Genomic DNA, 46890 nt, shown 5'->3' with positions numbered 1-46890 from the left:
TGACCAGCACGGCAAACACCCGCTCCCAGACACCAGCGGCGGCCCAGCGCGTGAAGCGCTTGTGCACGGTCTTGTACTTGCCGTAGCGTTGCGGCAGGTCGCTCCAGCGCGCACCCGAGCGCAGCACCCACAGCACGCCATTGACGAAGGCACGGTTGTCTGCGCCACTGCGCCCAGGGTCCGAGGCTTTGCCGGGCAGCAAACCCTCAAGACGCTTCCATTGGTGATCTGTCAGTTCGTAGCGGATCGGGCGAGACATTCAGGCTGGCTTCCTCCTGCCCGTATCGTCTCATCTCCCATGTTCGTCGCCCTGAATGTCGATTCAGCCTAGTCAGGACCAGGCGACGAAGCGCCTGCGGATGTGCGTGGGCTGTTCCAGCTCGTCGACGATGGCGGCGGCCAGGTCGGCGCTGCTGATGCCGGCGGGGATGCCGGCCTTCATCGGCACCTCGTCGCCGCCGGTCTGGTAGCGGCCGGTGCGCTCGCCCGGCGCGAGCAGCGGCGGCGGCGAGACGAAGGTCCAGTCCAGCGCGGTCTCGCCCTGCATGCGCGCCAGCTCGTCGCGTGCGGCCCGGGCGCCGGGCACCACGTTGGCCGGCACCTGGCCGGCGAACTCGGGCGTGTCCACCAACTGCACGCCGGGCGCCACGTACAGGCTGCCGGCGCCGCCGACCACCAGGAGGCGCTTCACGCCGGCCTGTTTCACGCCGTCGGCGATGGCCTTGGAGCCGGCCATGAACAATTCGTAGAGCTTCGGCTCGTTCCAGCCCGGGTTGTAGGCGCTGACGACGGCGTCCACGCCGGCCACCGCCCGGGCGACCTGGGTGCTGTCCAGCACGTCGGCCTGCACCACCTCCAGGCCGGGGCGCGCCTCGAGCTTGGCCGGGGTGCGGGCCAGGGCGCGCACCGCGTGGCCGCGCGACAGCAGTTCGTTCAGGAGGGCCGAGCCGACGAAGCCGGTGGCGCCGATGAGGGCGACGTTCATGAGGGATGTCCTTGAAAGATCGAAAAAAGCGATGAGGCAAGTCTCCCAGCTTCACGATCACGGCAGAAGTCCGAGAATCGAGACAACTTCGTTTAGCTGGACTTCACAATGGACGACTTCCGCCGCCTGGCCCTCTTCGCCGAGGTGGTGCGCTGCGGCTCCTTCAGCGCGGCCGCGCGGCACCTGCGCATCAGCACCTCGGCGGTGAGCCAGCAGGTGCGCGCGCTGGAGCAGGCGCACGGCGTCACGCTGCTGCACCGCACGACGCGCAAGCTGGCGCTCACCGAGGCCGGCGCGCGCTTCGCCGAGCACTGCCGGCGCATGGTGGAGGCCGCGGCCCAGGCCCGCGCGCAGCTCGACCTGGCGCGCGACGCGCCCGAGGGCGAGCTGCGCGTGGCCGCGCCGGTGGGCTTCGCCCGCCACCTCGGCCCGGCGCTGGCGCCGCTTTTGGCCCAGCATCCGGCGCTGGAGCTGCGCCTGCTGGTCGACGACGCCATGATCGACCTGGTCGACGCCCGCATCGACCTGGCGCTGCGCGTCGGCCGCCTGGCCGATTCGAGCTGGGTGGCGCAGCCCCTGTGCCGCTTCGAGATGCTGCTGTGCGCCGCGCCGGCCTGGCTGGCGCGTGCCGGCGAGCCGCGCACGCCGCAGGACCTCGCTATGCAGCAGTGGGTGGCCTCGCCGCGCGGCGGCCGGCTGCTGCGGCTGGAGCTGTCCGGCGCGGGCGGCGAGGTGCTGGCGCTGGAGGTGCCGGTGCGCGTCACCAGCAACAACCAGCTCACGCTGCAGCAGATGTGCGCGGCCGGCCTGGGCCTCGCGCCGCTGGTGCGTGCCGACGTCGACGACGAGCTGCGCGCCGGCCGGCTGGTGCCGGTGCTGCCGGGGTGGCGGCTGGCGCCGCTGCCGGTCTATGCGGTCACGCCGCAGCGCGACGGCCGGCCGGCCAAGGTGCGGCATGCCATCGCGGCGATCGAGCGCCACCTGCGCGGGCTGCCGGGCGCGCTGGGCGGATGAGGGCCGTCAGAAGTCCACCAGGCTCAGGCCGAAGCTGAACACGGTGCGCTTGCGGTTGTAGTCCACCAGCGTGTCGCCGTAGCCGTGATAGAGCTGGGTGTGCCAGCGCAGGTTGCTGGTGGCCGGGTCGCCGAGGGCGCGCATCCACTCCAGCCGCACGCCGCCGCGGCCGCTGCCGCCGATGGCGCCGCGCACCGTCATCGCCAGCGTGTTCTCCCGGTTCACGTACCAGCTGCCGGTGATCTCGCTGTGGCCCAGGTACTTGGTGATGTCCGGGTTGTCGTCGTCGGACGCGCCCTCGTGGATGCGCTTCCACACGCGGCCGGTGATGGCGAAGCGGTTGTCCAGCTCCACGCCGCCCATGAGGAACACGCGGTTCCAGCTGCGCGACAGCGGCAGGCTCTGGCCGTTGGACTGGTGCACGATGCCCACGCCGGCATAGCGCCAGCGCCAGCCCCAGGGCAGCTTCGCGTCGACCGGGTAGACGTACATCAGCTCCGGCTCGTGGTCGGTCGTGCGGAAGGGCCGCGAGATGTCGGCGCTGAACAGCTGCCAGGTGGACTGCTGCGAGTACGCGAACCACAGCGAATCCTTCTTGACCGGATTGCCCTGGGTGAGGAGGCCCTGCGCGAGCTTGGTGCGCACCGACAGGCCGATGCGCATCTCCTGTGCCTTGTAGTTCACCGGCGAGGCCGTGTGGCCGGGCGAGGGCGAGGTGGGCGTCTCGGGCGCATGGCTGGCGGTCGAGACGGACACGTTCAGCGGCCGGTAGCCGCGGAAGGTGAAGGTGCCGCAGTCGGTGCCTTCCTCCAGCTCCCAGAAGCGCGAGAGCGTGGAGTACTGCCGGTCGCGGCAGCCCTCGTCGCCGACGGCGATCACCCGCGTGGCGGGCACGCTGGCGTCCACCGGCCGGTCGGCCGCGGGCGCGCCGGGCGGCTGCGCGCTGGCCAGCGCGGGCGGTGCCGGCGGCAGGGCCGCTGCGGGCTGCGCCTGCTGCTGCGCCCAGCGGTCGAAGCAAGCCAGGCGGGCGTCCTTGTCGTCGGCCAGGCGGGCGCACTGCTGCCAAGTGAGCTGCGCCTCGGCCAGCGGGCTGGCGGGCGTGCCGTCGGGCCGGACCTGCGCCGCCGCCAGGCCGGGCAGCGCGCAGGAGCAGGCCAGGGCCAGCGTCAGGGGGAGGGTGGGGAGGCCCGGGTCAGCACGAAGCTGAGCGTGCGGTCGTCGGCTGCGTTTCGCCATGTTCCTTTGAACTCCTTGCCGCACGAGGCGGGAACCAGCTCGGCCGTCCAGACCGCGCTGATGCTGCGGCCGTCGCGCGATTCGTCGAGCGCGAGGATGCCGTCGTCGGTCACGTCGCCGGCGAGCTGGGATGTGTGGGGGGAAGCCGGGCCGCCGCGCGTCACGCTGCCGCGCACGCTGCCGGCGTATTCGGGGTGGGCATGCAGCGCCACGGAAGCGGCATCCGCCGCGCCGTCGAAGCGCGCCAGCCAGCGCCCGTAGAGTGCCTCGACCGGCAGCGCCCGCGCGTCGGCCGGGCAACCCGGCGGCGCGTCGGACGAGGCCGCGTCTTTCCCCGCCGGCGCCGCGCAGGCGGCCAGCAGCAGGGCGCACAGGGCGGCGGCGAACCAGCGGGACAGGAGGCGCGCACGCATGCTTCTTCGCCTCACCCGGCCGCGTTGGCCGCGGCCTGCTGCTGCGCCTTGCGCGCGAACTCGGCGCGCAGCGCCTTGAGCTTCTCGCGCGGGTCTTCCTTCGCGGTGGTCTTGTCCAGCGCCATCTCGGCGATGAAGCGGCTGGGCAGGGCCTGCACCATCTCGCGGCCCTTCTTGCGGCGCTTGAGCCAGCTCACCGCCAGCGTGCGCTGCGCGCGGGTGATGCCCACGTACATCAGGCGGCGCTCTTCCTGCAGGCGCTCGGCGATGCTCTCGCTCACCTTCTCCTGGCGGCCCTCGTCGTCGTCCAGCTTGAAGGGCAGCAGGCCCTCGTTCACGCCGACCAGCATCACGTGCGGCCATTCCAGGCCCTTGGCGGCGTGCAGGGTGGACAGGGTGAGCACGTTCTGGTCCTGTTCGCGCTCGCTGATGGTCGAGAGCAGCGAGATGGTCTGCGCCACCTCGAGCAGGCTCTTGGGCTCCTCGGCCTGCGCGTTGGCGCCGCTGGCGTCGGCGATCTGGCCGCCGCAGCGCTGGGCCATCCAGTCGCAGAACTCCATCACGTTGGTCCAGCGCGCGGCCGCGGCCTGCTCGCTGTCCTCGCCGTCGTAGAGATGCTTCTCGTACTCGATTTCCTTGAGCCAGGTGTTCAGGAAGGCGCGCGCGTCCTCGGCGCCCTTGGTGTGGCGGGCGCGGTATTCGAGGTCGTTGATGTAGCGGCCGAACTCGTGCAGCCCTTCGATGCCGCGCTTGGGCACGGCGCTGGGCAGCGAAGGCGAGAACAGCGCCTCGAACAGGCTGACCTTGTACTGGCTGGCGAACACGCCCAGCTGCGCCAGCGTGGTGTGGCCGATGCCGCGCTTGGGCGTGGTCACGGCGCGCAGGAAGGCCGGGTCGTCGTCGTTGTTGACCCACAGGCGGAACCAGCCGCACAGGTCGCGGATCTCGGCGCGGTCGAAGAAGCTCTGCCCGCCCGAGACCTTGTAGGGGATGTTGGCGCGGCGCAGCGCCTGCTCGAACACGCGCGCCTGGTGGTTGGCGCGGTAGAGGATGGCGAAGTCGCGCCACTCCTTGTGCGCCGAGGCCTCGCGCAGGCCCTGGATGCGCGCCACCGCGCGCTCGGCCTCGTGCTGCTCGTTGTCGCAGTCGACCACGCGCACCGGCTCGCCCTCGCCCAGATCGGAGAACAGCGTCTTCGGGAACAGCTTGGGATTGGGCCCGATCACGTTGTTGGCCGCGCGCAGGATGGCGCTGGTGGAGCGGTAGTTCTGCTCCAGCTTGATGACCTTGAGCTCGGGGAAGTCGACCGGCAGCTTCTTCAGGTTGTCCAGCGTGGCGCCGCGCCAGCCGTAGATCGACTGGTCGTCGTCGCCCACCGCGGTGAAGCGGCCGCGCTCCCCGGTCAGCAGCTTGAGCACCTCGTACTGCGTGGCGTTGGTGTCCTGGTACTCGTCCACCAGGATGTGGCCGAGCTGGCGCTGCCACTTCTCGCGCACCGCGTCGTGCTTGCGCAGCAGCTGCAGCGGCAGGCCGATCAGGTCGTCGAAATCCACGCTCTGGTAGGCCGCGAGGCGTTCCTCGTAGCGCGCCATGATCTTCGCGGTGATGCGCTCGTTGTCGTCGGCCGCCTGGGCCTCCGCCGCCGCCGCGTTCAGGCCCATGTTCTTCCACTTGCTGATGGTCCACTGCCAGAGGCGGGCGGTGGCCGCGTCGGTGGTGCCGCCGGCGTCCTTCAGGATCTTCAGCACGTCGTCGCTGTCGAGGATGCTGAACTGCGGCTTGAGCCCCAGCACCGCGCCGTCCTCGCGCATCATGCGCACGCCCAGCGCGTGGAAAGTGCACACCACCACGCCCTTCGCGGGCTTGCCGATCAGGCCCTTGGCCCGTTCGCGCATCTCCGCCGCCGCCTTGTTGGTGAAGGTGATGGCGGCGATGCGCTTCGGGTCCAGCCCGGCCTGGATCAGCCGCGCGATCTTGTGCGTGATGACGCGCGTCTTGCCCGAGCCCGCGCCGGCGAGCACGAGGCAGGGGCCGTGCAGGTAGTTCACGGCTTCCTGCTGGGCGAGGTTGAGGCCGGCGGACATGCGAACGAAAAAAGGAAAAGGATTCTCGACAAGGAAAAGGGCAGCGCAGGCACGCCCTTGGCGGGATCAGCCCGCGAGTGCGCGGGCGGCGGCTTTCACGTGCTGGTGCAAGTCCGGCAGGTCGCTGCGGATCGTCCTCCAGACGATCTCGAAGTCCACCTTGAAGTAGCCGTGGGCGACAGCGTTGCGCATCTGGTAGGCGAACGAGAGCGGCAACTCGGGATGCGCCGCCGAGAACTCGGGGTGGTGTTTCTGTATGTTGTTGCTGGCCTCGCCGATGATTTCCAGGTTCCGGATCACGGCGTCCTGGACCAAGGGGGTGTTCAGGAACGCGGCTTCATCCATGTTCCCGGTGTAGCGGCCGATGCGCTCGATGGCTTCGGTGATGTGGGCGAGATAGTCGGCAAGGCGCTGCTGGCCGCTGGTCATACGGGACGGGCCTCCGCGAGCACGCTGTCCCGGAACGTGTCGGGCAGGGCGTTGGGCGTCAGCACGTCCACCGGCACGCCCAGCAGCTCGGCCAACTCGTGGCGGATCGCACCGATGTCGAGCAGCGTCGTCTCGGGTGTCGGGTCGATGAGGATGTCCAGGTCGCTGCTGTCCGTGTCGTGGCCGCGCAGCACCGAGCCGAACACCCGCGCGTTGCGGGCGCGATGCGACTCCACCACGCGTCGGATCGTGGCGCGGTGCGAGGCCAGGGCTTCGGAAGGTTTCATGCGTTTCCGGACGGGGGCTGAGTCGGGCAATGATACGGGCCGCCCCCGTACGCTCGTCCGGCTGCATGACAATGCGCCGCCGTGCTGGCCGTCTTTCTCGTCACCTTCCCCTTCTTCGCCCTGATCGCGGCCGGCTACGCGGCGGCGCGCTCGCGCCTGCTGCCGCTGGAGGCCATCCCGGGCCTCAATGCCTTCGTGCTGTTCTTCGCGCTGCCGTGCATGCTCTACCAGTTCGGGGCGCGCACGCCGATCGCGCAGCTGCTCGACGCCAGCGTGGCGCTGGTGTGGGGCGCGGCGGCGCTGCTGGTGGTGGCGGCCACGGTGCGCCTGACGCGGCGCGGGCGCATCGGCTGGAACGACGCGGCCTTCGGCGCGCTGGTGGCGGCCTTCCCCAACACCGGCTTCATGGGCGTGCCGCTGCTGGCGGCGCTGCTGGGCGCGGCAGCGACGGGGCCGGTGATCATCTCGATCGTGTTCGACATGGTCGTGACCTCCTCGCTGTGCATCGCACTGTCGCGGCTGGACGCGACGGGCCACGCCGGCGGCGCCGCGTTCTGGCAGGCGGCGCGCAAGGCGCTGCGCGGCATCGTGCTGAACCCGATGCCCTGGTCGATCCTGCTGGGCGCGGCGGCCTCGGCCGCGCAGTGGCGGCTGCCGGGGCCGGCCGACCGCACCGTCTCCATGCTGGCCGACGCCGCCTCGCCGGCGGCCCTGTTCACCATCGGCGCCGTGCTGGCGCGCGGGGCGCTGCTGGCGCGGGCGCAAGGGGCCTCCTCGCGACGCGGCGCCGTGGCGGACGTGCTGCCGGTGGTGCTGGTCAAGCTGGTGGCGCACCCGCTGCTGGTGGCCGGGCTGGGCGCCGCCGCGCGCGCCGCGGGGTTGCCGCTGTCGCAGGGCGCACTCGTCACGCTGGTGCTGGTGGCGGCCCTGCCCAGCGCCAGCAACGTCTCGATGCTGGCCGAGCGCTTCGGCGCCGACAACGCGCGCATCGCCCGCATCATCCTGTGGACGACCGTGGCGGCCTTCTTCAGCTTTCCGCTGGCGGTCGGCTGGCTGCGCTGAGCCTGGGTGCCGCCATGCAGGCGTGCGCTCACGCCTCTTACATAAATGAATTCTTTAGTATTCATTGACTGGTACATTCGCCCCGCAACTCAGGGAGAACCCAGTCATGAATGCGCTGCAACAGGGCGGCGGCGCGGCAGAGCCCGCGCCTGCCGCCGCTGATCCGCCGTCTGCCCACCTGCTCCCCGCCGGCGAACCGGCGGGCGATTTCCGCCTCCTCGGCCTGATCGGCGAGGGCGCCTCCGGCATCGTCTACCGCGCCGACCAGCCGCCCAGCCGGCGCGAGTGCGCCGTCAGGGAATACCTGCCGGTGCCGCTGGCCTCGCGCGTGGCGGGTACCGAGCGGGTGCAGCCCCGCTCCGGCGCGCACGCGGCGGCCTTCGATGCCGGGCGCCTTCACTTCCTCGACGGCGCGCGGGTGCTGATGCGCCTGAACCACCCGGCGCTGGCCAAGGTGCTGGCGCGTTGGGAGGCCAACGGCACCGCCTACCAGGCCATGCCCGTGTACGAGGGGCCGACGCTGGCGCAGGCGCTGGCCCGCCGCGGCGGCCCGTCGGACGAGCGGGAACTCCTCGGCTGGCTGCTGCCGCTGCTCGACGCGCTGCGGCTGCTCCACGCGCAGCCCTGCCTGCATCGCGGCATCACGCCCTGGAACATCGTGCTGGCCGAGCGCGGGCCAGTGCTGCTGGACCTGGGCGGACCCGGCGATGCGCCCCCCGTTTCGGCTGCCGCCCGCCGCTATGCCGCACCCGAGGTGGACGGTGCCCGGGCGCAGGAGCAGGGGCCGTGGAGCGACCTCTATGCGCTGGCTGCGGTGGCCTGCGAAGCCCTCACGGGCCATCCGCCGCCGCCGGCCGCCGAGCGGATGGTGGACGACCGCCTGCAGCGGCTGTCGCGGCTGGCCGGCCCGGCCTGTGGCGCGCCGCTGCTGGCGACGCTGGACGCCGCCCTGGCGCTGCGGCCGGAAGACCGGCCGCGCAGCGCCGCCGACTTCCTGCAGCGCCTGCAGGGCGGCGGCCCTGCATCGCAGCCGCCGGCCTCGCCGCGGGAGGCGCTCCGCATCGCGCCGGCCGCCGCCGCGCACGCACAGCCTGCCGTGCCGTCGCCGTCTGCGGCCGGCAGGCGCGACCGCGGCGTCGTCCTGGTGGCCCTGGTCGCCGCGCTCGCCGGCGCCGCCCTGCTGTGGCTGTGGCCGGCCGACCGGGAGACCGCGCCGCCGCCGGCCCCGCACAAGTCGGCGCCGATGGCCGCGGCGCGGTCGGGCGATGACCTCACGCTTCTGGGCCCTGTCTCGTCGGGGGCAGGACGTCGTGTCGGCATGTAGGTAAAAATGCTGACCCTTCGGCACGGATTTGGCCCGCACAGTGGGCGTCTGTGACCGGGCCGGCCGGTGCACGGGAGGCGGGCGGCGAGACCAGGAGGGCTTGTCATGGGAACACTGATGCTTTGGTGGGGCGTGCTGCTCGCGGTGCTGGCGATCGGCGGCTGGGCGGCGCTGCAGCGGCTGCGCGGCCGGCGCCGCCGTCACGGGCCGCTGCGCTACGTGCAGATGAGCAAGCGCCCGCTCGAAACGGGCTGATCGGATCAGATGCTCTGCGGGTCCACGTCGACCAGCCAGCGGATGATGCCCTTGCCTTCGGGCGTGCGCCGCAGGGCGTGCAGCAGCGGCTGCCAGCCGGCCAGCAGGCGCTGCAGCGCGGCGCGCGAGTCGCTTTCGACCAGCATCTGGGCGCGCTCGACGTTGGCCACGCGCTGCACCGCCAGCGGCACCGGCGGGTAGCGCATCACCCGCGCGGCCTCGGGCAGCGACTCGGCCGCGCTGCTGGCGGCCTGCAGGAAGGCCTGCGCCGCCTCCTGCGTGCGCGCATCGGCCCGCAGCAGGGCCTGGAAGCTGAAGGGCGGCATGCCGGCCGCCTGCCGCTCGGCGAGCTGCCGCGCGGCGAAGGCCGGGTAGTCGTGCCGGCGCAGCGCGTCGAACAGCGGGTGCTGCGGGTGGTGCGTCTGGATCCACATCTCGGCCGTGCTGCCCTGCGCCGCCAGCCACGCGCTGTCGCGGCCGGCACGGCCGGCGGACTGCATCAGCAGCGAGAACAGGCGCTCCGGCGCGCGGAAGTCGCTGGAGAACAGGGCCGAATCGGGGTTCGCGGCCGCCACCAGCGTGATGCGCCGGAAATCATGCCCCTTGGCGATCATCTGCGTGCCCACCAGCACGTCCACGTCGCCGGCGTGGACCTCGGCGAGCTGGCGCTCCAGCGCGCCCTCGTGGCGGGTGCTGTCGGCGTCGATGCGGGCCACGCGCACCGGCGTGCCGTCGGGGCGCGCCACGCCGGCGAACAGCTCCGCCAGGTGCTCCTCCAGCCGCTCGGTGCCGCGGCCGACCGGCGCGATGTCCGGGTTGCCGCAGGCCGGGCAGGCGCGCGGCACCCGCTCGGTGAAGCCGCAGTGGTGGCAGCGCAGGGTGCGGTCGATCTTGTGGAAGACGCGGAAGGCGCTGCAATGAGGGCACTCGCTCTTCCAGCCGCAGTCGGCGCAGGCCAGCACCGGCGCGTAGCCGCGGCGGTTGAGGAAGACCATGCTCTGCTCGCCGCGCGCCACGCGCTCGCCGATGGCCTCCAGGAGCGGCGGCGAGAGCACCGTGCCGCCGGGCTGGCGCGTCATGTCCACCAGCCGCACCCGGGGCAGCGCCCCTTCGCCGATGCGCGAGGGCATGGCCAGGCGCCGGTAGCGGCCGCCCGGGTCCTCGCCTTCCGGCGGGCGGCTGCTGTGCCAGCTCTCGAGCGAGGGCGTGGCCGAGCCGAGCAGCACCTTGGCGCCCTCGCGCCGGCCGCGCCACACGGCCAGGTCGCGTGCCGAGTAGCGCGCGCCCTCCTGCTGCTTGTAGCTGGGGTCGTGCTCCTCGTCGACCACGATCAACGCCAGCCGCGGCAGCGCGGCGAACACCGCCATGCGCGTGCCCAGCACGATGCGCGCGCGCCCCAGGTGCGCCGCCAGCCAGGCCGCCAGCCGCTGCGGCGGCGTCATGCCGCTGTGCATGGCGACCACCGCATCCTCGCCGTACAGCGGCGCGAAGCGGGCCCGGAAGCGCGCCTCCAGCTGGGGCGTGAGGTTGATCTCCGGCACCATGACCAGCGCCTGGGCCGCGCCGTCGGCGGCCAGGGCGTCGGCCACGGCGCGCAGGTAGACCTCGGTCTTGCCGCTGCCGGTGCTGCCGAAGAGCAGGAAGGGGCCGGCCTCCTGCACCACGGCCGCCAGCACGGCCGCCTGCTCGGCGCTGGGTTCGGGCGGAAGGTCCGTGGCGGCGCCCGGCGCGGCGGCGGGCCGGGCCGCCTGCCGCTTCAGGCGTCGGGCGAGCTGGGTGGCGTCCAGGTCGCGCAACTGCGGCGGCAGGGCGGCCAGCGCCACCTCGCCGCGCGAGCGCTGGTAGTAGCGCGCGGTGAAGTCGACCAGGTCGCGCCAGGCGGCCGGCAGGGGCGCCAGGCCGTCGAGCACGGCCGCCACGGGTCGCAGTGCAGGAAGGAGGGCGTCGCTGCCCGGCTCTTCCGACGCGGCCGCCGCGGGCTCCCACACCACGCCCAGCACCTCGCGCCGTCCCAGGGGCACCCGCACCAGCGTGCCGGGCGGCAGGGCCGCCGGCGCCAGGTAGCTCAGCAGGTCGCCCAACGCCGCGTGCGCCGGGGTCTGGACCGCCACCTGCACCACCGTCGCCGCGGGGCCTTCGGATGTGCCGCTCATTTCTACATTCCGTCTCAGCAAGCGGCCTTAAGTCGTTGATTCCACGGCGCTTTGCGCTTCATCCAAAGAAGATGTGGATAACTTTGTTGATAGAGCGGCCCCATGCGCCCCGAAGGCGCATGGATCAAGGCTTCCGCCGTTTTGCACGCAAAAAGGGCAAAGATGGAAAATCCTTTGAAATCAACCACTTGTGCACGCTATCGCTTTGGTAGCGGCGGCATTCTGCGAAGCGGAATTTTTGCGCGCCGCAGCAGTACCGGTGTGCATAAGTCAGCCGCTCCTCACGTTTTCAGTCTTGACAAATCGCGACGTCGCAAAACCGAATTTACAAACTATCACAATCAGCGGCCGGCCTGCGCGGCGCGCAGCGCGCGTGAGTGAGCGTGCACTGCGCCGACCAGTGCCGCCACGTGTTCCGGCGGCGTGAACTGGCTGATGCCGTGCCCCAGGTTGAAGATGTGCGCGGGGCCCGGCGACGCGGCGTCGGTGTGCGGGACGCCGAAGCTGTCGAGCACCTTCCGGGCCTCGGTTTCGATGCGTTCGGGGGGCGCGAAGAGCACGTTCGGGTCCAAGTTGCCCTGTAGCGCCTTGGCCCGCGGGCCGTGCTCGCCCACCTGCGCACGGGCGGCGCCCAGGTTCACCGTCCAGTCCAGGCCCAGCACCTCGCAGTCCAGCGCGCCCATCTCCGCCAGCCACAGGCCGCCGCCCTTGGTGAAGACGACGCGTGGCACGTCCTGCCCGTCGGGGCCATGGCGCTTGAGCTGCGCCAGCACGCGCGCCGTGTAGGCCAGGCTGAAATCCTGGAAGGCCCCGTCGGCCAGCACGCCGCCCCAACTGTCGAAGACCATCACCGCCTGCGCGCCGGCGTCGATCTGGGCGTTGAGGTACGCCGCCACCGCGTCGGCGTTGACTGCCAGGATGCGGTGCATCAGGTCGGGCCGGCCGTAGAGCATGGACTTGACCAGCCGGTAGTCGCTGGAGCCGGCGCCCTCGACCATGTAGCAGGCCAGCGTCCAGGGGCTGCCCGAGAAGCCGATCAGCGGCACCCGGCCGGCCAGCGCGCGGCGGATGGAGGCGACGGCGTCGAACACGTAGCGCAGCCGCTCCAGGTCGGGCACGGCCAGCGCGGCCACGGCGGCCTCGTCACGCACCGGCCGGGCGAAGCGCGGGCCTTCGCCGGCCTCGAAGGACAGGCCCAGCCCCATCGCGTCGGGCACCGTGAGGATGTCGGAGAACAGGATCGCCGCGTCCAGCGGGAAGCGCTCCAGCGGCTGCAGCGTGACCTCGGTGGCGAAGTCCACGTTCGTCGCCAGCCCCATGAAGCTGCCGGCCTTCGCCCGCGTCGCCACGTATTCGGGCAGGTAGCGCCCGGCCTGGCGCATCAGCCAGACCGGCGTGTGATCGGTGGCCTGGCGCCGGCAGGCGCGCAGGAAGGTGTCGTTCTTCAGCGGGGCGAAAGGCATCGGCGGATTGTCGCCCCGATGCCTGCGCCGGCCGGGGGCGCTGCTAGGCGAACACGTCGGACACGTAGCGCCCGCTCTCGCGCTCGATCTTCTCGACCCAGGCCTCGGCCGCCTCGGGCGTGGCGCCCACGGCTTCCTGGTAGATGCGCACGAAGGTCTCGCGCACGGCGGGCGCCATGTGGCGGCCGTCGCCGCAGACATACACGTGCGCGCCCCTGCGGAACAGCTCGGACACGTCGGCGCGGTCCTGCCAGAGCCGGTGCTGCACGAAGCTGACGCCGCCCTCCGGCGCCTTGAAGAAGGCCGGCCGCACGCTGACCACGCCGGCCGCCTCCCAGGCAGCCAGCTCGTCCTTGTAGAGGAAGTCGACGTCGGGGTGGTCGCAGCCGAAGAACAGCAGCGAGCGCGCCACGCTGCGCCCGCTCAGCGCCTGCATGGCGCGCTCCTGCAGGAAGCCGCGGAAGGGCGCCAGGCCGGTGCCGGCGCAGACCATGATCATCGGCACCTCGGGCGAGGCGGGCGGATGGAAGTTGTCGTTGGACGAGCGCACCGCCACCACCACGCGCGTGCCCGGTGCGCAGTTGGCGAGGTAGGTGGAGGCCATGCCCTGGTAGCGCCCGCGGCCCGACAGCGCGGGCGCGTCCACCACCGCCACGGTGAGCGTGCAGCGCTCGGGGTTCCACAGCGGCGAGGAGGAGATCGAGTACTGGCGCGCCCGCGCCGGCGGCAGCATCTCCAGGAAGGCGGCCAGCCCCAGGCCGCAGGCCGGGTAGCGCTCCAGCAGCTCGAGCACGCTGACGCGCTTGGCCAGCACGTCGCGCTGGTAGGCGCCTTCCTCGGCCAGGGCGCGCAGTTCGGCCTGCTGCGGGCCTTCGGTGGCGTCGGCCAGGGCAGCCACCTGGCCGCGGGTGGCGGGCTGGGCCAGTTCGACGTAGTGGAACAGCACCTCGCTGGCATTGACGGGGTGGTCCACCGGCAGCGAGGTGAGGCTGCTGTCGGGCTTGCGGATGATGATCTGGCTGTCGGAGGCCAGGTCGAAGCGCTTGAGCGCGCGCATCACCACGCCGATCGGGTTGTGCGGCAGCACCGAGAGGTAGTCGCCGGCGCGGTAGCTCATGCCCTCGGGCAGCGCGATCTCGATGTGTCGCTTGGAGCGGCCCATGGGCGAGTTCATGTCGACCAGTTCGCGGTTCTCCTTGACCTCGCCGTGCTGCAGGTCGCCCAGGCGCAGCAGGGCGGCGCGACCGTCCTTGATGCGCTCGACCTGCAACTGCGCGCCGCCGGGCGCGGCCTGCACCTGCTTGCCCAGGGCCTGGCCGAAGTCGGCCCACAGGCCCGCATACCACTCGTCGAAGGCGCCGAAGAAGTCGCCGCCGGCGTCGGTCTCGCCGCGCGCGCGCAGCCGGGTGGCGCCGGCGGCGGCCAGCGCGGCGTCGAAGCGCTGCGGCACCGCCTGGTAGGTGCGGGCCCATTGGCGGTTGCCGCAGCCGAACACGGCGTAGCGCACGCCCTTCAGCGCGTCGGGCGCCAGGGCGTCCAGCCAGGCGGCGAACTGGCGTGCGTTGTCCGGCGGCTGGCCCTCGTAGGAGGCGGTGACGACCACCACCGCGCCCTCGGTGGGCAGGCTGCCGGCGTGGTCGTCCAGCGCCGCGGCCTGCGCCGCGTAGCCTTGCGCGGCGGCGTCGCTGGCGATGCGCTCGGCGAAGGCCTCGCAGGAGCCGGTGTTGGAGCCGTACAGCACCAGGAGCGGCGTGGCCTGCTGGCCCGGCGCCAGGGCCGGCGCGGCGGGCGCCGGCGCGGGGGCGGCGGCCTTCTGCGGCGCCAGCACGCCGCGCGGCTTGAAGGAGGCGGTGCCGCGCCGCTTGACGCGGATGCGCAGGCCCGAGGGCTTGAGCGTCAGCGTCTCGGCCACCTTGAGCTGGTAGGAGGGGTCGTCCTCGATCAGGTCGAAGCGCTGCAGGATCATCGCCACCAGCAGGATCGCCTCCTGCATCGCGAAGGGCCGGCCGATGCAGGCGCGCTGGCCGTTGCCGAAGGGCTTCCAGGCGTTGGGCGGCAGCGCGGCCATGGCCTCGGGCTCGAAGCGCTCGGGGCGGAAGGCCTCGACGTCCTCGCCCCAGACGGCGGTGTCGCGGTGCAGCATGGGCGTGAGCACCATCACGGTGTCGCGCTTGGTGAGGGGGTACCTGCCGCCGAGCACCACGTCCTGCAGCGGCTTGAGCGCGAAGGCCGGCGCCGTCGGCCAGATGCGCAGCGTCTCCATCAGCACCTGCTCGATGTACTTCAGCCGGCCGATGTGCTCCACGCGCGGCATCTCGTCGCCCAGCACCGCGTCGGCCTCGGCGCGGGCCTTGGCCAGCACCTGCGGGTTCTTCAGCAGGAAGTAGGTGGCGAAGGACAGCATGCCGCTGGTCGTCTCGTGGCCGGCGATCAGGAAGGTGAGCATCTGGTGGCGGATGTTCTCGTCCGACAGGCCCTCGCCGGTGACCGGGTCGCGCCCCTGCAGCATGATGCCCAGCAGGTCCTTCTTGTTCGCCGCGTCGGGGTCGCGCCTGCGCTCGGCGATCAGCTCGTCGGCCACCTGGCGCATCAGCGCCAGGTCGTCCTCGTAGGCGCGGCGCTTGCGCAGCAGCAGCTTGCTGGCGATCTCGGGGCGCCGCGTGCGCGCGCCGGCCTCGGCCAGCGCGTCGACCATGGCGCCGACGAAGGGGTGCATCTCCGTCTGGTAGAAGCTGTTGAAGCGGTAGTCGAAGGCGCACAGCGCGATGGTGTCGAGGGTCATGCGCGTCATGTCCTCGGTCACCTCGATCACGTTGGCGGGGCCGAAGCGCTCCCAGCGCACCAGCATCTGGTCGGCGATGTCCAGCATGCGGTCGAACATGCCGCGGATGCCGATCGGGCCGAAGGCCGGCATCAGCAGCCGGTGGGCCACGGCCCAGTTGGGCTCGTCCGTCCTGGCGGTGAACAGGCCGTCGCCGGCGAAGTCGCGGATGTTCTTCAGCGCGCCCGAGATGCGCTTGTCGAAGCGCTTCTCATCGCAGACTTCGTCGACCAGCGCCTGCGAGCTGACGACGACCAGCGGGTGGCCGAAGAAGTCGAGCTGGTAGATCGGGCCGTAGGTCTGCGCCAGGCGCATGAAGCCCTGGATCGGCGCTTCGCCGTCGATGGCGCGCAGGTTGCCGATGAAGGGGTCGGCCTTGGGCTGGGGGATGGTGTCGGTGTGCGCCATGCTCGCGGGGAAGGAAGAGACGATGGCGGCATCGTCACCCATTCCCCGCCCCGCCCGGGCGCGTGCTAACCCTGCCCCGCGGGCAGGGCCGCTGCGCGGATCAGGTCTTGTATTTGATCGAGCAGCCGTAGGCGCGCGTGCTCGCGGCCGAGATCGGCTTGCCGCCGAAGGCCTCGGCCAGCGCCTGGTTCACGTAGTTGGTGGCGGTCTTGATGTCGTCCACGCGCGCCGATGGGATGCTGTCGATGCCGCCGGCATACACCAGCACGCCCTTGGGGTCGATGATGTACAGGTGCGGCGTGGTGCGCGCGCCGTAGGCCTGGCCGATGATGCCGTCCTCGTCCATCAGCACGTGCGTGGCGGCGGCGGACTGCTCCTGCATCCAGGCGGCCAGCCGCTCGGGCGCCAGGTAGTCGCTGGCGGCGCGCTCGGTGGAGTTGATGGCCAGCCACACGACGCCCTTGGCGGTGGCGGCCTTCTGCGTGGCCGGCATGTTGCCGCTGCCGTAGTGCTTGCGCACGAAGGGGCAGCCGGGGTTGGTCCACTCCAGCACGACGTACTTGCCGGCGAAGTCGGACAGCTTGTGGCGCTGGCCGGCGGTGTCGACGGCGACGAAATCCGGTGCCGGCTGGCCCACGGCCGGCGCGGCGTGCGCGGGCGCATCGAGCAGCAGCGTGGCGCCCAGGGCCATGGCGGCGGCCATCACGGCGCGGCGCGAAGCGCGGTCCAGCGCGGCGCGGGCGGCCTGGACCTTGCGTACGGCGCGCTGCGAACGGGTGCCGGCGGCGGCGGACGGCGCGGTGTCGTTCTGCATGGTGCGAAGTTCTCCTTTCGGGCGATGAATCTTCATTGGTGGACGCAGCTTAGACCGGCTTTTTCACGTGCGTGCGACAACCTGTTCTGCAGCAGGGGCATCACTATTCCTCACAGATTCGCCAGGGCCTGGCGCACCTCGTCGGCGGAGAGGATCTCGCTCATCACCACCGGCGGGCGGCCCGGCGCCTGCAGCACGTAGACCGGCACGCCGCTGCGCCCGAGCGCGGCCAGCGCGGCGGTGATGGCCGGGTCGCGCCGCGTCCAGTCGGCGCGCAGCAGTGCCACGTTGCGCTGCGCGAAGTCGCCGAGCACGCCGGCGTCGGCCAGGGTGGTCTTCTTGTTGTACTGGCAGGTGATGCACCAGGCGGCGGTGAAGTCCACGAACACCGGCCGGCCCTCGGCCTGCAGCCGGGCGGCGCGCTCGGCGGACCAGGGCTCCCAGGCCGTGGCGGCGGACGACAGCGTGGCCGCCGGCGCCTCGCGCACGACGTTCGGGCCCAGCCCCAGCGCCAGTGCCGCGAAGGCGGCCGCCAGCACGGCGCCGAATCCCCAGCGCGCGCGGCCGCGCAGCGTCAGCGCCCACACCACCGCGCTGCCGGCCACCAGCAGCGCCAGCAGGGCGGCGGCGCCGTCGATGCCGCTTTGCTGCCCCAGCACCCACACCAGCCAGGCCACCGTGGCGAACATCGGGAAGGCGAGGAAGCGGCGCAGCGTCTCCATCCAGGGCCCGGGCTTCGGCAGCCGGCGCGCCACCGCGGGTACGAAGCCGGCCAGCAGGTAGGGCAGCGCCAGGCCGAAGCCCAGCACCGCGAACAGCAGCAGCGCCTGCGCCGCCGGCAGGCCGATGGCCAGCCCCAGCGAGGCGCCCATGAACGGGGCGGTGCACGGCGAGGCCACCAGCACCGCCAGCACGCCGGAGAGGAAGTCGTTGGCCACCGGGTGCTTCAGCTGCGCCGAGGCGGCGGAGGCGGGCGCCAGCATGCGCAGCTCGAACAGGCCCGCCAGGTTCAGGCCGATCAGCGTGAACAGCGCGGCCAGCGCCGCCACCACCGCCGGCGACTGCAGCTGGAAGCCCCAGCCCAGTTGCGCGCCGGCCGCGCGCAGCGCCAGCATCGCGCCGCCCAGCGCCAGCAGCGAGAGCACCACGCCGGCCGTGTAGGCCAGCGCGGCCAGGCGATGGCCGCGCCGGTCGCCCGCCGCGCGGGTGAAGCCCAGCACCTTGATCGCCAGCACCGGGAAGACGCAGGGCATCAGGTTCAGCAGCAGGCCGCCGAGCAGGGCGCCCAGCAGCGCCGCGGCGAAGGTGGCACCCGGTGCCGCGGCCACGGGGGCGGGCGCCGCCGCGGCGTTCTGCGCCAGCGCGGCCTGCAGCGCGGGCGACACCGCGGCGGGCGCGGCCAGGGCGGGCCAGGCGCCGCTCACCGGCGCTTCGACGCGCCAGGCGACCGGTCGTCCGGCCGCGGCGGCGCTGGTGCGGTCGGTGCCGTCCAGCGCCAGCACCCAGGCCATCGCGGCCGGGCTGGCGCCGCGCTGCTCGGCCACCGGCAAGGTGGCGGTCCAGGCGGCGCCGTCCCAGGCGCCGGTCCAGTCCCTGCCGGCGATGGCGCCGTTGCGGATCACCTCGCCTTCCTCGGGATAGGCGTCCAGCGTCTTGCCGCGGGCGCCGTCGGGCAGGCCTTCGACGTGCAGCTTCAGCGCGGCGCCGCCGTCGGCGATCTCGATGCGCGTGCGGGCCTGCGGCAGCGCGGCGGGGCGGGCCGCCAGCGCGGCGTCGAACTCGCTGCCGTGCGAAGCGGTGGAACCCTGCGCCGGCAGTTGCAGCGAGAACTCGCCTTCTTCCGGGATGCACTCCTTGCGGCACACCAGCCAGGAGGCCGAGAGCTTCACCGGCACGGCCGCCGGCCCGGCGGAGAAGTCCGCCGCCACCGTCACCGGCACCGGCAGCAGCACCGTGTCCTCGTAGCCGTAGTTGGCCAGGTTGCCGATCGGGATCTTGCGCGGCGTCGGCCAGTCCACGTCGCCGGCGGCCAGGCCCGGCGGAAGCGTCCAGCGCAGCTCGGTCGGCAGGCCGGAGTCGCCGGCGTTCTTCCAGTAGGTGTGCCACTCGGGCTGGTGGGTGATCTTCAGGCCCAGCCAGACGGTGGCGCCCGGCGCCACGCCCTGCGGCGCATGGGCCAGCAGCTCGGCGCGCACGTGCGGCGTCTGCACCACCGGGCCGGCGGGCGCCTTGGCGGAGAACTGCGCCAGGGCGCCCATCGGCAGGGCGCAGGCGGCGATCAGGAGGGGGGCGAGCAGGCGGCGCAGCACGGCGGGTCGGAGCCAGGCGGAGGGCAAAGGTTCCGGCGCGGCGTCAGGCCCAGCCCAGCACCACCCTGCGGGTGGTGGCACTCTTTTTTGCCGGCGCGTCACATGCGCCTGGCGGCGCAGATGTGAGCGCCGTCCAAAAAGGTGCTTCGCTGCGCTCATGGGGTGTTCCACCCCAGCACCACCCTGCGGGTGGTGGCACTCTTTTTTTCGATCTTGGTCACCACCACCGCGCCGATCTCGCGCGTGTTGGCGACGTGCGTGCCGCCGCAGGGCTGCAGGTCCACGGGCGCTTCCTCCGCGCCGATGCGGATGGTGCGCACCGTGCCGCTGCCGCGCGGCGGCTGCACGCTCATGCTGCGCACCAGTTGCGGGTTGGCGTCCAGCTCGGCATCGGTCACCGCGCCGACCGTGAGCGGATGAGCCTCGGCCACCAGCCGCGCCAGCCCGGCGCCGAGCTGCTCCTTGTCCAGCGCCTCGGTCATGTGGAAGTCCAGCCGGGCGTGCTCCGGCGTGATCGAGCAGCCGTCCACCGGCTGCGGCACCAGGTGGCACAGCAGGTGGGTCGCGGTGTGGAAGCGCATCAGGCGGTGGCGCCGCGCCCAGTCGACGCGCGCCGTGACGGGCGTGCCCGGCGCCAGGCGGGCGAGCAGCGCCTCCTGCCCCGGCGCGGGCAGATGCAGGATGGCGGCGGTCGGCCGGCCCTCGGCGTCCTTGGCCTTGCGCGTGTCGGCGATGGCCAGCTCGCTGCCGTCCTCCAGCACCAGCACGCCCGCATCGCCGGCCTGGCCGCCGCCCAGCGGGTAGAACACGGTGCGGTCCAGCACCACCGCGCCCTGCGCGTCCAGGCCCAGCACCCGGGCGGGGCATTCGCGCAAATAGGCGTCGGTGCGGAACAGGTCGGCGGTGGCGGTGTCGAAAAGCGCGTCTGACATGCCGGGATGGTAGACGCCGACGCCGCGGCCAGCCGGCTGGCGGCGGGGTGTCCCCCGGCGATGGTGGATCATCGGCCCATGCGCATCTCTGCCTTCCGTTCCCCGCGCCGCCTGCGGCTGCCGGCCCTGGCCGCCGCCATCGTGCTGGCCGTTGCCGGCTGCGGCGACACCGCGCGGCTGCCCTTCGAGGCCGGCGTGGGCCCGGACCCGCAACTGCCCGCGCCGCGCAGCAGCCTGGTGCCCACCGTGCGCATCGCCGAGGCGGCCGGCTGGGCCGAGGGCGGCACGCCGGTGGCGCCGCCGGGCTTCAAGGTCACGGCGCTGGCGCGCGGGCTGGAACACCCGCGCTGGCTCTACGTGCTGCCCAACGGCGACGTGCTGGTGGCCGAGAGCAACCGCCCGGCCCGGCGTGAACCCGAGGACGACGGCCTGTGGCAGAAGCTGCGCGACCGCGCCAGCGCCGCCGTGATGAAGCGCGCCGGCGCCGGCGTGCCCAGCCCCGACCGCATCGTCCTGCTGCGCGATGCCGATGGCGACGGCGTGGCCGAGCTGCGCACCATCTTCGCTGCCGGGCTCACCTCGCCCTTCGGCATGGCGCTGGTGGGCCGCGAGCTGTTCGTGGCCAATGCCGACGCGCTGGTGAAGCTGCCCTACGCACCCGGCCGCACGGCCGCCATGGGCGCCCCCGTCAAGGTGACCGACCTGCCCGCCGGCCGCAACCATCACTGGACCAAGAACGTGCTGGCCAGCCCCGACGGCAGGCGCCTGTACGTCACCGTCGGTTCCAACAGCAACGTCGGCGAGCACGGGCTGGACGAGGAGGAGGGCCGTGCCGCCATCTGGGAGGTCGACCCGAAGACCGGCGCCAAGCGCCTGTTCGCCACCGGCCTGCGCAACCCCAACGGGCTGGCCTGGGAGCCCGAGACCCAGGTGCTCTGGACGGTGGTGAACGAGCGCGACGAGATCGGCAGCGACCTGGTGCCCGACTACCTGACCTCGGTACAGGAGGGCGCCTTCTACGGCTGGCCCTGGAGCTACTGGGGCCAGCATGTGGACGAGCGCGTGAAGCCGCCGCAGCCCGAGCGCGTGGCGCAGGCCGTGCGCCCGGACTACGGCCTGGGCAACCACGTCGCGCCGCTGGGCCTGGCCTTCTCCAGCCCGCGCGGCATGCCGCCGGAATTCGCCCGTGGCGCCTTCATCGGCGAGCACGGCTCCTGGAACCGCAACCCGCCCTCGGGCTACAAGGTGGTGTTCGTGCCCTTCGCGCAGGGCCGCCCCGAGGGGCTGCCGAAGGACTTCCTCACTGGCTTCCTGTCGGCCGACGGCAAGGCGCAGGGCCGGCCGGTGGGCGTGGCGCTGGACCGCAGCGGTGCGCTGCTGGTGGCCGACGACGTGGGCAACGTCGTGTGGCGGGTGGCGCGGGAGAAGGCCGGTCGCTGAACCCGAACGTGACGAAATCTGGAAAAACGTAGTCAAAAGTTCGCTACTTTCCGGCGGGCGAATTAGACTGGCCGTCCATTCGACAAGACAACGCCCGGCCTTCCGGACCGGGCGACCAGGGAAAGATCAACGTGCCTGAAGGAATCCTCGGCTGGCTCATCGTGGCCGCCTTCTTCGTCCTGCTGGTGGCGGTCGTGCTGGTGCGTGTGCGCCGCCGCGGCCGCGGGCTCTCCACCGCCGACATGGTGCGCCGCCGGCGCGAGCTGCAGCAGCAGCTGCAGGACCTGGCCGGCGATGCCGGCTCGCAGCTCGCCCAGCTGGAAGGGCGCCGCCTCGGCGAGGCCAGCACCAGCCTGGCGGCGCTGGAGGCCGCGATCGCCCGCGCCGAGAAGATCCAGTCCCGCGAGCGCGAGACGACCTCCCTGCGTTGAGCACGCCGGCGCGCCTAAGATCGCGCCATGACCGCCTCCCCGCCGCCCCGCTTCTGGGCCCAGCTCGGCACCCGCGACTTCGCCGCCCTCGACCCGGCCGCCGCCGTCGCCGTGCTGCCGCTGGGCGCCACCGAGCAGCACGGCCCGCACCTGCCGCTGGAGGTGGACACCGTGCTGGCCGACGGCATCGTGCGGGCGGCCCTGCCGCTGCTGCCGGCGGCGCTGCCGGTGCTGTTCCTGCCCACGCAGGCCATCGGCCTCAGCCCGGAGCACGCGCGCTTCGCCGGCACGCTCACGCTCTCGGCCGAGACGCTGATCCGCATGTGGAAGGAGATCGGCGCCTGCGTGGCCCGCGCCGGGCTGAAGAAGCTGGTGCTGTTCAACGCGCACGGCGGCCACGTCGGCGCGATGGACATCGTCGCCCGCGAGCTGCGCGAGGCGCACGACCTGCTGGTGTGGAGCGTGAGCTGGTTCAACCTGCCGCTGGCCGACGCCGCCGGCCGCCCCATCGCGCTGGACCGCTTCGACGTGCACGCCGGCCAGTCCGAGACGGCCATGATGCTGGCGCTCGCGCCCGGCGCGGTGCGCATGGACGCGGCGCAGGACTTCCGGCCGGCCTCCGAGCAGCGCGCCGCCGACTACCCCGTGATCGGCAACGGCCGCAGCGCCCGGCTGGGCTGGGCGATGCAGGACTACCACCCGCAGGGCGCCGCCGGCAATGCCGCCGCCGCCACCGCCGGGCAGGGGCGCATGCTGGTGGAGGCGGCCGCGCGCGGCCTCGCCCAGGTGCTGCAGGAGGTGTCGCGGGTGCCGCTGTCGGCGCTCGGGCCCGACCCCGCAGGCTGAAAAGGACGGGCGCCGCGCCCACCCGCTTGTAGGACATTGGCAGACAGCGCCGGCGGCCGCGCGCCCGCACAATGCACCGGCGCGCGGAGGGCGGCGCCACTATCATGCGCCGGCTGTCGCATCACCCCGTTCAACAAGAGGAAAGAACACCATGAGCATCATCTGGACCATCCTGATCGGCTTCGTCGTCGGCCTGATCGCGCGTGCCGTCAAGCCCGGCGACGACTCGGCCGGCTTCATCGTCACCACCGTCATCGGCATCCTGGGCTCGGTGGTCGCGACCTATCTCGGCCAGGCGATGGGCTGGTATGCCGCGGGCCAGCCGGCCAGCTTCATCGCCTCGGTGCTCGGCGCGATCGTCCTGCTGGTGCTGTGGGGGCTGATCCGCAAGAAGACCTGAAGCAAACCGGCCGCGCCGGCGGAGGGCGGGTTCAGCACTCCACCACGTTGACGGCCAGGCCGCCGAGCGAAGTCTCCTTGTAGGTGAACTTCATGTCCTCGCCGGTCTGCTTCATGGTGCGGATGATGGTGTCCAGCGACACGTAGTGGCTGCCGTCGCCGCGCAGCGCCATGCGCGCGGCGTTGATGGCCTTGACGGCGCCCATCGCGTTGCGCTCCACGCAGGGGATCTGCACCAGCCCGCCCACCGGGTCGCAGGTGAGGCCGAGGTTGTGCTCCATGCCGATCTCGGCCGCGTTCTCCACCTGCCGCGGCGTGCCGCCCTGCGCGGCGGCCAGCGCACCGGCCGCCATCGAGCAGGCCACGCCCACCTCGCCCTGGCAGCCGACCTCGGCGCCCGAGATGGAGGCGTTGGTCTTGTAGAGCATGCCGATGGCCGCGGCGGTGAGCAGGAAGTCGATCACGCCCGCCTCGCCCGCGCCGGGCACGAACTTCACGTAGTAGTGCAGCACCGCCGGCACCACGCCGGCGGCGCCGTTGGTGGGGGCGGTGACCACGCGCCCGCCCGCGGCGTTCTCCTCGTTCACGGCCATGGCGAAGGCGTTGACCCAGTCCATCGCCGCCAGTGGGTCGGCGCCCGCGCCGCCCGCCGAGAGGCTGCGGTACAGCTCGGGCGCGCGCCGGCGCATGTGCAGCGCGCCAGGCAGCGGCTCGGCCGCCTGCGCGTTGCCGATGCCGAAGCCGCGCTGCACGCAGTCCTGCATCACCTGCCAGATGCGCAGCAGGCCGGCGCGCACCTCGGCCTCGGGGCGCCAGGCGCACTCGTTGGCCAGCACCAGCGAGGCGATCGAGCGCTGCTGCGCTGCGGCGTGCGCCATCAGTTCGTCGCCGGTGCCGAAGGGGAAGGGCAGCGGCACGGCATGCGCCGACGTGGCCGGCGCCTCGGCGCCGCCCTCGACCACGAAGCCGCCGCCGACCGAGAAGTAGTGCGCCTCGCGCAGCAGCGCGCCGGCCGCGTCGAAGGCGGCCACGCGCATCGCGTTGGGATGCTCGGGCATCGAGCGCTCGCCGAGGAAGGCGATGTCGCGCTGCGGATCGAACTCGATGGCGTGCGTGCCCAGCAGCGGCAGGCGCTTGTCGCGCCGCACGCCGGCGACCTGCGCGGCGGCGCGGGCCGGGTCCACCGTGTCGGGCGCCTCGCCCATCAGGCCCAGCAGCACGCCCTGGTCGGTGGCGTGGCCGCGGCCGGTCGCGCCGAGCGAGCCGAACAGCTCCACCTGCACCCGCGCGGCGCGCGCCAGCAGCTCCTGCGCTTCGAGCGAGCGCGCGAACATCAGCGCCGCGCGCATCGGCCCCACCGTGTGCGAACTGGAGGGGCCGATGCCGATCTTGAAGATGTCGAAGGCGGACAGCATCAGCGCATCATGCGACGGGGAGCTGCTGCTTGACCAGTGCCACCCAGTAGGCCGCGCCCAGCGGCAGGATGTTGTCGTTGAAGTCGTAGTAGGGGTTGTGCACGGGCGGGTCGCTTGGGCCTTCGCCGGCGCCGATGGCGATGTAGGCGCCGGGGCGCTTCTGCAGCATGAAGGCGAAGTCCTCCGAGCCCATGGCGGGCGGGATGCCGGTGTCCACCTTGTCCTCGCCCACCAGGCTGGCGGCGGCGGCCACGGCGGCGGCCGTCTCCTTCGGGGTGTTGACCACGCCCGGGTAGCCGCGCATGTAGTTCAGCGCCACCCGCGCGCCGTGCGTGGCCGCCGTGCCCTCGCAGATCTGCTGCATCGCCGCCTGCACCCTGTCCTGGATGCCGGCGTCCAGCGTGCGCACGGTGCCGCGCAGCACCACCTCCTCGGGGATCACGTTCCAGGTGTCGCCGCCGTGGATCTGCGTGACGCTGACCACGGCCGAGTCGGTGGCGCCGGTGCGGCGGCTCACGATGGTCTGCAGCGCGTTGACGAGCTGCGAAGCCACCACGATGGAATCGATGCCGGTCTCGGGCATGGCGCCGTGGCTGCCCTTGCCGGTGACGGTGATCTCGAAGGTGTCGAGGTAGGCCGTCATGGTGCCGGTGCGGATGGCGAAGCGCCCGCGCGGCAGGCCCGGGAAGTTGTGCATGCCGTACACCGCGTCGGCGGGGAACTGCTCGAACAGCCCCTCTTCCACCATCACGCGGCCGCCGCCCTCGTTCTCCTCGCCGGGCTGGAAGACGAAGTGCACCGTGCCCCGGAAGGGCTTGTGCCGCGCCAGGTGCGCGGCCGCGCCCAGCAGCATGGCGGTGTGGCCGTCGTGGCCGCAGCCGTGCATCTTGCCCTGGCAGGTGGAGATGTGCGGCTTGTGGCTGCCCAGCTCCTGCATGTTCAGCGCGTCCAGGTCGGCGCGCAGCGCGATGCTGGGTCCTTCGCCGTGCTTCAGCGTGGCGACCACGCCGGTGGTGGCCAGGCCGCGGTGGATGGGCAGGCCCATCAGCGTGAGCGCGTGGGCCACCACGTTGGCGGTGCGGTGCTCCTCGAAGGCGGTCTCGGGGTTGGCGTGGATGTCGCGGCGCCAGGCGACCATGCTCTGGCGGATGTCTTCGGCGATCTCGGGGTCGCGGTACATGGGGTTTCCGTGTCGTCGTGGGGTCAGTGGAAGAATTCGGCGATCAATGTCGCGCCCAGGAAAGTGCCCGCCGTCGCGGCCAGCGACACCACCACGATGCGCCAGCCCAGCCGGCGGAAAAGGGGCAGGTCCTTGGCGACGGAGAAGCCGGCCAGCGCCAGCACCGGCGTGGTGAAGGCCATGAAGTTCAGCTTGCCGGTCAGCTCCAGCACCGTGCCGGTGAAGGGGAACATGCCCGGGATGCCGACCACCGTGGCCACCACGCCCAGCGTGATGACCAGCGGCAGCCGGGGGACGAAGCGCTTGACGGCGGTGACCACGGCCACGATGGCCACGACGATCAGCATGCCCTCCAGCGACACCAGCGGCGACACCTTGTACGACAGGGCGTTGGCGATCACCACGCCGCCGGTCATCAGCACCCAGGCCAGCACCGTGTCGCCGAGCGAGACGCTGTGCATGCCGCCCAGGGCGCTCTTCGCGTCGGGCGCGGCCTCCTCGACTGCCTGGCGGCCGCGCTTCGTGAGGCGGCCCAGCACCGGCTCCAGCTTGCCGTACAGCCACGAGCAGGCCGGCAGCGACAGGAAGAGCGTGAAGTAGAAGCCGACCACCATGGTCAGCAGGTTGGACGCTGCGGCGATGGCGGTGACCTCCTCCACCATGTGCGGCGGGAGCTGCGCCGTGATGGTGCCCAGCGCGGCCGCCATCAGGCTGCCCGAGCCCACGCCGGCGCCCATGGCCAGCGAACGCGGGTCGAAGATGTTCAGGCTGGCGACGAAGCCGGCCAGGATGGCGATGAACAGCGCGCCCAGCACCGTGCCGGTGATGTACTCGGCCAGCACGCCGCGGCCCTCGGCCGAGGCCATGCCGTACTTCTCGCCGATGATGGCGATGTTGCCCTCGCGGCCCACCGAGAAGGTGGAGCCCACCGCCTCGCGCTTGATGCCCAGCACCAGCGCCAGCGGCAGGCCCAGCACCAGCGTGCCGAAGGCGTGGCCGAACTCCTGGAAGAACAGCGCCCAGCCGGCCTTCATGACCAGCGGCAGCGCGCCGCCCACCGTCAGGCTGAGCTTGGCGACGAACAGCATCAGCGCGGCGTTGAGCAGGCCGCCGGCCAGCCCCTGCAGCCCGGTGTCGATGCGCACGGCGGCGGGCACGCGGCGCTGCGCGGTGCCCCAGGCGGCGGCGATCAGCAGCGCCCACAGCATGGGCAGCAGCACGACCTTGCCGGGGCCGGCCTGGAACTGGGCCGAGCCGATCCACTCGGCCAGCGCGACGACCAGCAGCGTGACGATCAGCAGGCGCAGGCGGCCGGCCAGGGGCGAGGCGAGCGGCGCATCGGACAGCGCAGGGGAGGTGGACGAGGCGGTATTCATGGAGGGGGCTTTCCTACGGATCGAAGCGGGCGCGAGGAGAAGAGGAAGGAAAAGGGCGGCGGCCGCCCGCACCCCGGCCGGCCGCGCTGCCGGCGGGCCGGCGCAGCGAAGTCTCGTCAAGCCGCGCTGTTGCATCAATGACCGGAAGTTGGGATATTTGTTGCATGAAATGCAACGCTCGGGGCGCCACCCCATGCTGAACGCGATGGACGACCGGCTCGACGCACGCCGCGTGCGCTACTTCATGCAGGTGGTGGAAAGCGGCTCGGTGCGCGGCGCGGCCGAGGTGCTGGGCATGGACCCGTCGGCCGTCAGCCGCGCCATCGGCGTGCTGGAGCAGGACTGCGGCACGCGCCTGCTGGAGCGGCGTGGCCGCGGCGTGGTGCCCACCGACGCCGGCGAGCTCCTGGCCGGCTACCTGCGCCGCCAGCACAGCCAGAAGCAGCAGTTGCTGGCCCAGCTCGACAGCATCCAGAAGATCGAGCGCGGCCACATCGACATCGTCGCCGGCGAGGGCTTCGTCGACTGGCTGATGCGCCACAGCCTGCGCCGCTTCATGGCGCGGCATCCCGGCATCACCGTCGACCTGTCGGTGGGCAGCTCCGACGAGATCGTGCGGCGCATCGTCGAGGAGCGGGCCCACATCGGCATGCTGTTCCAGCCGCCGCGCGACGACCGGCTGCGCTCGCACCACTCGCACTCCCAGCCGATCCAGACGCTGGTGCTCGACGCACACCCGCTGGCCCGGCTGGGGCGCTCGCTGAAGCTGGCCGACCTGCAGCCGTACCCCGGCGTCGCGCTGCACCACAGCTTCGGCGTGCGCCAGCACATCGAGGCGGCAGAGATCAGCGAGGGCGTGCGGCTGAACACGGTGCTGACCACCAGCTCCTTCAACGCCCTGGGCCACTTCGTGGTGGCGGGGCTGGGCTACGCGCTGTCCACCCGCATGTCGCTGCCTTCCACGCTGGACGCCGCGCGCGTGGTCGCGCTGCCGATGAGGAACCCGCTGCTGTCGCAGGGCCGCGTGCACGTGGTGTCGCGCCACGGCCGGGTGCTGGCGCCGGCAGCGTCCACGCTGCTGCGGCAGATCGTGGCCGACTTCTCGCTCTCGACCAGCCCGGCGGCCGACCTGTCGGGCACCGCACCGGGGGAGGCGCAGGCGTGAACGCGCCCCGCACGCCGCGCGTGCGCCGCCGCCACCACGTCTACGTCGTCGAGCTGGACGACCGGGTGTGGAACAGCGCGCGCTTCCGCCGCTCCAATCCCGGCTGGCAGCTCGGCCGGCCCTTCGTCTACGTGGGCATGACGGGCCTGGACCCGGACCTGCGCTTCGACCGCCACAAGGCCGGCCTGCAGGCCAACCGCTTCGTCCTGCTGTACGGCCTGCGCCTGCTGCCGCAGCTCTACGAGCGCTACAACCCGATGACCTACAAGGAGGCGCAGGCGATGGAGGTGGAATTGGGGATCCGCCTGCGCGCGCTGGGCTACGGCGTGTGGCAGGGTTAGGGCCCCCGCCGCCGCTGCTTCTTCTTGATGCCTGAAAGGAACACCCGATGAGCGACACCGCCTGCATCGTCCTGACCACCGCCGGCACCGAGGACGAGGCCGAACAGCTGGCCGACGCCATCGTGCAGGCACGCCTGGCCGCCTGCGTGCAGATCCAGCGGGTGCGCAGCGTCTACGCCTGGCAGGGCGAGACGCGCCGCGAGCCCGAGTGGCTGCTGATGGCCAAGACCCGCGCCGGCCGCTTCGCCGAGCTGGAGGCCTTCATCCGCGAGCGCCACGGCTACGAGGTGCCGGAGATCGTGCAGGTGCCGATCACCGCCGGCTCGGCGGCCTACCTGCGCTGGCTGGGCGAGGCGACGACGGGCTGAGCGCGTGCCTCAGGCGTAGGTCACCCAGTCCTCGTACGCCGGCCCGTCCAGGTGCGGCAGGGTGTTGTAGGTCACCAGCATGTGCCGCTTGGGCGTGAAGGCGAACTCCGTCACCGCGGTGTTGCGGATGCGCAGGTTCAGCTCGATGGTCGTCTCGGCGCTGGTGCCCAGTACGTGGCCCACCGCGGTCGAGATCGGCCCGCCGCTGCTGACCACCAGCACCTTCGCGCCGTGGTGGCGGTCGCGCACGTGGTCCAGCGCGGTGGTCACGCCGGCGAGGAAGTCGACGTAGCTGGGCATGCCCACCGGCGCGGTGCGGCCCTGCATCCAGGCGGCGAGCCCGTCGCGCAGCAGGCGGAAGTGCTGGCGGTACAGCTCGGGCGTGTCGGGCTTCTCCAGCTTTTCGGGGTGGATGCTCGCCACCACCGCGGCGCTGTCGTACTCGTTCAGGCCGGGCCAGGGCAGGACGTCGTCCCGCGTCAGGCCGAGCCCCCTGGCGATGCCTTCCCAGGTCTCGCGGTGGCGGCGCAGCGTGCCGGTGATGACGGCGTCGAACTGCATGCCGCGTTCGCGCCAGTATTCGCCCAGGCGTTCGGCCTGGCGGTGGCCGAGTTCGCTGAGCTGGTCGTAGTCGTCGGCGCCGAAAGAGGCCTGGCCGTGGCGCACGAGGTAGAGGGTTCCCATGCCCCGGATTCTGGCGAAGGCGCACGCCGGGCGGCGTCGCGCCAGCGACCGGAACTTCGCTGCCCGGGATGGCGTCGGAAGGCGATGCCCGACGTCGCCTCATCTCCGCGCCGCCTCGTTCTGCGTGCCGCTGCCGCCACCGCCGTCGCGGCGCCCGCGCTCTGGCTGGGCGCCCGCGCGCAGCCGGCCGCCGCCCGCCGCCTCACGCCCGCCCAGACCGAAGGCCCGTTCTACCCCGACCGCCTGCCGGCCGACCAGGACGGCGACCTGCTGCGCAACGGCACGCTGCGCTACGGCGGCGGCCAGCCGGCGTGGGTCGAGGGGCGGGTCAGCGACCTCGACGGCCGGCCGGTGGCCGGCGCGCAGGTCGAGATCTGGCAGTGCGACGAAGGCGGCCGCTACCACCACAGCGGCGACGGCAACCGCGCGGACCCGGCCTTCCAGGGCTTCGGGCGGGTGACGGTGCGGGCCGACGGCGCCTGGCGCTTCCGCACCATCCGGCCGGTGCCCTACACCGGGCGCACGCCGCACATCCACTTCAAGGTGAAGCTGGGCGCGCGCGAGCTGCTCACCACGCAGCTCTACGTGGAGGGCGACGCCGGCAACGCCCGCGACGGCCTCTGGCACCGCCTGAGCGCGGAAGACCGCGCGGCGGTGACGGTGCCTTTCGTGCCCGGCAGCGACGGGCTGCAGGCGCGCTTCCCGATCGTCGTCGCCGCCTGACGGCGCTGCGCTACGCGCCGCGCAGCACCTGCGCGAACAGCGGCGCGTCCACGTTGCCGCCGGTGAGCATCACGCCCACCCGCCGCCCGGCCCAGCGTTCGCGCTGCTGCATCGCGGCGGCCAGCGCGGCGGCGCCGGCCCCCTCGGCCAGGTTGTGGGTGGCGCGGTAGAGCAGGCGCATGGCGGCGGCCACCTCCTCGTCGGTGACGGCGACCACGTCGTCGGCCTCGCGGCGCAGCACCTCCAGCGATTCGGGCACCGGCGTGCGGCAGGCCATGCCGTCGGCCAGCACCGTGCTCACCGGCGCCTCCACGGCATGGCCGGCGCGCCAGGAATCGAGGTACGCCGTCGCATGCGCCGACACCACGCCCACCAGCCGGGTCTTCACCCCCGCGTGCGCCCGCGCCGCCGCGGCGGCGGCGAAGCCCGAGCCCAGGCCGATGGGCACGAACAGCACCTCCGGCGGTGCGTCGCGCAGCGCTTCGAAGAACTCGACGCAGGCCGTCGCCACGCCGCGCACCAGCTCACGGTCGAAGCTCGGCACGCGATGCAGGCCCTGCGCCTCGGCCAGTTCCGCCGCATGCTCGGCGGCGGCCTGGAAGTCATCGCCGTGCTCGACCAGCGTGACGCCCAGGGCGCGCATGGCGGCGTTCTTCTCCACCGAGTTGCCGTGCGGCACCACGATGGTGGCCGCCAGGCCGTGCCGCCGCGCCGCGAAGCCGACCGACTGGCCGTGGTTGCCGCGCGTGGCGCTGATGACGTGCCGCACGCCGGGCTGCGTGCGCCGCAGCGCGTCGAAGTAGGTCAGCCCGCCGCGGAGCTTGAAGGCACCCACGGGCGTGTGGTTCTCGTGCTTGAGCCAGACCTCGCAGCCCAGCGCCTCGGCCAGCAGCGGCCAGGCGTACTGCGGCGTGGGCGGCAGCGCGGCCTGCACGGTGCGCCGTGCGTCGGCGATCTCGTCGGCGGTGAATCGCATGGCGGGCCTCACTTGCGTTCGGGCAGGGCGATACGCACCGCCAGCGCGGCCAGCACGCTGCCCATCACCCAGCGCTGGGCGCGCAGCCAGCCCTCGCTGCGCGAGAGGAAGACGGTGATGCCGGCCGCGCCCAGCACCAGCGCGCAGTTCACCGCGCCGCTGATGCCGATCTGGATCGCGCCCAGCTTCAGGCTCTGCAGCAGCACCGAGCCCTGGTCCGGGTGCAGGAACTGCGGGAAGAAGGAAAGGTAGAACATCGCCACCTTCGGGTTCAGCACGTTGGTGAGGAAGCCCATGGCGAACAGCCGGCGCGGCGGGTCGGTCGGCAGGGTGCGCGGCTGGAAGGGCGCCGCGCCGCCCGGCTTCACCGCCTGCCAGGCCAGCCACGCCAGGTAGGCCGCGCCGGCCAGCCGGATCGCATCGAAGGCGAAGGGCACGGCCAGCAGCAGCGCCGTGAGGCCCAGCGAGGCCGCCATCAGGTGCACGACGAAGCCCAGCAGCACCCCGGCCAGCGAGAGCAGCCCCGCCGCGCGGCCCTGGCACAGCGCGCGCGAGACGCAATAGATCATGTTCGGCCCCGGCGTGAGCACCAGCACCAGGGCGGCCAGGGAGAAGAACAGCAGTTCGTGCAGGCCGGTCATCAGAGTCCTTTCGATGCGAGCGTGGCCTCGCCGCGCGGCGTGCGCAGCCGCGCGGCCAGGCTGGGGGCGCCGGCCTCCACCGGCACGGTGTCCTGCAGGCCCAGCGCCGCCAGCGCCGGGCGCAGCGCCTCGGGCCGCGGGTGCGCCGCCTGCAGGTCCAGCAGGTCGACACCGGCGTGCGGCAGGCTGTCGGCGGGGTGCGCGTCGCCGCCCCACTGGATCAGCGTGGGCAGCGCGCCGTAGAAGAGGCGCTGGCCGTCGTCGCGCACGGTGATCTGCCACTGCAGGCGGCCGGCAGGCGTCTGCCGCGAGGCCGCGAGCACCGCGCCGCGGTCGATCGGCGCCGGCCCGGCGGCCAGCGCCTGCACGGCGGCGTGCATGTCGGGCACGCGGGCGACCCAGTGCACCAGGCGCGGGCCGTCGTGCTCCAGGCCGGCCTGGAGCACCGGGTCGTCCAGGTCGAACCAGCGCCGCAGGCCGCGGGCGCGGGTGGGCTGCGCGCCGTGGTCGATGGCGATGATCTCCAGGTAGCAGCGCGGGAAGCCGGCACCGCCCAGCGCCAGCAGCCGGTTGTGCGTGCCCATCAGCGGGTGCGCGCCGCCGGGCGCGGGCGTGACGCCCAGCGTCGCCTCGCACCAGGCCACGCCCTCGGCCAGCGAGGCGGCGGCGACGACGAGGTGGTCGATCTGCGAGGACATCGGCATACCTTCGCGCTGGCGCGCTGCGGTGCGAGCCCCCTTCGGAGCGGCCGGGCGGGGGCTCACAGTGCCACGCGGCCCTCGATGCAGGGCGCGACGTCGCCGCCCACCCACACCTGGCCCTCCGCGTCGCGCTCGATGAAGACGCGGCCGTCGCGCCCCAGGCACTGCCCCTGGCCGGCGACGTAGCGCTCGCCCAGGTGGCCCTCGGCGATCAGCCACTGCGCCAGGCTGGCGTTGAGGCTGCCGGTGACCGGGTCCTCGTCCACGCCGATGGGCGCGGCGAAGGCGCGCACTTCCAGGTCCACCGCGTCCTCGCGCTCGGCCACGGCGACGTCGCCTTCGTCCTGGCGGCCGCCGAAGGCGCGCGCCTCGCGGCTGGAGCGGCCGATCAGGAACGGCGACGCCTGCGAGGCCGGCAGCCCGGCGACGCCGATCTTCTGCCCCAGCTCGCGCAGCGCGCGGTGGTCGGGCCGCAACGACAGCACGGCCTCGTCGTCGGCCAGCAGCAGGCCCAGCCACACCGGGCCGTTGTCCAGCATCTGCGCGGCGAGGATCTGCGGCGCCTTCAGGCCCAGGGCGGCGGCCACCTTGGCCAGCAGCATCGGGCTCGGCGCGCTGCGCCTGACCGGCGGCGCGGCGAAGGCCAGCCGCTCGCCGGCGCGGATGTCCACCAGCCCGACGGCGCACTGCTGCACCACGCGGCCCTTGCGGCGCGGCTGGCCGCCGGCGCGCAGCCACGCATGGCAGGTGCCCAGCGTCGGGTGGCCGGCGAAGGACAACTCGCCGCCGGGCGTGAAGATACGCACGCGGTAGTCGGCCGCCGGGTCGGTGGGCGGCAGCACGAAGGTGGTTTCCGACAAGTTCGTCCAGCGCGCGAAGCGCTGCATCGCCTCGTCGGCGAGGCCTTCGGCGTCGAGCACGATCGCGAGCGGGTTGCCGAAGCCGGGCGTGCCGGTGAAGACGTCGACTTGCTGGAAGGGGCGAGAGGAGGTCACGGTGGTCATTCCAGGGGGAGATCCAGCACGCCGCGTGCGCCGGGGCGGGCCTGCACCTCGGCGAACCAGCGCTCCAGGTGCGGCCAGCTCGGGTGCCGGTACTCGGCCGGCGGCAGGCCGAACCAGCGGTGCACCTCGCAGCCGATGGGGATGTCGGCCATGGTGAAGCGCTCGCCGGCCATGAAGGGCCGTGTGGCGAGGTGGGCGTCGAGCATCGCCATCAGCGGCTCGGTGGCGGCGACCGACTGCGCGATCACCTGCGCGTCGCGCTCGGCCGGCGGCGTGCGCACCAGTTGCAGGAAGGCGCCGCCGCTCACGCGGTTGAGCGTGGTCTGCTGCCAGTCCATCCAGCGCTCGGCGTCGAAACGCTCGGGCAGCTGCTCGGGGTAGAGCTGCCGCGTCCAGTGCCGGGCGCACAGGTAGCGCACGATCACGTTCGACTCCCACAAGACAAAGCCGCCGTCGTCGCTGATGGCGGGCACCAGCGCGTTCGGGTTCAGCGCCAGGTACTCGGGCGACTGCACCACGCCGTACTTGCCGCCGGCCTCGGTGCGCTGGAAGTCCAGGCCCAGCTCCTGCGCGCACCACACCACCTTGCGCACGTTGATCGAGCTGATGCGGCCCCAGATGTTCAGCATGGCGTTCACTTCCTCCCCAGCGCCTCGCGCACGGCGTCGGCCAGCGCGGCGACGGCGGTGGCGATCTGCTCGGGCGTGGCGGTGACAAAGGACAGCCGCAGCGTGCGCACGTCCGGCTCGCCGGCGTAGAAGGGCGCGCCGGGCACGAAGGCCACGTGGCGCTCCACCGCACGCGCCAGCAGCGCGGTGGTGTCGATGCCCTCGGGCAGTCGCAGCCACAGGAACATGCCGCCGGCGGGCACGTTGAACTCGACGTCCAGGCCGCGCAACTCCCGGCGCAGCGCCGCCACCATCGCATCGCGCTGCTGCCTGTAGAGCGCGCGGATGGTCGGCACGTGGCGGTCGAGGAAGCCGTCCTTCATCACCGCAGTCACCATGCGCTGGGTGAAGATGGGCGTGTGCAGGTCCACCGCCTGCTTGGCCTGCAGCAGCTTGGGGAAGATCGCCTTCGGCGCGACCAGGAAGCCCAGCCGCAGGCCCGGCGCCAGCACCTTGGAGAAGGAGCCCAGGTAGATGCCGCCCTCGGGGTTGCGGGCCGTGAGCGGCGCCGGCGGCGGCTGGTCGAACCACAGCTCGCCGTAAGGGTTGTCCTCGACGATCGGCAGGCCGGCCTCGGCGGCGACGGCCGAGACGGCGGCGCGGCGCGCCTCGCTCATCGTGTGGCCGGTGGGGTTCTGGAAGTTGGGCAGCAGGTAGATGAAACGCGCGTCCTTCGCCTTTGATCGCAGGTCGTCCGCCAGCACGCCCTCGTGGTCGCTCGCCACGCTCACCGCCTGCGGCTCCATCGGGCTGAAGGCCTGCAGCGCGCCCAGGTAGGTGGGCGTCTCCACCAGCACCTTGCTGCCCGGGTCGAGCAGCACCTTGGCGATCAGGTCCAGGCCCTGCTGCGAGCCGGTGGTGATCAGCACCTGCGCCGGGTCCACGTCCCACGGCAGCATGCCGGCCACCGCCTGGCGCAGCGGCGCGTAGCCCTCGCTGGCGGCGTACTGCAGCGCGGCCTGGCCGTCGGTGGCCAGCACCTCGGCGCAGGCGGCGGCGAACTCGCTCACCGGGAAGGTCTTCGGCGAGGGCAGGCCGCCGGCCAGGCTGATGACGTCCGGGCGCTCGGTGACCTTCAGGATCTCGCGGATCGCCGAGGGGTTCATCTTTTCCGCGCGGGCGGCGAGGGTCCAGGTCATCGTCATGAGGGGCTCCTTGATGTCGTTGTGTCGGGCGTGCGCCGGGCGCTGTCCGCCGCGGCAGGTTGGGAGAACTTCTTGCCCGCCACCACCGTGGCCACCACGGCCGCGGCGAAGCCGAGCGTCACCACGTCCAGCGGCTCGCCCAGCAGGGGGATCGAGGCGAGGATCGAGAAGAAGGGCTGGAGGAGTTGCGTCTGGCTCACGCGCAGGGCGCCGCCCATGGCCAGCCCGCGGTACCAGGCGAAGAAGCCCATCCACATCGAGAACACCCCGAGGTAGACGAAGCCGGCCCAGGCCGAGGGGGCCGCCGGCCGGTCGGGCCACAGCGCGACGGTGGCGGGCAGCGTGAGCGGCAGCGCCATCACGCACACCCAGCAGATGACGCGCTCCGCGCCCAGCGCCGGCGTGACCTGCGCGCCGTAGATGTAGCCCACCGAGGCAGCGATCACCGCGCCGACCAGCAGCACGTCGGCCCACTCGAAGCCGAAGCCGTGCCCCTGCTGCCAGGCGCGCAGCAGCGAGAAGGCCACCACCAGCGCGCTGCCCAGCACCGCGCAGACCCAGAAGCCCAGCCGCGCGCGCTGGTGCAGCACCCAGGCCGCGACGGCGGCCGTCACCAGCGGCAGCAGCGCCGTGATCACGGCTGCATGGCCGGCGGTGACGCTGCGCAGCGCATAGGCCAGCAGCAGCGGATAGCCGATCACGTTGCCCAGCACCGCCATCGCCAGCGGCTTCCACTGGTGCGGCTGCGGGCGCGGCGAGCGCGTGGCGAGCAGGAAGACCGCCGACAGCGCGCCGGCCAGCGCCGCGCGCCCCACCGTCACGAACCAGGGCGAGAGCTGCGGCGCCTCCGCCGTGCCGGTGGCCAGCCGCGTGGCCGGCAGCGTGATGCCGAAGAACGCCACGCCCAGCACGCCCAGCCACAGCCCCAGCGTCTCTTCGCGCGTCGGCCTGTGCGCCGCCGTCATGCGACCGCCATCCAGGCCGCGGTGAGCACCAGCACCAGCGCCATCGCACGGTTGAACCAGAGCAGGCGGGTGCCCTGCGCGAGCCACCGGCGCAGCAGCGCGCCGGCCGCCGCATAGAGGAAGTTGCTGGCGAAGGCGAACAGCAGCATCACCACCAGCACCAGCCCCGTGCGCTGCGCCGCGTCGGCCTTGCCGGCCACCCAGCCGGCCACGATCGCCAGCGCCAGCAGCCAGGCCTTGATGTTCACGAACTGCAGGCCCACGCCCTGCCAGAAGCCGACCTGCATGCGCGCGCCGTCGGCCTGGCCCAGCCGGCCGCTTTGCGACAGCTTGAAGGCCAGCCACAGAAGGTAGGCGATGCCCAGCGCCTTGACTGCCAGCCGCGCCGCCGGCACGGCTGTCACCAGCGCGCCCAGGCCGCCGGCCGTGAGCAGCAGCAGCAGGCTCCAGCCGAAGGGCACGGCGACCACGAAGCGCATCGCGCCGCGCAGCCCGCCGTTGGCCGCGAGGGCCGTGGCCAGCGTGGTGTTGGGGCCGGGCGTGAAGCTCATCGCCGTGGCCAGCACCAGCAGTGCCGTGAATTCTTGCCATTCCATGGAAACGCACTCTAAACTGAGGACCATTACACAACCAGTACAGATTCGAGAACATTGAGGGCCATCTGTACTGGTCACCGCGCCGACACACGCATGCTGACACGAACATCCGCCCAGACGCTGACCGAGCAGCTCGCCGACCGCTTTGCCGAGCGCATCCGCAACCGCCTGCTGGCGCCCGGCGCGCGCCTGCCCTCGGTGCGCGAATGCGCGCGCCAGCAGGGCGTGAGCCCGCACACCGTGGTGGCCGCCTACGACCAGCTGCTCGCGCAGGGGCTGGTCGAGGCGCGCCGCCAGCGCGGCTTCTACGTGCGCAGCGAAGCCGCGGCGCCGGCGCGCCCCGGGCGCGGCGCGGCCGACGAGGCGTCGGCGCCCACCGCCACCGTGCTGGCCGCCGCGCCGGCCGACGCCAGCACGCTGATCCGCGGCATGTTCCACCGCCAGAGCGACAAGCCCCAGCCCGGCATGGGCGTGCTGCCGCCCGACTGGCTGGAGAGCAGCTTCATGCCCGCCGCGGTGCGCCGCGTCACCGGCGTGAAGGCGCTGCAGGAGTTCTCGCTGCAGTACGGCGACCCGGCCGGCGACGCCGGCCTGCGCCGCAGCCTGGCGAAGAAGCTGGCCGGCATCCAGCTGGAGGTGCCGCCGGCGCAGATCGTCACCACCGTGGGCGCCACGCACGCGCTGGACATCGTCAGCCGCACCCTGCTGCGCGCCGGCGACCCGGTGATGGTGGAGGAGCCCGGCTGGGCGGTGGAGTTCGCGCGGCTGGAGGCGCTGGGCATGCGCGTGCTGCCCGTGCCGCGCCGCGCCGACGGGCCCGACCTGGAGGTGATGCAGCGCTACTGCGAGGCGCATGCGCCCAAGCTCTTCGTCAGCGTCAGCGTGCTGCACAACCCGACCGGCCACTGCCTCTCGCCGGCCAGCGCGTACCGCGTGCTGCAGATGGCGCAGCAGCACGACTTCCACATCGTCGAGGACGACACCTACAGCCACCTCGCGCCCGAGCACGCCACGCGCCTGTCGGTGCTGGACGGCCTCTCGCGCACCATCTACGTCAGCGGCTTCGCCAAGATCCTGGCGCCCAACTGGCGCATCGGCTTCCTCACCGCCTCGCCGGCCCTGGTCGAGCGGCTGCTGGAGACCAAGCTGCTGGCCACCCTCACCACGCCGGCGCTGTTCGAGCGGGCGCTGGCCTGGTGCATCGACCAGGGCCAGCTGCGCCGGCACGTCGAGCGCATCCGCCTGCGGCTGGACGGCGCCCGTGCCCGTGCGGTGAAGCTGGCGCTGGCGCACGGGTGCACGCTGGCCGCCGAGCCGGCCGGCCTGTTCGGCTGGGTCCAGACAGGCGTGGACACCGACACGCTGACGCAGCGCATGCTGGACGAGGGCTACCTGCTCGCGCCGGGCTCGCTGTTCCACGCCCGCCGCGCGCCGACCACGCTGATGCGCATCAACTTCGCGACGACACAGGACGCGGCGTTCTGGAAGACCTTCGTGCGGGTGCGCGCCACGCTATGACCGGCGCGGAAACGGCCGAGGCATGAGGCCGCGCTTCCTGGGCGCGCTGCTGCTGCCGGCGTTCGCGCTGGCGGGCTGCGACCGCGCGCCGCCCGAGTCCGAGATGGCGCAGGCGCTGCGGGAAGCGCCGCCGGAGCACGTGTTCCGCGGCGTGCTGGCCGGGCAGCCGGTGCACCTCATCGTGCACGACTGCGAGGTCTTCCGCGTCGAGCACGATGCGCGCGGCGCGCTGCACGGCACCCGCGTGCTGGCGCCGGAGCCCTATCCCTTCTTCACCGGCTGCGAGCGCCAGTCGCTGCGCGCCGAGCCGGGGGCGGTGGTCGCCGTCCTCGGCCGCCAGGCGCTGGGCGCGGGCGGCTGTTGCGCGACGGGCGGCACCTACCGCTCCGTCGATGGGCGGCGTTGGACGAAGCGCCGCGCGGGGCTTCGACAGGCTCAGCCCGAACGGTGATGGTGGAGCGACCTGCCACTCAACCCTGCGCCCGGCGCTTTCTGCCGGCCTGCGCCTGCGGCGGCGCGTCGAAGCGCTGCACCACCATGTCGTGCAGCGCCTGCGCCGCCGCCGACAGGCTGCCCTCGCGCCGCCGCACCAGCAGGATCCGCCGGCGCAACTGCGGCAGCGGCAGCGCCCGGGTGGCGATCGTCTCGCGGCGGAACTGGTAGAGCGTCAGCGTGGGCACCACGCTGATGCCGAGGCCGGCCTCGACCATGCCCATCACCGTGGCGAGCTGCTCCACCTCCAGCAGCGTGTTCATCTGCAGCGGGTGCAGGGCCGCCTCGAGCGCCTGGCGCACGCTGCTGTTGCGCGTCATGTGGATGAAAGGCCAGGGCGCCAGCTTGCGCAGGGTGAGGCGGGCTTCCGATGCCAGGAGATGGTCGGCGCGGCACACCAGGTGGAAGCGGTCCGTGCCCAGCACGCGCGTGTGCAGCCCGGCCGAATCGGCGGCGCGCAGGCCGGCGGCCGCCAGCGCGAAGTCGGCCCGGCCGCCGCGCACAAGGTCAATGCAGGCGTCCGAGAGCAGGTCCGACAGCGCCAGCGTCACCCCCGGCCAGGCGGCGCGGTAGTCGGCGAAGAGGGCGGGCAGCCAGCCGGCGGCCAGCGAGGGCAGCGCGGCCACGTGCACGTGGCCCTTGCGGCGCTCCACGTGGTCGGCCAGGTCGCCCAGCGCGCGGGCCGTGTCGGCCAGGAGCTGGCGGGCCGAGGGCTCGAACAGGCGCCCCTCCGGCGTGAGCTGCACGTTGCGCGTGTTGCGGTCGAACAGGCGCGCGCCCACCGCGTCCTCCAGCGACCGGATCAGCGCGCTGAAGGCCGGCTGCGACAGGTGCGTGGCCTGCGCCGCGCGCGTGAAGTTGCGCAGCTCGGCCAGCGTGAGGAAGGCGCGCATCGCGCGCGTCGAGAGGTCGGGCGTTGCCATTGATTTGCCATGCGGATCAATCGATCCGAACTTTCGATTTTACGGATGAAGGTGCGGTGCCTACAGTGCCTCTCGCAAACGAGAGACGCGCAGACATGGCACCGCCCCTTCCCGCCCCCTTGCTGATCGGCTGCGCCGCCGGCTTCTCCGGCGACCGCACCGACGCTGCCGGCCCGGTGGTGGACACGCTGATCGCGCGGCTGACGGCGCCGGATGCGCCCCCCGGCCAGCGCGCCTTCCTGATCTTCGAGACCCTGGCCGAGCGCACGCTGGCACTGGCCCAACTGCGCCGCCGCGCCGACCCCGAGGCCGGCTACGAGCCGCTGCTGGACGCCATGCTGCGGCCGGTGCTGGCGCGCTGCCTCGCGCACGGCATCCGCATCGTGAGCAACTTCGGCGCCGCCCACCCGCGCGCTGCCGCGAGGCACATCGCCCGCATGGCGCGCGAACTGGGCTGCGCCGTGCCGCCCATCGCCGTGGTGGAGGGCGACGAACTCGCCTCGCCCGCGCAGCGCGAACGGCTCGGCCGCACGCTCGGGCCGGCCCTGGACGGGCTGCGCATCGTGAGCGCCAATGCCTACATCGGCGCCGGGCCCATCGCCGCCGCCCTGCGCGCCGGCGCGCAGATCGTGGTCTGCGGCCGGGTGGCCGACCCGTCGCTGGCGGTGGGCCCGGCGCTGGCCCACTTCGGCTGGGCCGACGACGACTGGGACCGGCTGGCTCGCGCCACCATGGCCGGCCACCTGCTGGAGTGCGGGGCCCAGGTCTGCGGCGGCTACTTCGCCGACCCGGGCTTCAAGGACGTGCCGGCGCCGGAGGCGATCGGCTTTCCCATCGCCGAGATCGACGCCGACGGCGGCGTGGTGATCGGCAAGGCCGAGGCGCCCGGTGGCCTGGTGAGCGAGGCCACGGTGAAGGAGCAGTTGCTCTACGAGGTGCACGACCCGGCCGCCTACCTCACGCCCGACGTGACGGCCGACATCGGCGAGGCCGAGGTGACGCGCATCGGCCCCGACCGGGTGCGCCTGGCCGGCGTGCGCGGCCACCCGCGGCCGTCGGCCTACAAGGTCAACGTGTGCCACGAGGGCGGCTGGCTGGCCGAGGCGGAGATCTCCTATGCCGGCGCGCGGGCCGAGGCGCGCGCGCGCCTGGCGGCCGACATCCTGCGCAAGCGCCTCCACGGCCTGGCGCCGCGCATCGACCTGGTCGGCGCCCTGAGCCTGTTCGCGGACGATGCGGGCCGGCTGCTGGCGGCATCGCCGCCGGGCGATGCGCGCGACGTGCGGCTGCGCGCGGCCGCGGCCCACGCCGAGCGCGGCCAAGCCGAGCGGGTCGGCCGCGAGGTCATGGCGCTCTACACGTGCGGCCCGGCGGGCGGCGGCGGCGTGCGCACCTCGCTCACGCCGCGGCTGAACACCGTCTCGTGCCTGCTGCCGCGCGAGGCGGTGCCCACGCGCTTCGAAATCGTGGAGGGCACCGCATGACCATGCTGCGCGTCCCGCTGGACCGCCTGGCCCACGGCCGCACCGGCGACAAGGGCAACCGCTCCAACATCAGCGTCATCGCCTGGCACCCGGACCTGTGGCCGCTGCTGGTCGAGCAGGTCACCCCCGAGCGCGTGGCGGCACAGTTCGCGCACCGCCGGCCTTCGCGGGTGCAGCGCTTCCTGCTGCCCAGGCTGCATGCGATGAACTTCGTGATCGACGACGTGCTGGACGGCGGCGTCAACGACGCGCTGAACCTCGACACCCACGGCAAGGCGCTGTCGTACCTGCTGCTGGCGCTCGAGGTCGAGGTGCCGCAGGCGCTGGCGCACCGGCTGGCCGGGCCCGCGTGATCCGTCCTTCTTTTTCTTCCGCTTCAAACCAAGGAGACAAGCACCCATGACACGCCATCGCTTCCTGGCCCGCGCAGCGTTCGCGGCCCTGGCCTTCGCCGCCGCATCCGCCGGCGCGCAGGGCTTTCCCGCCAAGCCCATCACCTTCGTCGTGCCCTTCGCGGCCGGCACGGCCACCGACCAGATCGCCCGCGCGCTGGGCAATGCCGTCACGGCGGAGACGAAGCAGTCCGTGGTGATCGACAACAAGCCCGGCGCCAGCGGCTTCATCGCCTCGCAGCAGGCGGCCAAGGCGGCGCCCGACGGCTACACCGTGCTCATCACCACCAACACCACGCATGCGGCCAACGAGCACCTGTACAAGAAGCTGCCCTACGACCCGGTGAAGGACTTCGCGCCCCTCACCGGCCTGGGCAAGGGTGGGCAGGTGATGGTGGTGACGCCGGACTTCCCCGCGAAGACGGTGGCCGAGTTCATCGCGCTGGCGAAGAAGGAGCCGGGCAAGTACAGCTTCGGCAGCGGCAGCTCGTCCAGCCGCATGGCGGGCGAACTGCTGCAGCAGATGGCGGACATCAAGCTGCTGCACGTGCCCTACAAGAGCAACACCCTGGCCGTCACCGACCTGCTGGGCGGCCAGATCCACATGATGATCACCGACACCGCCACCGGGCTGCCGCAGGTGAAGGCGGGCAAGCTGCGCGCGCTGGGCATGTCCGGCGCCAGCCGCTCGCCGCTCGCGCCCGAGGTGCCGACCATCGCGGAGGCCGGCGTCAAGGGCTACGAGATGGGCTACTGGTTCGCCGCCTACGCGCCGGCCGGCACGCCGCCGGAGGTGGTCGGGCGGTTGAACGAGCTGCTCTCGCGCGCGGCGCGCAGCGAATCGGCCCGCACCGCCTTCTACGCGCCCACCGGCACCGAGGTGTTCACCACCACGCCGGACGAACTGGCGAAGTTCCAGGCGGGCGAGGCGCAGAAGTGGGGACGCATCGTGAAGGCGGCCGGCATCCAGCCCGAATAGGCCTCGCCGGCGTTCAGAGCATCTCGTCCGGCGCCAGCGGCCCGATCAACTGCAGCAGCAGCCGAAGGCCCAGGCTGGCGTCGGGCTCGCGGCGCGCGTCCTCCAGCCCGCTGCCCTGCGGCGCGCGCCAGACCAGGGCGCCGCCGTCGGTGCGCTCGACGTGCCAGGCGCCCTCGCGCAGCGCCGTCTCGATCGACTGCGTCGCCTGCTTCGACAACTGCGGGCTGCGGATCAGCAGGGCGACCTCGGTGTTCTGCTTCTGCGAGCGCAGGTCCAGGTTCATCGAGCCGACCACCAGCAGGCGCCCGTCCACCACCAGCACCTTGGAGTGCAGCATGGCGCGCGAGCCGCCCGTCACGCTCGCGCCCGAGGCGCCCAGCGCGCTGCCCACCGTGGCCTGCTCGCTGCGCATCTCGTAGAGCGCGACGCCGACGTCCAGCAGCGCCTCGCGGTGCCGGGCATAGCCCACGTGCGCGATCGGAGCGTCGTTGGAGGCCAGCGAGTTCGTCAGCACGCGCACCCGCACGCCGCGCCGCACCGCGTCGGCGAAGGCCTTCATCATGTCCGGGCCGGGCACGAAGTAGGGCGAGATGATGAGCAGATCGCCGCGCGCCTGGCCGATCAACTGCAGCAGGCCGTCGACCACCGTCTCGCCGGCGGCCACCTCGCCCTGCGCCGAGGGCGGCGCGGCCGGGGCCGTGCCGGCGCCCTGTTCGTCGGCCGGGATCTTGGCCGGCCGGTCCACCATCATCGCGGCCGGTGCCCAGACGAAGGGCTGCGCCGCCAGGTCCATCGGCTGCTGGTTCCACACCGCCGCGCGCCGCGCCGCCGCCTGCGCGCGGTCCGCGCCGTCCACGGGGCGCGGCTCGCCGTCCGGCGGCTGCGGGGCGTTCGCGGCGCCGTCGCGGCGCTCACGCTCGGCGCGCACTTCGTCGCGCAGCCTGTCCAGCGCCTCGCGCGAGACGAGCGACTGCACCGGATAGGCGCGCTCGTTGTTCCAGTAGGTGTCGAAGCTGCGCGACAGCTCCTTGACCACCTCGCCGGAGGCCAGCACGTCCAGGTCGACGAAGTTGCCTGCGTCGCCGTGGCCGAAGTAGGCGTCGCCCAGGTTGCGCCCGCCGGTGATGCCCATCGCGTTGTCGGCGATGAACAGCTTGTTGTGCATGCGCTGCTGGATGCGCCCGGCGTCGCCCAGCGAGCTGACGACCCGCCCGAGCGCGGAGGCGCGCGCGCCCGCCAGCGGGTTGAACAGGCGGATCTCGATGTTCGGCTCGAAGGCCAGGCGCAGCACCAGCGCGTTGCGCCCGGTGCTGTGGAAGTCGTCGAGCAGGATGCGCACCCGCACGCCGCGCGCGGCGGCCTCGCGCACCGCGCGCATCAGGCGGGCCGTGCTGGCGTCGGCGTGGATGGCGTAGTACTGCAGGTCCAGCGTTTTCCGGGCCGCGTCGACGAGCGCCAGCCGGCTGCCGTAGGCGCTCTGTGGCCCTTCCAGCAGCAGGAAGCCGGAGGCGCTGCGCGCGCCGGCGTCGCGCCGGCGCTGCTGCACCAGGGTGCCCAGCGGTGTGCCTTCGGGCGAGGCCAGGGCGCGGGAGGGCGGGCGCGGCACGTCCTGCGGCAGCTGGGCGCATGCGGTGAGGCCGAGCAACAGTGCGCCGAGGATGCCCGCTTGGCCGAAGGCGGTGGACAGGCGGTCCAGGAGGATGCGCGGGTGCATGATGGCGTGAGGCTCGGTCAACCGATGGCGCCCAGGGCGTCCCAGCGTTCGAGGGCGGTCATCAGCGCCTCCTCGATCTGCGCGTGGCGCGTGGCCAGCTCGGCGGCGCGCGCCGGGTCTTCTCCGTACAGGGCGCCGCCGCCGCGCTCCAGTTGCTCGGCGATCGTCTTCTGCTCAGCCTCGAGTTCGGCGATGCGCGCCGGCAGCGCCTCGAGCTCGCGCTGCTCCTTGTAGCTGAGCTTGCGTTTGGCCGAGGCCGCCGCCGGCGCTGCGGCGGCCGCTGGCGCCGGCGCCGATGCAGCGACTGCGCGCGGCGCCGCGGCCTGGGCGAGTTCGCGCGCGCGGCGCGACTGGACCAGCCAGTCCTGCACGCCGCCTTCGTACTCGCGCCAGCGGCCCTCGCCCTCGAAGGCGATGGTGCTGGTCACCACGTTGTCGAGGAAGGTGCGGTCGTGGCTGACCAGGAACACGGTGCCGTCGTAGTCCTGCAGCAGGTTCTCCAACAGCTCCAGCGTGTCGATGTCCAGGTCGTTGGTCGGCTCGTCCAGCACCAGCACGTTGGCCGGCCGGGCGAACAGGCGCGCCAGCAGCAGCCGGTTGCGCTCGCCGCCGCTGAGCGAGCGCACCGGCGACTGCGCGCGCGCCGGCGAGAACAGGAAGTCGCCCAGGTAGCTCTTCACGTGCTTGCGCTGCGCGCCGATCTCGATCCACTCGCTGCCGGGGCTGATGAAATCCTCCAGCGTCGCGTCCAGGTCGAGCGCCGCGCGCATCTGGTCGAAGTACGCCACCTGCAGGTTCGTGCCCAGGCGCACCGTGCCGCTGTCCGGCGCCGTCTCGCCCAGGATCAGCCGCAGCAGCGTGGTCTTGCCCGCGCCGTTGGGGCCGACCAGCCCGATCTTGTCGCCGCGCAGCAGCGTCGCGCTGAAGTCGCGCACCACGGTGCGGTCGCCATAGGACTTGGTGACGCCCTGCAACTCCGCCACGATCTTGCCGGTGGGCAGGCCGCTGGCCACGTCCATCTTCACGCTGCCCAGCGCCTCGCGCCGCCGCGCGCGCTGGCGGCGCAGTGTCTCCAGCCGCGCCACGCGGCTCTGGCTGCGCGTGCGGCGGGCCTCCACGCCCTTGCGGATCCAGACCTCTTCCTGCGCCAGCAGCTTGTCGGCCTTGGCCTGGATCACCGCCTCCTGCGCCAGTTGCTCCTCCTTCTGCGCCTGGTACTGTGCGAAGTTGCCCGGATAGGAGCGCAGCTGCCCGCGGTCCAGCTCGACGATGCGCGTGGCGATGCGGTCGAGGAAGGCGCGGTCGTGCGTGATCACCACCACGCTGCCCCTGAAGTCGATCAGCAGCTGCTCCAGCCACTCGATCGCATCCAGGTCCAGGTGGTTGGTCGGTTCGTCCAGCAGCAGCACGTCCGGCTGCGCCACCAGCGCCTGCGCCAGCGCCACGCGCTTGCGCGTACCGCCGGACAGGGAGCCGATCATGGCCGCCGCGTCCAGGCCGAGCCGGTGCAGCGTCTCATCCACGCGCTGTTCCCAGTGCCAGGCGTCCAGCGCCTCGATCTCCGACTGCAGTGCATCCAGGTCCTCGCCCTCGGCCGCCGCCAGATAGCGTTCGCGCAGCGCCGTCGCCTGCGACAGCCCGACGGCCACCGACTCGAAGACCGTGGCGGTCGGGGCGAGATCGGGTTCCTGGGCGACGTAGGTCGTCCGAAGTCCGGTGCGCAGTTGCAGCGTCCCGTCGTCGGGCTGCTCCAGTCCCGCGAGGATGCGCAGCAGCGACGACTTGCCGGCGCCGTTGCGCCCGATCAGTCCGATGCGTTCGTTGTCCAGCAGGGCGAACTCCGCGCCATCCAGCAAGGCGACATGCCCAAAGGCGAGATGCGCGCCCAGCAAAGTGATGAGTGCCATTCGTCGATTATCCGGAGCGCGCGAGGCGCGCCCGTGCGATCGTCGATGTCGCCGCGCCGCGCGGCCGCCTGCATGACCCGCATCCTCGCAGTCGACTGATGCCTTTCAACCGATGTATACTGGCGGGCTCGGCTGAATGCGGAAGCGGAAAGCCGGGGGCGACGAAGCCGCCGATTCGATCCACTGGACACCACGAGGAACGAGTTGACGGGGCATCGAAAAAGATGCCATAATCGCTGGCTCGGCTGATTCGGGGCCGCAAGCGCGAAAGCGGCGGATTCGAATGAGTTGAGGGCTTGAAGAAGGCCAAAAATTTGACGGGCTTCCAAAAAGCGTGTCATAATCTAAGGCTTCGCTGATCGCGGCGGAGTTTGGTGGAAGCGGAAGTTTCTGCCGAGATCGTTAACAAGTTACAGCCGATAAGCGTG

46 protein-coding genes are annotated in these 46890 nt (G+C 72.7%); 18 read left to right on the top strand and 28 right to left on the bottom strand.

The window, feature by feature from the left end:
- A partial coding sequence (locus tag Q392_RS20040; protein ID WP_038211533.1) for an IS5 family transposase occupies positions 1-259 on the bottom strand: 259 nt, incomplete at its 3' end.
- Positions 260-331: 72 nt separating this feature from the next.
- Positions 332-985, bottom strand: coding sequence for an NAD(P)-dependent oxidoreductase (locus Q392_RS20035; RefSeq protein ID WP_038211511.1), 654 nt, complete (start codon positions 983-985; stop codon positions 332-334).
- A gap of 108 nt (positions 986-1093) precedes the next feature.
- Between Q392_RS20035 and Q392_RS20030 the strand changes: the two genes are divergently transcribed.
- Positions 1094-1999 (top strand): LysR family transcriptional regulator, encoded by a 906-nt coding sequence (locus tag Q392_RS20030; protein WP_038211510.1) that lies wholly within the window; start codon positions 1094-1096, stop codon positions 1997-1999.
- 6 nt (positions 2000-2005) lie between these two features.
- On the opposite strand, the gene Q392_RS20025 is transcribed toward Q392_RS20030, so the two are convergent.
- The 5 genes from Q392_RS20025 to Q392_RS20005 all read right to left on the bottom strand — a co-directional run bounded on the left by Q392_RS20025 (position 2006) and on the right by Q392_RS20005 (position 6448).
- Positions 2006-3235: a phospholipase A gene (locus Q392_RS20025; protein ID WP_038211509.1), complete on the bottom strand. Its 1230-nt coding sequence runs from the start codon at positions 3233-3235 to the stop codon at positions 2006-2008.
- The gene (locus Q392_RS20020; protein ID WP_038211508.1) at positions 3166-3648 is read right to left on the bottom strand and encodes a hypothetical protein; all 483 of its coding nucleotides are present in this window, start codon (positions 3646-3648) and stop codon (positions 3166-3168) included. The genes Q392_RS20025 and Q392_RS20020 overlap by 70 nt, the downstream gene beginning before the upstream one ends.
- 11 nt (positions 3649-3659) lie before the next feature.
- Positions 3660-5732 (bottom strand): ATP-dependent helicase, encoded by a 2073-nt coding sequence (locus tag Q392_RS20015; protein ID WP_038211506.1) that lies wholly within the window; start codon positions 5730-5732, stop codon positions 3660-3662.
- Between the two features lie 66 nt (positions 5733-5798).
- Positions 5799-6161, bottom strand: coding sequence for a HepT-like ribonuclease domain-containing protein (locus Q392_RS20010; RefSeq protein ID WP_038211504.1), 363 nt, complete (start codon positions 6159-6161; stop codon positions 5799-5801).
- Positions 6158-6448: a nucleotidyltransferase family protein gene (locus Q392_RS20005; RefSeq protein ID WP_038211502.1), complete on the bottom strand. Its 291-nt coding sequence runs from the start codon at positions 6446-6448 to the stop codon at positions 6158-6160. The genes Q392_RS20010 and Q392_RS20005 overlap by 4 nt, the downstream gene beginning before the upstream one ends.
- Positions 6449-6529: 81 nt before the next feature.
- Here Q392_RS20005 and Q392_RS20000 point away from each other — a divergent pair, with 81 nt between their 5' ends.
- The 3 genes from Q392_RS20000 (at position 6530) to Q392_RS32905 (ending at position 9089) form a co-directional block, all read left to right on the top strand.
- A complete protein-coding gene (locus Q392_RS20000) occupies positions 6530-7510 on the top strand; it encodes an AEC family transporter (protein WP_038211501.1) in 981 nt (326 codons plus the stop codon).
- Between the two features lie 106 nt (positions 7511-7616).
- Complete coding sequence (locus Q392_RS19995; RefSeq protein ID WP_051953788.1) at positions 7617-8834, top strand: protein kinase domain-containing protein; 1218 nt, start codon at positions 7617-7619, stop codon at positions 8832-8834.
- Positions 8835-8939: 105 nt separating this feature from the next.
- Entirely contained in the window at positions 8940-9089 is a 150-nt protein-coding gene (locus tag Q392_RS32905) for a hypothetical protein (protein ID WP_157008095.1), read from the top strand.
- A 5-nt stretch (positions 9090-9094) separates the two neighbouring features.
- Here Q392_RS32905 and Q392_RS19990 read toward each other — a convergent pair whose 3' ends face one another.
- Positions 9095-11242: a primosomal protein N' gene (locus Q392_RS19990; RefSeq protein WP_051953787.1), complete on the bottom strand. Its 2148-nt coding sequence runs from the start codon at positions 11240-11242 to the stop codon at positions 9095-9097.
- 102 nt (positions 11243-11344) lie between these two features.
- Here Q392_RS19990 and Q392_RS32900 point away from each other — a divergent pair, with 102 nt between their 5' ends.
- Positions 11345-11623 (top strand): hypothetical protein, encoded by a 279-nt coding sequence (locus Q392_RS32900; RefSeq protein WP_157008093.1) that lies wholly within the window; start codon positions 11345-11347, stop codon positions 11621-11623.
- Here the strand turns inward: Q392_RS32900 and hemE are convergent.
- The 5 genes from hemE to Q392_RS19965 form a co-directional block, all read right to left on the bottom strand.
- Positions 11584-12705, bottom strand: a complete 1122-nt coding sequence (gene hemE / locus Q392_RS19985) for a uroporphyrinogen decarboxylase (RefSeq protein ID WP_038211500.1) — start codon at positions 12703-12705, stop codon at positions 11584-11586. The genes Q392_RS32900 and hemE overlap by 40 nt on opposite strands.
- A gap of 43 nt (positions 12706-12748) precedes the next feature.
- Complete coding sequence (locus Q392_RS19980) at positions 12749-15976, bottom strand: bifunctional cytochrome P450/NADPH--P450 reductase (RefSeq protein ID WP_245610763.1); 3228 nt, start codon at positions 15974-15976, stop codon at positions 12749-12751.
- Between the two features lie 58 nt (positions 15977-16034).
- Positions 16035-16637 carry a thioredoxin family protein gene (locus Q392_RS19975; RefSeq protein WP_038211529.1) on the bottom strand — a complete coding sequence of 201 codons (603 nt, stop codon included), beginning with the start codon at positions 16635-16637 and terminating at the stop codon, positions 16035-16037.
- Between the two features lie 221 nt (positions 16638-16858).
- Entirely contained in the window at positions 16859-19006 is a 2148-nt protein-coding gene (locus Q392_RS19970) for a protein-disulfide reductase DsbD family protein (protein ID WP_038211527.1), read from the bottom strand.
- A 206-nt stretch (positions 19007-19212) separates the two neighbouring features.
- Entirely contained in the window at positions 19213-19989 is a 777-nt protein-coding gene (locus Q392_RS19965) for an alanyl-tRNA editing protein (RefSeq protein WP_038211526.1), read from the bottom strand.
- Positions 19990-20067: 78 nt separating this feature from the next.
- Between Q392_RS19965 and Q392_RS19960 the strand changes: the two genes are divergently transcribed.
- The 4 genes from Q392_RS19960 to Q392_RS19945 all read left to right on the top strand — a co-directional run bounded on the left by Q392_RS19960 (position 20068) and on the right by Q392_RS19945 (position 23106).
- Positions 20068-21429 carry a PQQ-dependent sugar dehydrogenase gene (locus Q392_RS19960; RefSeq protein WP_157008091.1) on the top strand — a complete coding sequence of 454 codons (1362 nt, stop codon included), beginning with the start codon at positions 20068-20070 and terminating at the stop codon, positions 21427-21429.
- A gap of 131 nt (positions 21430-21560) precedes the next feature.
- On the top strand, positions 21561-21860 hold the full coding sequence (locus tag Q392_RS19955) for a hypothetical protein (protein ID WP_157008089.1): 300 nt from the start codon (positions 21561-21563) through the stop codon (positions 21858-21860).
- 27 nt (positions 21861-21887) lie between these two features.
- Entirely contained in the window at positions 21888-22706 is an 819-nt protein-coding gene (locus tag Q392_RS19950; RefSeq protein WP_038211495.1) for a creatininase family protein, read from the top strand.
- A gap of 151 nt (positions 22707-22857) precedes the next feature.
- A complete protein-coding gene (locus tag Q392_RS19945; RefSeq protein WP_038211488.1) occupies positions 22858-23106 on the top strand; it encodes a GlsB/YeaQ/YmgE family stress response membrane protein in 249 nt (82 codons plus the stop codon).
- Positions 23107-23137: 31 nt separating this feature from the next.
- On the opposite strand, the gene Q392_RS19940 is transcribed toward Q392_RS19945, so the two are convergent.
- From Q392_RS19940 to Q392_RS19930, 3 genes are read right to left on the bottom strand one after another with little or no spacing between them, the layout of a single operon-like run.
- Positions 23138-24523 (bottom strand): L-serine ammonia-lyase, encoded by a 1386-nt coding sequence (locus Q392_RS19940; protein ID WP_038211487.1) that lies wholly within the window; start codon positions 24521-24523, stop codon positions 23138-23140.
- Positions 24524-24527: 4 nt separating this feature from the next.
- Entirely contained in the window at positions 24528-25700 is a 1173-nt protein-coding gene (locus Q392_RS19935; RefSeq protein WP_038211486.1) for a M20 aminoacylase family protein, read from the bottom strand.
- A gap of 23 nt (positions 25701-25723) precedes the next feature.
- On the bottom strand, positions 25724-27076 hold the full coding sequence (locus tag Q392_RS19930) for a DUF3100 domain-containing protein (protein WP_038211485.1): 1353 nt from the start codon (positions 27074-27076) through the stop codon (positions 25724-25726).
- 205 nt (positions 27077-27281) lie between these two features.
- Here Q392_RS19930 and Q392_RS19925 point away from each other — a divergent pair, with 205 nt between their 5' ends.
- Genes Q392_RS19925 through cutA form a run of 3 tightly spaced genes read left to right on the top strand, consistent with a single transcriptional unit; the run spans position 27282 to position 28950 of the window.
- Complete coding sequence (locus Q392_RS19925) at positions 27282-28241, top strand: LysR family transcriptional regulator (protein ID WP_038211523.1); 960 nt, start codon at positions 27282-27284, stop codon at positions 28239-28241.
- Positions 28238-28582 (top strand): hypothetical protein, encoded by a 345-nt coding sequence (locus tag Q392_RS19920; RefSeq protein ID WP_038211477.1) that lies wholly within the window; start codon positions 28238-28240, stop codon positions 28580-28582. Before Q392_RS19925 ends, Q392_RS19920 begins: the two co-directional genes overlap by 4 nt.
- A 47-nt stretch (positions 28583-28629) precedes the next feature.
- Positions 28630-28950: a divalent-cation tolerance protein CutA gene (cutA, locus tag Q392_RS19915; protein WP_038211476.1), complete on the top strand. Its 321-nt coding sequence runs from the start codon at positions 28630-28632 to the stop codon at positions 28948-28950.
- 9 nt (positions 28951-28959) lie between these two features.
- On the opposite strand, the gene Q392_RS19910 is transcribed toward cutA, so the two are convergent.
- Positions 28960-29634: a histidine phosphatase family protein gene (locus Q392_RS19910; RefSeq protein ID WP_038211475.1), complete on the bottom strand. Its 675-nt coding sequence runs from the start codon at positions 29632-29634 to the stop codon at positions 28960-28962.
- A gap of 84 nt (positions 29635-29718) precedes the next feature.
- On the opposite strand from Q392_RS19910, the gene Q392_RS19905 reads away from it, so the two are divergent.
- Positions 29719-30357, top strand: a complete 639-nt coding sequence (locus Q392_RS19905; RefSeq protein ID WP_084217228.1) for a dioxygenase family protein — start codon at positions 29719-29721, stop codon at positions 30355-30357.
- 10 nt (positions 30358-30367) lie between these two features.
- Here Q392_RS19905 and Q392_RS19900 read toward each other — a convergent pair whose 3' ends face one another.
- From Q392_RS19900 to Q392_RS19865, 8 genes are all read right to left on the bottom strand, one after another.
- Positions 30368-31333 (bottom strand): threonine dehydratase, encoded by a 966-nt coding sequence (locus Q392_RS19900; RefSeq protein WP_038211474.1) that lies wholly within the window; start codon positions 31331-31333, stop codon positions 30368-30370.
- An 8-nt stretch (positions 31334-31341) separates the two neighbouring features.
- On the bottom strand, positions 31342-31974 hold the full coding sequence (locus Q392_RS19895; protein ID WP_038211472.1) for a LysE family translocator: 633 nt from the start codon (positions 31972-31974) through the stop codon (positions 31342-31344).
- Positions 31974-32672 (bottom strand): VOC family protein, encoded by a 699-nt coding sequence (locus Q392_RS19890; RefSeq protein WP_038211519.1) that lies wholly within the window; start codon positions 32670-32672, stop codon positions 31974-31976. Before Q392_RS19890 ends, Q392_RS19895 begins: the two co-directional genes overlap by 1 nt.
- A gap of 62 nt (positions 32673-32734) precedes the next feature.
- Entirely contained in the window at positions 32735-33679 is a 945-nt protein-coding gene (locus tag Q392_RS19885; RefSeq protein ID WP_038211471.1) for a PhzF family phenazine biosynthesis protein, read from the bottom strand.
- The gene (locus Q392_RS19880) at positions 33676-34308 is read right to left on the bottom strand and encodes a glutathione S-transferase family protein (RefSeq protein WP_038211467.1); all 633 of its coding nucleotides are present in this window, start codon (positions 34306-34308) and stop codon (positions 33676-33678) included. Before Q392_RS19880 ends, Q392_RS19885 begins: the two co-directional genes overlap by 4 nt.
- 5 nt (positions 34309-34313) lie before the next feature.
- The gene (locus Q392_RS19875) at positions 34314-35486 is read right to left on the bottom strand and encodes an aminotransferase-like domain-containing protein (protein ID WP_084217232.1); all 1173 of its coding nucleotides are present in this window, start codon (positions 35484-35486) and stop codon (positions 34314-34316) included.
- A gap of 2 nt (positions 35487-35488) precedes the next feature.
- Entirely contained in the window at positions 35489-36457 is a 969-nt protein-coding gene (locus Q392_RS19870) for a DMT family transporter (RefSeq protein ID WP_038211466.1), read from the bottom strand.
- A complete protein-coding gene (locus Q392_RS19865; RefSeq protein ID WP_038211464.1) occupies positions 36454-37053 on the bottom strand; it encodes a LysE family translocator in 600 nt (199 codons plus the stop codon). The genes Q392_RS19870 and Q392_RS19865 overlap by 4 nt, the downstream gene beginning before the upstream one ends.
- Before the next feature lie 93 nt (positions 37054-37146).
- Here Q392_RS19865 and Q392_RS19860 point away from each other — a divergent pair, with 93 nt between their 5' ends.
- Positions 37147-38571 (top strand): aminotransferase-like domain-containing protein, encoded by a 1425-nt coding sequence (locus Q392_RS19860; protein ID WP_038211463.1) that lies wholly within the window; start codon positions 37147-37149, stop codon positions 38569-38571.
- Between the two features lie 22 nt (positions 38572-38593).
- A complete protein-coding gene (locus tag Q392_RS19855; protein WP_051953785.1) occupies positions 38594-39022 on the top strand; it encodes a hypothetical protein in 429 nt (142 codons plus the stop codon).
- A gap of 19 nt (positions 39023-39041) precedes the next feature.
- Here the strand turns inward: Q392_RS19855 and Q392_RS19850 are convergent, their stop codons facing one another.
- Positions 39042-39986, bottom strand: coding sequence for a LysR family transcriptional regulator (locus Q392_RS19850; RefSeq protein WP_038211462.1), 945 nt, complete (start codon positions 39984-39986; stop codon positions 39042-39044).
- A 95-nt stretch (positions 39987-40081) separates the two neighbouring features.
- Between Q392_RS19850 and Q392_RS19845 the strand changes: the two genes are divergently transcribed.
- Genes Q392_RS19845 through Q392_RS19835 form a run of 3 tightly spaced genes read left to right on the top strand, consistent with a single transcriptional unit; the run spans position 40082 to position 42841 of the window.
- The gene (locus Q392_RS19845; RefSeq protein WP_038211455.1) at positions 40082-41470 is read left to right on the top strand and encodes an acyclic terpene utilization AtuA family protein; all 1389 of its coding nucleotides are present in this window, start codon (positions 40082-40084) and stop codon (positions 41468-41470) included.
- On the top strand, positions 41467-41823 hold the full coding sequence (locus Q392_RS19840; RefSeq protein ID WP_038211452.1) for an AtuA-related protein: 357 nt from the start codon (positions 41467-41469) through the stop codon (positions 41821-41823). The genes Q392_RS19845 and Q392_RS19840 overlap by 4 nt, the downstream gene beginning before the upstream one ends.
- Positions 41824-41869: 46 nt before the next feature.
- A complete protein-coding gene (locus tag Q392_RS19835; RefSeq protein ID WP_038211451.1) occupies positions 41870-42841 on the top strand; it encodes a Bug family tripartite tricarboxylate transporter substrate binding protein in 972 nt (323 codons plus the stop codon).
- Between the two features lie 13 nt (positions 42842-42854).
- Here Q392_RS19835 and Q392_RS19830 read toward each other — a convergent pair whose 3' ends face one another.
- Positions 42855-44555 carry a phospholipase D family protein gene (locus Q392_RS19830; protein WP_051953784.1) on the bottom strand — a complete coding sequence of 567 codons (1701 nt, stop codon included), beginning with the start codon at positions 44553-44555 and terminating at the stop codon, positions 42855-42857.
- A gap of 17 nt (positions 44556-44572) precedes the next feature.
- Positions 44573-46462 (bottom strand): ABC-F family ATP-binding cassette domain-containing protein, encoded by a 1890-nt coding sequence (locus Q392_RS19825; protein ID WP_038211450.1) that lies wholly within the window; start codon positions 46460-46462, stop codon positions 44573-44575.
- Between the last annotated feature and the right edge of the window lie 428 nt (positions 46463-46890).

The sequence above is a fragment of the Xenophilus azovorans DSM 13620 genome, assembly GCF_000745855.1.
In the GTDB taxonomy this organism is placed as follows: Bacteria; Pseudomonadota; Gammaproteobacteria; order Burkholderiales; family Burkholderiaceae_C; genus Xenophilus; species Xenophilus azovorans.
Note: the sequence above shows the minus strand (reverse complement) of the source record. Positions and strands in the feature narration are given on the sequence as shown.

Coding starts and splice junctions, on each gene's coding strand:
- Q392_RS19965 (WP_038211526.1), bottom strand. CDS start 19,989: ATGTCAGACGCGCTTTTCGACACCGCCACCGCCGACCTGTTCCGCACC.
- Q392_RS19930 (WP_038211485.1), bottom strand. CDS start 27,076: ATGAATACCGCCTCGTCCACCTCCCCTGCGCTGTCCGATGCGCCGCTC.
- Q392_RS19875 (WP_084217232.1), bottom strand. CDS start 35,486: ATGACCTGGACCCTCGCCGCCCGCGCGGAAAAGATGAACCCCTCGGCG.
- cutA (WP_038211476.1), top strand. CDS start 28,630: ATGAGCGACACCGCCTGCATCGTCCTGACCACCGCCGGCACCGAGGAC.
- Q392_RS19925 (WP_038211523.1), top strand. CDS start 27,282: ATGGACGACCGGCTCGACGCACGCCGCGTGCGCTACTTCATGCAGGTG.
- Q392_RS19870 (WP_038211466.1), bottom strand. CDS start 36,457: ATGACGGCGGCGCACAGGCCGACGCGCGAAGAGACGCTGGGGCTGTGG.
- Q392_RS19900 (WP_038211474.1), bottom strand. CDS start 31,333: ATGCGATTCACCGCCGACGAGATCGCCGACGCACGGCGCACCGTGCAG.
- Q392_RS20005 (WP_038211502.1), bottom strand. CDS start 6,448: ATGAAACCTTCCGAAGCCCTGGCCTCGCACCGCGCCACGATCCGACGC.
- Q392_RS19855 (WP_051953785.1), top strand. CDS start 38,594: ATGAGGCCGCGCTTCCTGGGCGCGCTGCTGCTGCCGGCGTTCGCGCTG.
- Q392_RS19990 (WP_051953787.1), bottom strand. CDS start 11,242: ATGAGCGGCACATCCGAAGGCCCCGCGGCGACGGTGGTGCAGGTGGCG.
- Q392_RS19825 (WP_038211450.1), bottom strand. CDS start 46,462: ATGGCACTCATCACTTTGCTGGGCGCGCATCTCGCCTTTGGGCATGTC.
- Q392_RS20015 (WP_038211506.1), bottom strand. CDS start 5,732: ATGTCCGCCGGCCTCAACCTCGCCCAGCAGGAAGCCGTGAACTACCTG.
- Q392_RS19850 (WP_038211462.1), bottom strand. CDS start 39,986: ATGGCAACGCCCGACCTCTCGACGCGCGCGATGCGCGCCTTCCTCACG.
- Q392_RS19890 (WP_038211519.1), bottom strand. CDS start 32,672: ATGTCCTCGCAGATCGACCACCTCGTCGTCGCCGCCGCCTCGCTGGCC.
- Q392_RS20030 (WP_038211510.1), top strand. CDS start 1,094: ATGGACGACTTCCGCCGCCTGGCCCTCTTCGCCGAGGTGGTGCGCTGC.
- Q392_RS19885 (WP_038211471.1), bottom strand. CDS start 33,679: ATGACCACCGTGACCTCCTCTCGCCCCTTCCAGCAAGTCGACGTCTTC.
- Q392_RS32900 (WP_157008093.1), top strand. CDS start 11,345: ATGCGCCCCGAAGGCGCATGGATCAAGGCTTCCGCCGTTTTGCACGCA.
- Q392_RS19865 (WP_038211464.1), bottom strand. CDS start 37,053: ATGGAATGGCAAGAATTCACGGCACTGCTGGTGCTGGCCACGGCGATG.
- Q392_RS19935 (WP_038211486.1), bottom strand. CDS start 25,700: ATGTACCGCGACCCCGAGATCGCCGAAGACATCCGCCAGAGCATGGTC.
- Q392_RS19945 (WP_038211488.1), top strand. CDS start 22,858: ATGAGCATCATCTGGACCATCCTGATCGGCTTCGTCGTCGGCCTGATC.
- Q392_RS20035 (WP_038211511.1), bottom strand. CDS start 985: ATGAACGTCGCCCTCATCGGCGCCACCGGCTTCGTCGGCTCGGCCCTC.
- Q392_RS19830 (WP_051953784.1), bottom strand. CDS start 44,555: ATGCACCCGCGCATCCTCCTGGACCGCCTGTCCACCGCCTTCGGCCAA.
- Q392_RS19895 (WP_038211472.1), bottom strand. CDS start 31,974: ATGACCGGCCTGCACGAACTGCTGTTCTTCTCCCTGGCCGCCCTGGTG.
- Q392_RS19910 (WP_038211475.1), bottom strand. CDS start 29,634: ATGGGAACCCTCTACCTCGTGCGCCACGGCCAGGCCTCTTTCGGCGCC.
- Q392_RS20010 (WP_038211504.1), bottom strand. CDS start 6,161: ATGACCAGCGGCCAGCAGCGCCTTGCCGACTATCTCGCCCACATCACC.
- Q392_RS19960 (WP_157008091.1), top strand. CDS start 20,068: ATGCGCATCTCTGCCTTCCGTTCCCCGCGCCGCCTGCGGCTGCCGGCC.
- Q392_RS20025 (WP_038211509.1), bottom strand. CDS start 3,235: ATGGCGAAACGCAGCCGACGACCGCACGCTCAGCTTCGTGCTGACCCG.
- Q392_RS32905 (WP_157008095.1), top strand. CDS start 8,940: ATGGGAACACTGATGCTTTGGTGGGGCGTGCTGCTCGCGGTGCTGGCG.
- Q392_RS19995 (WP_051953788.1), top strand. CDS start 7,617: ATGAATGCGCTGCAACAGGGCGGCGGCGCGGCAGAGCCCGCGCCTGCC.
- hemE (WP_038211500.1), bottom strand. CDS start 12,705: ATGCCTTTCGCCCCGCTGAAGAACGACACCTTCCTGCGCGCCTGCCGG.
- Q392_RS19980 (WP_245610763.1), bottom strand. CDS start 15,976: ATGGGTGACGATGCCGCCATCGTCTCTTCCTTCCCCGCGAGCATGGCG.
- Q392_RS19950 (WP_038211495.1), top strand. CDS start 21,888: ATGACCGCCTCCCCGCCGCCCCGCTTCTGGGCCCAGCTCGGCACCCGC.
- Q392_RS19860 (WP_038211463.1), top strand. CDS start 37,147: ATGCTGACACGAACATCCGCCCAGACGCTGACCGAGCAGCTCGCCGAC.
- Q392_RS19840 (WP_038211452.1), top strand. CDS start 41,467: ATGACCATGCTGCGCGTCCCGCTGGACCGCCTGGCCCACGGCCGCACC.
- Q392_RS19845 (WP_038211455.1), top strand. CDS start 40,082: ATGGCACCGCCCCTTCCCGCCCCCTTGCTGATCGGCTGCGCCGCCGGC.
- Q392_RS19835 (WP_038211451.1), top strand. CDS start 41,870: ATGACACGCCATCGCTTCCTGGCCCGCGCAGCGTTCGCGGCCCTGGCC.
- Q392_RS19880 (WP_038211467.1), bottom strand. CDS start 34,308: ATGCTGAACATCTGGGGCCGCATCAGCTCGATCAACGTGCGCAAGGTG.
- Q392_RS19975 (WP_038211529.1), bottom strand. CDS start 16,637: ATGGCCGCCGCCATGGCCCTGGGCGCCACGCTGCTGCTCGATGCGCCC.
- Q392_RS19905 (WP_084217228.1), top strand. CDS start 29,719: ATGCCCGACGTCGCCTCATCTCCGCGCCGCCTCGTTCTGCGTGCCGCT.
- Q392_RS20020 (WP_038211508.1), bottom strand. CDS start 3,648: ATGCGTGCGCGCCTCCTGTCCCGCTGGTTCGCCGCCGCCCTGTGCGCC.
- Q392_RS19970 (WP_038211527.1), bottom strand. CDS start 19,006: ATGGGCGCCCTGGCGCAGTTCTCCGCCAAGGCGCCCGCCGGCCCGGTG.